General features: G+C 35.4%; 52 protein-coding genes, 2 rRNA genes and 2 pseudogenes (1 of these 56 running past the window's edge). 36 read left to right on the top strand and 20 right to left on the bottom strand.

What is annotated here, in order from left to right:
- From A9G22_RS00275 to A9G22_RS00315, 9 genes and pseudogenes are all read left to right on the top strand, one after another.
- Positions 1 to 619: ribosomal RNA gene (locus A9G22_RS00275) — 23S ribosomal RNA — on the top strand; the annotation flags it as partial.
- 169 nt (positions 620 to 788) lie between these two features.
- A 5S ribosomal RNA gene (gene rrf / locus A9G22_RS00280) occupies positions 789 to 904 on the top strand.
- 126 nt (positions 905 to 1030) lie between these two features.
- Complete coding sequence (locus tag A9G22_RS00285; protein WP_065587623.1) at positions 1031 to 1594, top strand: pseudouridine synthase; 564 nt, start codon at positions 1031 to 1033, stop codon at positions 1592 to 1594.
- A 143-nt stretch (positions 1595 to 1737) separates the two neighbouring features.
- A pseudogene (gene ftsY / locus A9G22_RS00290) lies at positions 1738 to 2661 on the top strand (signal recognition particle-docking protein FtsY); the annotation flags it as partial.
- A 9-nt stretch (positions 2662 to 2670) separates the two neighbouring features.
- The gene (gene ftsE, locus A9G22_RS00295; protein WP_065587624.1) at positions 2671 to 3330 is read left to right on the top strand and encodes a cell division ATP-binding protein FtsE; all 660 of its coding nucleotides are present in this window, start codon (positions 2671 to 2673) and stop codon (positions 3328 to 3330) included.
- Positions 3330 to 4298: a permease-like cell division protein FtsX gene (gene ftsX / locus A9G22_RS00300; protein ID WP_065587625.1), complete on the top strand. Its 969-nt coding sequence runs from the start codon at positions 3330 to 3332 to the stop codon at positions 4296 to 4298. Before ftsE ends, ftsX begins: the two co-directional genes overlap by 1 nt.
- 200 nt (positions 4299 to 4498) lie before the next feature.
- Positions 4499 to 5359, top strand: coding sequence for an RNA polymerase sigma factor RpoH (gene rpoH / locus A9G22_RS00305; RefSeq protein WP_065587626.1), 861 nt, complete (start codon positions 4499 to 4501; stop codon positions 5357 to 5359).
- Positions 5360 to 5529: 170 nt separating this feature from the next.
- Entirely contained in the window at positions 5530 to 6108 is a 579-nt protein-coding gene (locus tag A9G22_RS00310) for a DUF2975 domain-containing protein (RefSeq protein WP_075508110.1), read from the top strand.
- 12 nt (positions 6109 to 6120) lie between these two features.
- The gene (locus tag A9G22_RS00315) at positions 6121 to 6330 is read left to right on the top strand and encodes a helix-turn-helix domain-containing protein (RefSeq protein WP_065587629.1); all 210 of its coding nucleotides are present in this window, start codon (positions 6121 to 6123) and stop codon (positions 6328 to 6330) included.
- A gap of 4 nt (positions 6331 to 6334) precedes the next feature.
- On the opposite strand, the gene A9G22_RS00320 is transcribed toward A9G22_RS00315, so the two are convergent.
- Positions 6335 to 7024 carry an aspartate/glutamate racemase family protein gene (locus tag A9G22_RS00320; RefSeq protein WP_065587630.1) on the bottom strand — a complete coding sequence of 230 codons (690 nt, stop codon included), beginning with the start codon at positions 7022 to 7024 and terminating at the stop codon, positions 6335 to 6337.
- Positions 7025 to 7156: 132 nt separating this feature from the next.
- Here A9G22_RS00320 and A9G22_RS00325 point away from each other — a divergent pair, with 132 nt between their 5' ends.
- Positions 7157 to 7969, top strand: a complete 813-nt coding sequence (locus A9G22_RS00325) for a hypothetical protein (RefSeq protein WP_065587631.1) — start codon at positions 7157 to 7159, stop codon at positions 7967 to 7969.
- Positions 7970 to 8069: 100 nt separating this feature from the next.
- Positions 8070 to 8753: a Sir2 family NAD+-dependent deacetylase gene (gene cobB, locus A9G22_RS00330; RefSeq protein ID WP_065587632.1), complete on the top strand. Its 684-nt coding sequence runs from the start codon at positions 8070 to 8072 to the stop codon at positions 8751 to 8753.
- 10 nt (positions 8754 to 8763) lie between these two features.
- Here cobB and mtgA read toward each other — a convergent pair whose 3' ends face one another.
- Positions 8764 to 9468, bottom strand: coding sequence for a monofunctional biosynthetic peptidoglycan transglycosylase (mtgA, locus tag A9G22_RS00335; protein ID WP_065587633.1), 705 nt, complete (start codon positions 9466 to 9468; stop codon positions 8764 to 8766).
- A 51-nt stretch (positions 9469 to 9519) separates the two neighbouring features.
- Positions 9520 to 10014, bottom strand: coding sequence for a molybdopterin-guanine dinucleotide biosynthesis protein B (gene mobB / locus A9G22_RS00340; protein ID WP_065587634.1), 495 nt, complete (start codon positions 10012 to 10014; stop codon positions 9520 to 9522).
- An 84-nt stretch (positions 10015 to 10098) separates the two neighbouring features.
- Between mobB and A9G22_RS00345 the strand changes: the two genes are divergently transcribed.
- Complete coding sequence (locus A9G22_RS00345; protein WP_065587635.1) at positions 10099 to 11127, top strand: threonine aldolase family protein; 1029 nt, start codon at positions 10099 to 10101, stop codon at positions 11125 to 11127.
- A 121-nt stretch (positions 11128 to 11248) separates the two neighbouring features.
- On the opposite strand, the gene mobA is transcribed toward A9G22_RS00345, so the two are convergent.
- Positions 11249 to 11833, bottom strand: coding sequence for a molybdenum cofactor guanylyltransferase MobA (gene mobA / locus A9G22_RS00350; protein ID WP_075508111.1), 585 nt, complete (start codon positions 11831 to 11833; stop codon positions 11249 to 11251).
- A gap of 302 nt (positions 11834 to 12135) precedes the next feature.
- Between mobA and A9G22_RS00355 the strand changes: the two genes are divergently transcribed.
- Both A9G22_RS00355 and A9G22_RS00360 read left to right on the top strand, forming a co-directional pair.
- On the top strand, positions 12136 to 12405 hold the full coding sequence (locus A9G22_RS00355; RefSeq protein WP_075508112.1) for a YihD family protein: 270 nt from the start codon (positions 12136 to 12138) through the stop codon (positions 12403 to 12405).
- A 14-nt stretch (positions 12406 to 12419) separates the two neighbouring features.
- Complete coding sequence (locus tag A9G22_RS00360; RefSeq protein ID WP_075508113.1) at positions 12420 to 13145, top strand: DsbA family protein; 726 nt, start codon at positions 12420 to 12422, stop codon at positions 13143 to 13145.
- A 97-nt stretch (positions 13146 to 13242) separates the two neighbouring features.
- Here the strand turns inward: A9G22_RS00360 and A9G22_RS00365 are convergent, their stop codons facing one another.
- Both A9G22_RS00365 and A9G22_RS00370 read right to left on the bottom strand, forming a co-directional pair.
- On the bottom strand, positions 13243 to 15210 hold the full coding sequence (locus tag A9G22_RS00365; protein WP_075508114.1) for a MacB family efflux pump subunit: 1968 nt from the start codon (positions 15208 to 15210) through the stop codon (positions 13243 to 13245).
- Between the two features lies 1 nt (position 15211).
- Positions 15212 to 16387: an efflux RND transporter periplasmic adaptor subunit gene (locus tag A9G22_RS00370; protein ID WP_075508115.1), complete on the bottom strand. Its 1176-nt coding sequence runs from the start codon at positions 16385 to 16387 to the stop codon at positions 15212 to 15214.
- Positions 16388 to 16667: 280 nt separating this feature from the next.
- On the opposite strand from A9G22_RS00370, the gene A9G22_RS00375 reads away from it, so the two are divergent.
- Positions 16668 to 16922, top strand: coding sequence for a YfhL family 4Fe-4S dicluster ferredoxin (locus A9G22_RS00375; RefSeq protein WP_065587639.1), 255 nt, complete (start codon positions 16668 to 16670; stop codon positions 16920 to 16922).
- A gap of 1 nt (position 16923) precedes the next feature.
- On the opposite strand, the gene ispH is transcribed toward A9G22_RS00375, so the two are convergent.
- From ispH to folE, 5 genes are all read right to left on the bottom strand, one after another.
- Positions 16924 to 17871: a 4-hydroxy-3-methylbut-2-enyl diphosphate reductase gene (gene ispH, locus A9G22_RS00380; protein ID WP_065587640.1), complete on the bottom strand. Its 948-nt coding sequence runs from the start codon at positions 17869 to 17871 to the stop codon at positions 16924 to 16926.
- A 1-nt stretch (position 17872) separates the two neighbouring features.
- Positions 17873 to 18343: a signal peptidase II gene (gene lspA, locus A9G22_RS00385; protein WP_065587641.1), complete on the bottom strand. Its 471-nt coding sequence runs from the start codon at positions 18341 to 18343 to the stop codon at positions 17873 to 17875.
- Positions 18344 to 18453: 110 nt separating this feature from the next.
- Positions 18454 to 21261: an isoleucine--tRNA ligase gene (gene ileS / locus A9G22_RS00390; RefSeq protein ID WP_075508116.1), complete on the bottom strand. Its 2808-nt coding sequence runs from the start codon at positions 21259 to 21261 to the stop codon at positions 18454 to 18456.
- A 36-nt stretch (positions 21262 to 21297) separates the two neighbouring features.
- Positions 21298 to 22236, bottom strand: a complete 939-nt coding sequence (gene ribF / locus A9G22_RS00395; RefSeq protein WP_065587643.1) for a bifunctional riboflavin kinase/FAD synthetase — start codon at positions 22234 to 22236, stop codon at positions 21298 to 21300.
- A gap of 226 nt (positions 22237 to 22462) precedes the next feature.
- Complete coding sequence (folE, locus tag A9G22_RS00400; RefSeq protein ID WP_065587644.1) at positions 22463 to 23122, bottom strand: GTP cyclohydrolase I FolE; 660 nt, start codon at positions 23120 to 23122, stop codon at positions 22463 to 22465.
- 201 nt (positions 23123 to 23323) lie between these two features.
- Here folE and polA point away from each other — a divergent pair, with 201 nt between their 5' ends.
- The 6 genes from polA (at position 23324) to asnB (ending at position 32000) form a co-directional block, all read left to right on the top strand.
- Positions 23324 to 26101, top strand: coding sequence for a DNA polymerase I (polA, locus tag A9G22_RS00405; protein ID WP_065587645.1), 2778 nt, complete (start codon positions 23324 to 23326; stop codon positions 26099 to 26101).
- Positions 26102 to 26381: 280 nt separating this feature from the next.
- Entirely contained in the window at positions 26382 to 27812 is a 1431-nt protein-coding gene (gene gltX, locus A9G22_RS00410; RefSeq protein WP_075508117.1) for a glutamate--tRNA ligase, read from the top strand.
- Positions 27813 to 27868: 56 nt separating this feature from the next.
- Positions 27869 to 29482 carry an intermembrane phospholipid transport protein YdbH family protein gene (locus A9G22_RS00415; RefSeq protein WP_065587647.1) on the top strand — a complete coding sequence of 538 codons (1614 nt, stop codon included), beginning with the start codon at positions 27869 to 27871 and terminating at the stop codon, positions 29480 to 29482.
- 11 nt (positions 29483 to 29493) lie between these two features.
- Positions 29494 to 29679, top strand: coding sequence for a YnbE family lipoprotein (locus A9G22_RS00420; protein WP_065587648.1), 186 nt, complete (start codon positions 29494 to 29496; stop codon positions 29677 to 29679).
- A gap of 105 nt (positions 29680 to 29784) precedes the next feature.
- The gene (locus A9G22_RS00425; RefSeq protein WP_065587649.1) at positions 29785 to 30129 is read left to right on the top strand and encodes a YdbL family protein; all 345 of its coding nucleotides are present in this window, start codon (positions 29785 to 29787) and stop codon (positions 30127 to 30129) included.
- 197 nt (positions 30130 to 30326) lie between these two features.
- Positions 30327 to 32000: an asparagine synthase B gene (gene asnB / locus A9G22_RS00430; RefSeq protein WP_065587650.1), complete on the top strand. Its 1674-nt coding sequence runs from the start codon at positions 30327 to 30329 to the stop codon at positions 31998 to 32000.
- An 84-nt stretch (positions 32001 to 32084) separates the two neighbouring features.
- Here asnB and satP read toward each other — a convergent pair whose 3' ends face one another.
- The gene (satP, locus tag A9G22_RS00435; protein WP_065587651.1) at positions 32085 to 32663 is read right to left on the bottom strand and encodes an acetate uptake transporter; all 579 of its coding nucleotides are present in this window, start codon (positions 32661 to 32663) and stop codon (positions 32085 to 32087) included.
- 233 nt (positions 32664 to 32896) lie between these two features.
- Here satP and dnaK point away from each other — a divergent pair, with 233 nt between their 5' ends.
- Both dnaK and dnaJ read left to right on the top strand, forming a co-directional pair.
- On the top strand, positions 32897 to 34816 hold the full coding sequence (gene dnaK, locus A9G22_RS00440; protein ID WP_065587652.1) for a molecular chaperone DnaK: 1920 nt from the start codon (positions 32897 to 32899) through the stop codon (positions 34814 to 34816).
- Positions 34817 to 34941: 125 nt separating this feature from the next.
- The gene (gene dnaJ, locus A9G22_RS00445; protein WP_075508118.1) at positions 34942 to 36063 is read left to right on the top strand and encodes a molecular chaperone DnaJ; all 1122 of its coding nucleotides are present in this window, start codon (positions 34942 to 34944) and stop codon (positions 36061 to 36063) included.
- 499 nt (positions 36064 to 36562) lie between these two features.
- Here dnaJ and grcA read toward each other — a convergent pair whose 3' ends face one another.
- On the bottom strand, positions 36563 to 36946 hold the full coding sequence (gene grcA, locus A9G22_RS00450; RefSeq protein ID WP_065587654.1) for an autonomous glycyl radical cofactor GrcA: 384 nt from the start codon (positions 36944 to 36946) through the stop codon (positions 36563 to 36565).
- A gap of 203 nt (positions 36947 to 37149) precedes the next feature.
- Between grcA and ung the strand changes: the two genes are divergently transcribed.
- On the top strand, positions 37150 to 37842 hold the full coding sequence (ung, locus tag A9G22_RS00455; RefSeq protein WP_065587655.1) for a uracil-DNA glycosylase: 693 nt from the start codon (positions 37150 to 37152) through the stop codon (positions 37840 to 37842).
- Positions 37835 to 38836: a gluconate operon transcriptional repressor GntR gene (gene gntR, locus A9G22_RS00460; protein ID WP_065587656.1), complete on the top strand. Its 1002-nt coding sequence runs from the start codon at positions 37835 to 37837 to the stop codon at positions 38834 to 38836. Before ung ends, gntR begins: the two co-directional genes overlap by 8 nt.
- A 153-nt stretch (positions 38837 to 38989) precedes the next feature.
- Here the strand turns inward: gntR and A9G22_RS11710 are convergent, their stop codons facing one another.
- Together A9G22_RS11710 and A9G22_RS00470 are read right to left on the bottom strand one after the other, a co-directional pair.
- Positions 38990 to 39319 (bottom strand): DUF805 domain-containing protein, encoded by a 330-nt coding sequence (locus A9G22_RS11710; protein WP_218058688.1) that lies wholly within the window; start codon positions 39317 to 39319, stop codon positions 38990 to 38992.
- Between the two features lie 132 nt (positions 39320 to 39451).
- The gene (locus A9G22_RS00470) at positions 39452 to 39814 is read right to left on the bottom strand and encodes a DUF805 domain-containing protein (RefSeq protein WP_065587657.1); all 363 of its coding nucleotides are present in this window, start codon (positions 39812 to 39814) and stop codon (positions 39452 to 39454) included.
- Between the two features lie 250 nt (positions 39815 to 40064).
- Between A9G22_RS00470 and upp (A9G22_RS11715) the strand changes: the two are divergent.
- Positions 40065 to 40145, top strand: a pseudogene (gene upp / locus A9G22_RS11715) (uracil phosphoribosyltransferase); the annotation flags it as partial.
- Positions 40146 to 40249: 104 nt separating this feature from the next.
- Here the strand turns inward: upp (A9G22_RS11715) and A9G22_RS00475 are convergent.
- Positions 40250 to 40585: a DUF805 domain-containing protein gene (locus tag A9G22_RS00475; protein WP_065587658.1), complete on the bottom strand. Its 336-nt coding sequence runs from the start codon at positions 40583 to 40585 to the stop codon at positions 40250 to 40252.
- Between the two features lie 230 nt (positions 40586 to 40815).
- On the opposite strand from A9G22_RS00475, the gene upp (A9G22_RS00480) reads away from it, so the two are divergent.
- Together upp (A9G22_RS00480) and A9G22_RS00485 are read left to right on the top strand one after the other, a co-directional pair.
- On the top strand, positions 40816 to 41442 hold the full coding sequence (gene upp, locus A9G22_RS00480; protein WP_065587659.1) for a uracil phosphoribosyltransferase: 627 nt from the start codon (positions 40816 to 40818) through the stop codon (positions 41440 to 41442).
- Between the two features lie 101 nt (positions 41443 to 41543).
- Complete coding sequence (locus tag A9G22_RS00485) at positions 41544 to 42803, top strand: uracil-xanthine permease family protein (RefSeq protein WP_081297044.1); 1260 nt, start codon at positions 41544 to 41546, stop codon at positions 42801 to 42803.
- Between the two features lie 527 nt (positions 42804 to 43330).
- On the opposite strand, the gene lysS is transcribed toward A9G22_RS00485, so the two are convergent.
- The 4 genes from lysS to A9G22_RS00505 all read right to left on the bottom strand — a co-directional run bounded on the left by lysS (position 43331) and on the right by A9G22_RS00505 (position 47744).
- A complete protein-coding gene (gene lysS / locus A9G22_RS00490; protein ID WP_065587660.1) occupies positions 43331 to 44848 on the bottom strand; it encodes a lysine--tRNA ligase in 1518 nt (505 codons plus the stop codon).
- A 30-nt stretch (positions 44849 to 44878) separates the two neighbouring features.
- A protein-coding gene (prfB, locus tag A9G22_RS00495) for a peptide chain release factor 2 (protein ID WP_141669922.1) occupies positions 44879 to 45977 on the bottom strand; the annotation gives its coding sequence in 2 pieces (ribosomal slippage) (positions 44879 to 45901 and positions 45903 to 45977; 1098 coding nt in all).
- A gap of 185 nt (positions 45978 to 46162) precedes the next feature.
- Positions 46163 to 46789, bottom strand: coding sequence for a Fe-Mn family superoxide dismutase (locus tag A9G22_RS00500; RefSeq protein ID WP_075508119.1), 627 nt, complete (start codon positions 46787 to 46789; stop codon positions 46163 to 46165).
- 136 nt (positions 46790 to 46925) lie between these two features.
- Positions 46926 to 47744: a VanW family protein gene (locus A9G22_RS00505; RefSeq protein WP_065587673.1), complete on the bottom strand. Its 819-nt coding sequence runs from the start codon at positions 47742 to 47744 to the stop codon at positions 46926 to 46928.
- Positions 47745 to 48205: 461 nt separating this feature from the next.
- On the opposite strand from A9G22_RS00505, the gene tssB reads away from it, so the two are divergent.
- The 8 genes from tssB to A9G22_RS00545 all read left to right on the top strand — a co-directional run.
- Complete coding sequence (gene tssB / locus A9G22_RS00510; RefSeq protein ID WP_065587663.1) at positions 48206 to 48706, top strand: type VI secretion system contractile sheath small subunit; 501 nt, start codon at positions 48206 to 48208, stop codon at positions 48704 to 48706.
- 74 nt (positions 48707 to 48780) lie between these two features.
- The gene (tssC, locus tag A9G22_RS00515; RefSeq protein WP_065587664.1) at positions 48781 to 50313 is read left to right on the top strand and encodes a type VI secretion system contractile sheath large subunit; all 1533 of its coding nucleotides are present in this window, start codon (positions 48781 to 48783) and stop codon (positions 50311 to 50313) included.
- 27 nt (positions 50314 to 50340) lie between these two features.
- Positions 50341 to 51693, top strand: a complete 1353-nt coding sequence (gene tssK, locus A9G22_RS00520) for a type VI secretion system baseplate subunit TssK (protein ID WP_065587665.1) — start codon at positions 50341 to 50343, stop codon at positions 51691 to 51693.
- Positions 51694 to 51703: 10 nt separating this feature from the next.
- Positions 51704 to 52369 (top strand): type VI secretion system protein TssL, short form, encoded by a 666-nt coding sequence (gene tssL / locus A9G22_RS00525; RefSeq protein WP_075508120.1) that lies wholly within the window; start codon positions 51704 to 51706, stop codon positions 52367 to 52369.
- A 9-nt stretch (positions 52370 to 52378) separates the two neighbouring features.
- Complete coding sequence (locus A9G22_RS00530) at positions 52379 to 54139, top strand: OmpA family protein (RefSeq protein ID WP_075508121.1); 1761 nt, start codon at positions 52379 to 52381, stop codon at positions 54137 to 54139.
- A 35-nt stretch (positions 54140 to 54174) separates the two neighbouring features.
- Complete coding sequence (locus A9G22_RS00535; RefSeq protein ID WP_065587668.1) at positions 54175 to 54663, top strand: Hcp family type VI secretion system effector; 489 nt, start codon at positions 54175 to 54177, stop codon at positions 54661 to 54663.
- A 77-nt stretch (positions 54664 to 54740) separates the two neighbouring features.
- Positions 54741 to 57593: a type VI secretion system ATPase TssH gene (gene tssH, locus A9G22_RS00540; protein ID WP_075508122.1), complete on the top strand. Its 2853-nt coding sequence runs from the start codon at positions 54741 to 54743 to the stop codon at positions 57591 to 57593.
- A 53-nt stretch (positions 57594 to 57646) separates the two neighbouring features.
- Positions 57647 to 57671 carry the 5' end (the start) of a type VI secretion system Vgr family protein gene (locus tag A9G22_RS00545; RefSeq protein ID WP_075508123.1) on the top strand. Its footprint extends 2462 nt past the window's final position, so the window shows 25 of its 2487 coding nt (coding positions 1-25); the start codon lies at positions 57647 to 57649; the stop codon falls past the right edge of the window.

Genomic DNA, 57671 nt, shown 5'->3' on the forward strand with positions numbered 1-57671 from the left:
AGCACGAAGGTTAGCTAATCCTGGTCGGACATCAGGAGGTTAGTGCAATGGCAAAAGCTAGCTTGACTGCGAGAGTGACGGCTCGAGCAGGTACGAAAGTAGGTCATAGTGATCCGGTGGTTCTGAATGGAAGGGCCATCGCTCAACGGATAAAAGGTACTCCGGGGATAACAGGCTGATACCGCCCAAGAGTTCATATCGACGGCGGTGTTTGGCACCTCGATGTCGGCTCATCACATCCTGGGGCTGAAGTAGGTCCCAAGGGTACGGCTGTTCGCCGTTTAAAGTGGTACGCGAGCTGGGTTTAGAACGTCGTGAGACAGTTCGGTCCCTATCTGCCATGGGCGTAGGAAAATTGAGAGGGTTTGCTTCTAGTACGAGAGGACCGAAGTGAACGCACCGCTGGTGTTCGGGTTGTGATGCCAATTGCATTGCCCGGTAGCTACGTGCGGAATAGATAAGTGCTGAAAGCATCTAAGTACGAAACTAGCCTCGAGATGAGTTTTCCCTGAAGAGATTCAGTAAGGTCCGTTTGAGACTAAGACGTAGATAGGTCAGGTGTGTAAGTGTAGTGATACATTGAGCTAACTGATACTAATGAACCGAGAGTCTTAACCTTACAACTCGGAGTTGTTTTGGGGTTACGCGAGAGTTTTTAATATTCTAGGTTGACTGAGGTTGATTAAAGAATGATAAAGCAGTTTGTTCTGGATTGAGATATTGATGGTGAAGAGGTATAATATTTTATTATAGCATCATTGATGTAGAAGAAGAGAAGACAGGATATGTCTGGCGGTAATAGCGCGGTGGTCCCACCTGACCCCATGCCGAACTCAGAAGTGAAACGCCGTAGTGCCGATGGTAGTGTGGGTATTACCCATGTGAGAGTAGGGTGCCGCCAGACTTTTAAATTTAGAGAGAGCCCAGCAGTGATGCTGGGCTTTTTTGCTTTTAATTATTTTATTATAAATAAATTATTATTTATAATAATTTTAATCAAATGAAGATTATTTGTTAACAAGAGAACAGAATGAGTTCATTAATAGCCTTTAATAAACCGTTTAATGTTACGACTCAATTTTCACCGCATGAAAAATATCAGACGTTAAAAGACTTTATAAACTTACCTAAGTTCTACCCTGCAGGGCGGTTAGATACTGATAGTGAGGGGTTATTATTGTTAACTAGTGACGGTAAATTACAAGCCAAAATCAGTTCACCAAAGTTTAAATTGCCTAAAACTTATTGGGTACAAGTTGAAGGTATTATTAATCAACAGGCTATAGATAAGCTAAGAACTGGTGTGCAATTAAAAGAATTTTACACACAGCCAGCCACAGTAACCTTTCTTGATGAACCATTGCAGTTATGGAAAAGAGAGCCTCCTATTAGAGAACGCAAAACAATACCTACTTCATGGATAAGTATGACAATCTCAGAAGGAAAAAATCGGCAGGTCAGAAGAATGTGTGCTGCGATCGGTTTTCCTTGTTTGCGTCTAATACGAGTTCAGATTGGCAAGTACAATCTATTTACTCACCAGTTACCATTAAGTGAATGGCGATTCATCACAACTCGAGATCTTTACTTGTAATCAGCGATATTTACTGGTTATGGATCACGAAATATTTCTTTTATAATCTTTTTAAAAGATCTAATGCATTGGGCTTTATTCTAAAATAAGATACAATGATCTTTAAATGATCATGGGATAAATTATTTATGGTTGAACAAAAAAAAGAAGGGTTTTTCTCCCGTTTAAAAAAAGGTCTTTTTAAGACTAAACAGAATATTGGATCTGGTTTTTTAAGTCTATTTAAAGGAAAAAAGATCGATGATGCCTTATTTGAAGAACTAGAAGAACAGTTACTTATTGCTGATGTTGGTTTTGATACAACACAAAAAATTATAAATAGCTTAACAAAGCAAGCTTCAAGAAAAGAACTAAAAGATGCTGATGCTTTACATGTGCTTTTAAAACAAGAAATGAAATCTATTTTAGATGGAGTAGATAAACCACTTGATATTAATACTCATAACCCATTTGTTATCTTAATGGTTGGTGTTAATGGTGTAGGTAAAACAACGACAATTGGTAAATTAGCCCGTCAATTTCAGCAACAAGGTAAATCAGTTATGCTTGCCGCTGGCGATACATTTCGTGCTGCTGCTGTTGAACAATTGCAAGTTTGGGGGGAACGTAATCATATCCCTGTTATTGCACAGCATACCAATGCAGATTCGGCATCTGTTATCTTTGATGCAATACAAGCAGCGAAAGCAAAAAAAATAGATATATTAATAGCTGATACAGCAGGTCGTTTACAAAATAAGTCTCATTTAATGGATGAGTTGAAAAAAATAGTACGAGTGATTAAGAAGCAAGATGAAACAGCACCTCATGAAATCATGTTAACGATTGATGCAGGTACCGGTCAAAATGCGATTAGCCAAACTAAACTATTTAATGAAGCGGTTGGTGTAACAGGAATGACATTGACTAAATTAGATGGTACGGCAAAAGGTGGGATTATTTTTAGCATCGCAGATCAGTTTAATATCCCAATACGTTATATAGGCATTGGTGAAAAGATTGAAGATTTAAGGCCTTTTGTTGCCAATGATTTTATAAATGCTTTATTTGATGAAGCAGATGAATAGAGAAAAGTCATGATCGAATTTCAGCGTGTAAGTAAAGTTTATTCTGGTGGTAAACCAGCATTACAGAATATAAACTTTACTTTATCATCTGGAGAAATGGCATTTTTAACGGGGCATTCTGGTGCAGGTAAAAGTACTTTAATGCGGTTAATTTGTGGTTTAGAGAAAGCCAATGATGGTCAAGTACTACTAAATGGTATTAATGTTTCAAACCTAAAAAGACACGATATGCCATTTTTACGTCGCACTATTGGTATGGTATTTCAAGATCATCAGCTATTAATGGATCATACTGTCTATGATAATGTTGCTATTCCATTAATTATTTTAGGTAAACCAATAGAAGAAATTCGCAGACGGGTTTCAGCATCATTGGATAAAGTCGGATTGATAAATAAGATGAAATTTTATCCTATACAATTATCAGGTGGAGAACAACAACGAGTGGGTATAGCTCGTGCAATTGTTAATCGCCCTAGTGTCTTGCTTGCTGATGAACCGACCGGTAATTTAGACGATAAGCTTTCTAAAGATATCTTAAAGCTTTTTGAAGAGTTTAATCGGTCAGGTGTGACTGTTTTGATGGCAACGCACAATATAGGGCTTATTCGTCGTAAGCATCATAGAATACTGCATTTAAATCAAGGGCGTTTAGAGTTTAAAAATTGATGCGAAATACTACTATCAAATTTACTAAATCGAAAGAAACGAAAAATACTTTTTTGTCTCGTTGGAAAAGGCAAATTAGTTATGCTTGGCGCAATGCCTTTAATGATTTTACTCAACATCTTTTTGCATCATTACTGACTATTTTTGTTATTGCGATTTCTATTACGCTACCAACTATTAGCTATTTACTTTGGAAAAATGCCAGTCAGGCTGCACATCAATGGTATCCAACGCCTAATTTAACTATTTATATCAATAAAGAATTAACCTCGGAGAAAACTACAGAATTACTAGTCAAACTCAAATCTTACCCTGAGGTTGATAAAATTGATTATCTTTCTCGAGATGAAACAAAAGAGGAATTTAGAATATGGTCTGGATTCAGTAGCGCATTAGATTTATTAGATGAAAATCCACTGCCGGCAGTAGCCATTGTTATACCTAAAGATGAAGCAAAAAAGACAGTTGTATTGCATCGATTACAAGTTGAATTACTCAATATTGATGGCATAGATGATATAAAGTTAGATGATAGCTGGTTTACTCGATTAACAGCGTTAACTAATATGGTTAGATCTGTTTTTTGGATTATTTCCATCTTTATGATTATTGCTGTGTCACTTGTAATCGGTAATAGTATTCGCTTAAATATTTTTGCTAGAAAACAAACTATAGTTGTTATGCAATTAATTGGTGCAACAGAAGGGTTTATTTTACGTCCTTTTTTATATAGTGGGATTTTTATAGGTTTTATTAGCTCTATCGTTTCGTTGGTATTATCGAAAATATTTATCTTTCAAATAGAATCAATTATATTGAATGTTTCTGATGCTTTTGGGACAATTATTCATATTGAAGGCTTATCATGGGATGAAAGCTTATTAATTATATTTATTACTATAATTATTGGATGGTTTTCATCGCTTGTTGCGACTAAAAAATATTTAAAAATGACACAAATTACCTAGCTATTTCGACATAACTAATTAGAATGTATATTAGTTTTTGTAAATGTTGATCCTAGCAAGATGTTTTATTAATTTTAAATAAAAAATATGAACTAATTTATAGCTTGAAGGTCTAATTAATAAATCAAAGTTAGTTTAACGTTTTTAATTGTTGCATCTTATCTATGTGACAAAAACTAGTTAATTTAAGGGGGAGTTAAATGGGTACTGATATAAAAATGCAAGTAGGTGCTTTAATTCCACAAGGTAATATTGAATCATATATTCGTATGATTAATACCTATCCGATGCTAACAGCAGAAGAAGAAAAATCATTAGGCGAAAAACTTTATTATCATGATGATGTTGATGCAGCAAGACAATTGATATTATCTCATTTACGTTTTGTTGCGCATATTGCTCGTGGGTATTCTGGCTATGGTTTACCGCAAGCTGATTTAATTCAAGAAGGCAATATTGGTTTAATGAAAGCCGTACGCCGTTTTAATCCAGAAATGGGGGTGCGTTTAGTCTCATTTGCTGTGCACTGGATAAAAGCCGAAATTCATGAATACGTATTAAAAAATTGGCGTATTGTTAAAGTTGCAACGACTAAGGCACAAAGAAAGCTATTTTTTAATTTAAGGAAGACCAAACAACGTTTAGGTTGGTTTAATAATGCTGAAGTTGATATGGTGGCTGATGAGTTAGGTGTAAGTCGTAAAGATGTACTTGAAATGGAATCTCGCATGTCAGCACAAGATATGTCATTTGATATAGATAGTGATGACGATGATAATTCAATTGTTGCACCAGCACTTTACTTAGAAGACAGTAATTCTGATTTTTCAAAATCAATAGAAAATGATAATTGGGAAAATGATGCAACAGATAAGTTACACGATGCATTATTAAAATTGGATGAACGTAGCCAAGATATTATCAAAGCACGTTGGTTAGACTCAGATGATAGCAAATCTACATTACAAGTTTTAGCTGATAAATATAGTGTTTCAGCTGAACGTATTCGCCAACTCGAAAAAAATGCAATGAAAAAATTACGAGTGGCTATTGAAGCATAGTTGATTTGTTATTGTTAACTTCTTAGGCCTTACTGATAAAAAAGTAAGGTTTTTTTTGTATTCTAACCTAATAAAACAATAAAAAATTATCGTTTTATTTTAATTTTTTATTGTTTTAAATTTTGTTTATGTTATATTGTGTACAGTTTTATAAAAGAAAGGATATAAAGATGAACACAGATATGACTAAAACACATTCTCGATTGAATCAATATTGTCGCTTCATGGCATTATTAACATTAATTCCTATTCTAATTATGTTAATTAGCTCAATATGCCCATTCTTATATTATTTTTTGGGTATGCAAAATATTGGGCTTGAATTTGGAGGGTTTTCTTTTATCCAAAGTGGGATTGATAATGTTGATCCTAAATCGTTATCTGGATGGCAAGCGACTATCGCAATGTTAATCGATACTTCATTAATACTTATTTTAGCTTATGCGTTTTATCAACTTAGATTATTGTTTATTAATTACAGTCAATCAGAGTATTTTTCGGTAAAATCAGCTAACCATTGTTACGTATTTGGCAAATTGCTTGTTTTTTGGGTGGTTATAAGTTTTTTATCTGAACCTTTATTAACAATGATCTTAACTTATAATCAAGAGTCGTCAGCACGTTACTTTTCTATTTCTTTTTCTAGTGATGATATTATAACGCTATTTCCTGCCATGAGTATTATGCTTATAGGTCAAATACTAAAAAAGGCTTGCCAACTAGCTGAAGAAAATAAACAATTTATTTAAAAGGAGCCATATGTGCCAATTATAATAAATTTAGACGTAATGCTAGCAAAACGTAAAGTTAAATCAAAAGATCTAGCGGTAGCAGTTGGTATTACAGAACAAAATTTATCATTACTTAAGCAAGGTAAAGTAAAAGGAATTAGACTAGCAACACTCGAAGCAATCTGCAAACATCTAGATTGCCAACCGGGTGATATACTAGAATATACGAACGAAGAATAACTTATTAACTTATTGCAAGTAATGCTGCCTCTTGTGCGTGAATTAAGGCTGTATCAAAAAAAGGTATATTACGATCGGATTGAGAGATTAATAACCCTATTTCCGTACAGCCTAAAATAACACCTTCTGCGCCATTTTTAACGAGTTTATCAACAATATTAAGATAGGCTTGCTTAGAATCAGGCTGAATAATACCTTTGCAAAGTTCATCATAAATGATCTGATTAATGATATTTCTGTCTTGAGATTCTGGAATAAGCACATTTAAATTTTTATCGATCAGTTTAGATTTATAAAAGTCCTGCTCCATTGTATATTTAGTACCTAACAAAGCGACCGATTTAATATTTTGTGCTAGTAAATGTTTAGCTGTCACATCGGCAATATGAATAATCGGAATATTAATTGCTTTTTGGATTTGATCTGCAACTTTATGCATGGTATTAGTACAAATTACAATAAAATCTGCACCAGCTAATTCTACTCTTTTAGCCGCATCAATTAAAATTTCTGCGCTTTTATTCCACTCATTATTGGCTTGGCAATTTTCAATCGCTTGAAAATCAACGCTATATAAAATTGTTTTTGCTGAATGCAGGCCACCTAATGATTTGGCAATAGTTTGATTAATAACTTGATAATAAGTTGTGGTGCTTTCCCAACTCATCCCTCCGATTAAACCAATTGTTTTCATTTTTCATATACCTATATAAAATTTATTTATTTTTTGTTAACTCGTCTTACTAAATAGTAGAATAGCTATGCTATAAAGTCTATATAAAAAATAATGTAGTTATAAATACGGCCTTTAAGGTAACAATCTTAAATGAAGAAAAGAAAAACACAGTTATGGTTTGCATCGATTATTTATTTCATACTCTCCTTGCCCTGTTTTGCCGATCCCAAAGTGATCCATGTTTTGGTGGCGCTTTGTGATAACAAATATCAAAAGATTGCACCTGTTCCAAAGGCGATAGGTAATGGTCAAGATCCCAAAAACAACCTTTATTGGGGGGCTGCTTACGGGTTTAAAACCTATTTTTCTAAGCAAAAAGAGTGGCAAATTGTACAAATTAATCGACCCAAATCAGGAATAATATTAGAAGAAATTATTTACAAACACCAAGACAAAGATGTCTATCTAATTGCACAGGCGTATAATGGCAAATATATTAACGATACTGTTGATGATTTTATTGACTACTCAGCAGGCAAAAAGGTAAAAGCGTTTAAATTAAGTGATAAAACGATCATGGCAGGTGGCAGTGCTGATCTGGTTGTCTATATTGGCCACGATTCATTAATGGAATGGTCATGGAAGAAGTATCTGCCTGATAGCTGGCGCTGGGATACATTATCAAAAGAACAACAAGAAAAACAAAAATCACGTTATGCGGCAGTATTTGCTTGCAAAAGCCAACAATATTTTACACCACCACTATCTCGTTTAGGCATCACGCCTTTGATTTTGACTATGCATCGAATGGCACCAGAAGCGTATAGTGTTTATGCGATGATTGATAGTTGGTTGAAAGGTGAATCTAAAGAAGCTATCCGACTGAAAGTGGCAACGGCTTACAGCCAATATCAAAGACTAAATAAACCAGCATTACAGATGTTTACTACTGAATACAAGTAATAATTTTATTCACTTTTTTTAAAAAAAGTAATTACTATGGTTGATGTTTAACTTATAACAAAATAATTTAATAGCAAAGGGAAAGGTGTATATATCCATTATGAAGATACCTAAAATTGTCATTTTAACAGGCGCTGGTATTTCAGCTGAGTCGGGACTATCAACATTTCGTGCGCAAGATGGGTTGTGGGAAGGCTATAATGTCGATGATGTTGCCACTTATGAAGGGTATATTCGAGATCCTATAACGGTTCATCAATTTTATAATATGTTGCGCAATAAATTACAAGATGCCAATGTTAAACCAAATGCAGCACATCTTGCTTTAGCTGAGTTAGAAAGAAAATTAGGCTCAGAAAATGTATTAATTGTGACACAAAATGTGGATAATTTACATGAACAAGCTGGATCTAAAAATACTATTCACATGCATGGGGAATTATTAAAAGTTCGTAATGAAAAAACAGGGCAAATTATTGAGTGCGAAAAAGATGTGGATTATAAACAAAATCCATTTATTCGCCCGCATATTGTTTGGTTTGGAGAGATCCCACTACAGATGGATAAAATCTATGATGCACTTTCGCAAGCTGATTATTTTATTGCTATTGGTACTTCAGGTAATGTTTATCCTGCTGCCGGTTTTGTGCAAGAAGCCAATTTATCTGGTGCTGAAACGATTGAACTTAATCTAGAACCTAGTCTTAAACAAAGTTTATTTCAAACAAAAATTTATGGTCCAGCAAGTAAAATTGTGCCTGAATTTATCCAAAAATTTATTTAGGAATAAGTGGTTATTTTAGTTTTTTAAGATAATTGTTATTGCCTAAATTACGCATTTGGGTATGAATCCATTTTGCTTTTTTTTGGACTCTCTTGCTTGGTGTTATTGGACTCCAACGTCTTGGATTAGGTAATACTGCTGCAAGTAAACTTGCTTGCCGTGATGTTAACTGGCTGGCACTGACATTAAAATAGTGCTGAGATGCGGCTTCAATACCAAAAATACCTTCTCCCCATTCTGCACAATTTAAATAGAGTTCGAGTATACGTTCTTTTGACCAAAATAACTCTATCCATAATGTAAACCAAGACTCAATTCCTTTACGAATCCAACTGCGAGATGACCATAAAAAGATATTTTTAGCCACTTGCTGAGTGATTGTGCTAGCGCCTTTAATCTTTTTACTATTTTGATTATGGTCTAGTGCTAGGCGAATAGCTTTAAAATCAAATCCTCGGTGTGCAGGAAAATTCTGATCTTCTGATGCTATTACTGCAATTTTTATATTGTCTGAAATTTTATCTAGATCTTTCCAGATTCGTTGTTGTGGTGTGTTCCAATGCATAATCTTGCGCTCTATCATTAACATAGAACCGAATGGAGGATTTACCCAGCGCATAACTAAAGTAGAAAAGAGAGATAGCAAGATGAGTCCGATTATTCCTTTTTTGGTAATGCTTAAAATGTATTTTAATTTTTTTAATAAAGGAATCATGTATGTTTTATAGACTATAAAGTAAAAATTTGGTAAATAAGATACGCTATATTATTGTTTAAATAAATAGTTTTTTATAAATTCAACAATTTGAAGTGGTTGATTGATATCCAATACTGGTAAAGAAGTAGTTAACGGCTCATCACTTGCAACCGCTATGGTAAACTCGTCAATATAAAGTGCTTTTTTATTTGTTTTGCGGTGGCAAATAATGTTAGGAATCTTTTCGTGTTTAAAACCTTCTATCAATATCATATCAACATCATTAAATTGATTAATGAGTGTGATTAAATCGGTTGGCTTATTTGGTGTTTCATGAAACACAGCATATCGCTTATCACAAGCAACAATTGTTTGTAAGGATCCAGCCTTCCGTAATTCATAACTATCTTTACCTGGAATATCGACTTCAATATCGTGATGAGCGTGTTTTATTGAGCCGACTTTAAAATTTTGTTCAATAAGCAATGGAATGATCTTTTTCAGCAATGTTGTTTTACCGCTGCCACTATAGCCATTAATGCCGATAATTTTTTGTTTGTTCATAGAACCCATCTTTTAAAAGTGTTATATTCATGTGTAATTAATATTACATCATTTTATACAAAGCTAAACGATAAAGGTAATCATATGTATGATTTTTTGAATGATTATAATCAGACTATTCATCCTACATTGCTCAAAAGTGTTATTGATATTACTGATAAGAAGTTCAGTGGGTATGGTTTAGATCAATGTTGTAACCAGGCAAGAGAAAACATAAAAATACAGTTACAGTCGCCTAATGCTGATATTCATTTTATGCCGGGGGGTACGATTACTAATTTAGTGGTCATTTCACATATCTTAAGACCTTATCAGGCGGTGATTGCGGCTGATACTGGGCACGTAAATGTGCATGAAACTGGGGCTATCGAGGCAACTGGGCATAAAGTGTTAACAGTACAAACAGAAGATGGAAAGCTAACGCCTGAACTGATTAAGCCCGTTTTAGCTGATCATTGTGATGAACATATGGTGCAACCTAAGCTTGTATATATCTCAAACACAACAGAACTTGGCACTATATATACCAAGCAGGAGATCAAAAAATTATATCAATTTTGTCAAAAAAATGACCTTTATCTTTATTTAGATGGAGCGCGTTTAGCTATGGCTTTAGCGGCGAAGGATAATGACATATCTTTTCCTGACTTAGCAAAATACACAGATGTATTTTATATTGGTGGTACTAAAGTTGGTGCTTTGGCTGGTGAAGCGGTGGTATTTAATAACCTTGCTATTAATCAAGATTTTCGTTTCAGTATGAAACAAAAAGGTGCAATATTCGCGAAAAGTTGGATTGTGGCAGCACAAATGAATGCGCTAATGCAAAATAACCTTTATTTTGAGCTAGGCAAGCATAGTAATCAGATGGCCGATAAATTAAAAACGATATTTGAGAAAGCAGGATTAACATTTGCAGCTAAACCACAAAGTAATCAGTTATTTGTTAATTTCCCTAATCAATTGGCTGAAAAAATTCTCGCTCATTATTCTGTTGATAATCTTGGCCAAACTGATTGTAATCATATTGGCTTGCGTTTTTGTACTTCATGGTCTACTCAAAATGAAGAGATAGAATTATTTACTGAGCAATTTAAAAAATGGTTAACCTAATGTGTTGCTAGGTATTAGAAGCGGGCATGAACGTATTACCTTAGATCAGTGTTTCGGTGAAATTAACTATTGATAAATTATTGTTATATGGATTATATCGTTATCCTCTTTGTATGTTTGGTTACTTTGTCAGCTGATTTACTTGTTTAAGTTCTTTAGGCGTATTGATATTAATAAAACAAGAAGCCTGATCATTAAAATCGACCCATTTTGCATTGATTTGTTCTAAAAATAATATTAATTTACGATTACCCTGTTCTAAATAACTTCTAACTTGTTGAATAACGCTCTTGTGAATAAGTAGGATGGTTGGGTGATGATATTTACCATCAATAGGATAAATTGCTGTATGGGTTAAGGTATGCACAGCTAAACGTGCGATTAAATCATTCGGTAAAAAAGGGGTATCACAACTAACAAATAAGTTCCAATCAGTCGTACTATATAATAACCCACTATAAATACCTGATAATGGACCAAAGTATCCGGTTAAAACATCGCTAAACACTGGATATCCAGCTGTTTGATATTGGCTAACATTATTATTACAATTAATCATGATTGAATCAGTTTGAGGTTTGATACGGTCAATGACATGTTGATAGAGTGGTTTTTGATTTAATAATAATAAACCTTTGTCTTTGCCATTCATGCGAGTGCTTTTTCCCCCAGCTAAAATGATTGCAGTAATAGACAGTTTTTCCATAAATTGTTTCTCTTTTACATTGCGAAAAAACAAAATAACATTACTATATAGCAAAGTTATTTTAAGTTTCAGCATACACATTTTAATCAGACTGACTCAACTATTATTAAAACTGAGTATATACCAGTCTCTTTTTAAGGTGTAGTTTAATCAATTAAATATTATGATTGTGTCGATTTTTAGGTTGGCAATAATGGATATGCGCGTTATTGCCTTACGTTTTGGAATAATTTATTTAGATATATGTAAATAAGATTTCATATCATCTTCAATTAAATTGAGGATTTAAAAAGGTATTAATTATGAAATGTCATCGTATTGATGAAGTAATGGAATTATTACAACCAGCTTGGGAAAGCGATTCTGATCTTAACTTATTACAATTTTTAGCTAAATTGGGAAAAGAGGCTGGTTTTGAAGGTGAATTAAAAGACTTGAGTGATGAAGTATTAATTTATCATTTAAAAATGCGAGACTCAGATAAGAACGAAGCTATTCCGGGTCTAAAAAAAGATTATGAAGAAGATTTTAAATCCGCATTATTAAAAGCACGTGGGATTATAAAAGAATAAGGAGAATTATTAAGATGAAAAAAACACTTATTGCAATTAGTGTCTTGCTTTCTTCTGTAAGTTGTTTTGCAGATGGAGAAAAAACATCGGCTAAAGCCGACACATCAAAACCAACCATAGCAAATGTACAAACATCGATTGAATTAGGTAAACAATATGCGGCATTGCCAACTAATCCCTCACCTGACAAAGAAGTCATTGAGTTCTTTTCGTTTAATTGTCCAAGCTGTTTTAGATTTGAAATTCAACATCAAGGCTCACAAACTATTGGTAAAGCTTTACCAGAAGGCGTTAAATTTAGACGCTACCATTTAGAGGATTTTGGTCCATTAGCTAAAGAGCTTGCGCAAGCATGGGCTGTGGCTAATGTATTAGGTATCGAAGATAAAGCTTCTGATGCACTTTATCATGCGGTGCAAAAAGATAAAACAATAAAAACTGCTGATGATATTAAAATGGTTTTTGAAAAATTAGGTATCAGTGCTGAAGAGTTTGATAAAACAAAAGATAACTTTTTAGTTAAAGCGTTTATGGCACAGCAAGCTGATGCGATTAAAGAAATGAAACCAGAATCTATCCCTACTGTTATTGTGAATCGTAAATTTTATATCATAACAAATCAGCTTAATAGAACCAGTGATGAGGCATTTATTGATGATTATGCAAGAGTAACCGCATTTGTAGTAGGTTTAGATCCTAATGTAAAAATAAAAGAAAAATCTCATTCTATTAAAAAATAAATGATTATCAAACTTAAAGAAATCAATTGAATAAATTAATCATTTAGATCCCTTTGTATCATTTTGTGCAAAGGGATTTTTTATTATAGTAATATGACTATTCTCGCTCTAAAGCATAAATAGGATCAAGTTTTGCTGCACGTTTTGCAGGAAAGTAACCAAAAATAATGCCAATTATGCTTGAGCAGCTAAATGCCACTACAACGGCTATTGATGAAAAACTCATAGCAAACGATGTAACAACGGAATTAAAAATAAAACCAATAGCAAACGAAAGCAAAATACCTATTGTTCCACCCGTTAAACAAACTAATACGGCTTCAATTAAAAATTGTTGTAATATGTCACTTGAACGCGCGCCAACGGCCATACGTACGCCAATTTCTCGCGTTCTTTCTGTGACCGATACTAGCATAATATTCATCACACCAATGCCTCCAACAATCAGTGAAATGAGTGCAATAGCCGAGACCAAGAGTGTCATTACCCAAGCTGATGAGTTAATGGTTTCTCGTATATTGTCTGAGTTAAAAATGAAAAAATCTTTAGTGCCATGTCGTTTTAACATAATTTGATTAATGGTTTGTTCTGCAATTGATAAATCGACATTATCTTGAACGCGTACAGTGATGCTTTTTAACGAAGTTTGACCTACCATACGATTAATCACAGTGGTATAAGGTAACCAAATATTCAAGCTTTCATTACTACCAAACCCTTGTTGTTGTTTAGTCGCAACGCCAATGATTCTTACGGGTAGCTGGCCGGCCATTAAAATTTTTCCAATAGGGTTTTGATCGACAAAGAGTCGCTTAACGGTATTTTCATCAATTACCGCATCTTGTGCTGAAGTAATAATACTTGTTTCATCAAACGATTTTCCTTGAGAAATAGTATAACCACGAACTGCAAAGAATTGCTCTCCAACACCATTTACGGTTCCTGTTACAGCTAAGTTGTTAATTCGAAAATAAACACCCGTTGATAGGTTTGGCGTGGTGCTGTGAACAAAACTTTGCTGAGCCAAAAAATCGGCATCAGATGAGCGTAGTGTCGTGATTTTATCTGCATTGCGATCACCAAAGCCTGAGCCAGGATAGATTTCAAGCGTGCTTGTTCCCAACGAATTAATGTTAGATAAAATTTTCTGCTTTGTGCCTTGCCCTAATGCAACAACTGATACCACAGAGGCAATACCAATAATGATACCTAACATCGTTAAGACAGTACGTAATCGCTGTGAAAGCATCGACAACATAGCCATCTTAAAAGCATCACGAAAACGATAATATTTTGCCAAGAAGTTATCTTGGGTTTTAGTTGCTTCGATTTGCTTAATTTGACGATTATCACTTTGTTCAGATTGGTATTTGGGGTTTATTGAATCAGAAATAATATTACCGTCACTAATTTCAATAATTCGCTGAGCATTTTGGGCAATATTTGCATCGTGTGTAACAATAATAACTGTGTGGCCTTGTTGGTGTAACTCTTGCAATATTGCCATCACTTCTAAGCCACTTTTGCGGTCGAGGGCTCCGGTTGGTTCATCAGCTAAAATGATTTGTCCACCATTAATTAAAGCTCGGCCAATACTGACACGTTGTTGTTGTCCTCCTGATAACTGACTAGGTTTATTATGTATTTTATCGGCAAGTCCTAAACGTGTTAAAATTTCGTCCGCTCTTTTTTGCCGTTGTTCACTGGTCACGCCAGCATAAATGGCTGGAATTTCTACATTGCCTTGTGCAGTTAGTGCATTTAACAAATGATAACGTTGAAAGATAAAGCCAAAATGCTCGCGACGTAATTCGGCGAGTTCATCAAGTGACAATTTACTTGTTGTCCGTCCGCCAATGGAGTAAGTGCCAGTGGTTGGTTTATCTAGGCAGCCTAATATATTCATCAAAGTGGATTTACCAGACCCTGATGCCCCAATAATCGCCACCATTTCACCTGCATTAATTGTCAGATTGATGCCTTTAAGAACTTGTATGGTTGAATCACCTGCTGGAAATTCACGAACAATATTTTCAAGCTTGATAAGAGGTATATTCTTTGCCATATTAGAATCGAATCCTTGGGGATCTTGCATTATTACCTATTGACGCTCCATTAGTACTACTTACTACAACAATATCACCCTCTTTAATACCCGATTTTATTTCAACATTGACATTATTATCGATACCTAAAATAACTTCGTGTTCTTCAATTTTTTTACTTTTATTTAATAAATAAACAATAGCTTTATTATTGCCTAATTTTTTTTGGATTGCTTGAGAAGGAATGGTTAATACATCTTTTGCTTCAGACAAGACAATATAAACTTGTGCTGTCATTGAAATTCTTAAAACATGATCTGGATTATTTACATCAAACAATCCATTGTAATAAATTGCACTTTTTGTTGATGATGAGCCTGACAAGGTTGTTTCGGTATTAATTGAGTCTGGTGCCGGCTTTATCGCACGTAGAGTTAAACCATCAAAACGCCTATTAGGTTGCCCTAAAATGGTAAAATAAACTGGCATCCCTTTTTTAACATTGACCACATCAGCTTCAGAAATTTGCGCTTCAATAGTCATTTTATCAAGCTGCGCTACTTTAACAATGGTTGGTGCACTTTGGACAGAATTAACTGTTTGTCCTTCATCGACAGGAATGGCGACAATCACACCATCAATGGGTGAGCGAATTTTAGTATATCCTAAGTTAACTTTCGCTGTATCAACCGCAACTTGCGCCTTAACAATATCGGCATTAAGCGCAGCAATATCGGCTTTGATAGCATCAAGTTCGGCTTTTGCGGCATCCAAATCTGATTGAATACCCACTCCCTTACTGACCAGTTTGTGCTGACGATCATAGGTTAACTGATAGTTAATTAGTCTTGCTTGTTTGGCTTCTCGTTGTGCTTCTAAACTATTAAGTGAAGCTTCTGATTGTTTTAAATCATTGCTTTGTTTAAGATCGTCAATTTCGGCAATCATATCGCCTTGTTTAACTTCATCGCCCAACTCAACATAGAGTTTTTTTATTTGACCAGAAACCTGTGCGCCAACACTAACTTGTTTAAAAGCGCTAATTGTACCATCGGCAAGAACTGTTTTTTCAATATGACCTTTGGTCACAGGCGAGGTAATATAATTAACGGTAGGTTCTGAATGAGATGTGATTAAGTATACAATATAAATAATTGCTAAGAAGATAATAGCAGTAACTATATATCTAATTTTCATAGACTTTAACAAACCTTTTCATCCTTTAATTTATTTGTAGTTTTTTACATTTTATCTCAATAAATATAAATGAAATTGATAACCATTCTTAATAAATTGTAATAATTATGAAAATTATCTTATATAAATTATCTATTTTATACTAAAAGGTATAGTTCCCTGAAAGTTTTTTACAATAATTGAGTCGCTCAATAAGCGACAACTTGATCTTTATTAGGATTTATTGGCGATTGCGCTATAATGGCGAAAATTTTTTGAAGTCGGTAAAGATAGAAGAGCAATGGCGTTAAAAATAACTAATAAGTGTATTAATTGTGATATGTGTGAGCCTGAGTGCCCAAATGAGGCTATCTCAATGGGTTTTGATACTTATGAAATTGATCCTAATAAATGTACCGAATGTGTAGGTTATTATGATCATTCGACATGTCAGCGTGTTTGCCCTATTCAAAATGCGATTATTGCCGACCCTGAACATGTTGAAACAAAAGAAGCGTTATTAGCAAAATTTCAGGGACTGAAAGCTTCTTCTTAAATTAAATTGGCTTAATATCAATCCGAAGCTCTTTGGGAATTTCAAAGGTGATATTTTCTAAAATGCCATCTGTTTCAATGAGTGATGTACAACCGAGGCTTTTTAAATGATTAATCACTTGCTGTACTAAAATATCAGGGGCAGAAGCGCCGGCTGTTACACCGATTGTCTGTGCATTTATCAACCATTCTTTGCGGATATCAGAAGCAAAATCAATTAAATAAGCCTGTTTGCTGTTTCGCCTTGCTAGCTCGGCTAGGCGATTGGAATTAGACGAATTTTTAGAACCAACGACAAAGACAATATCGGCACGTGATGATAGCTGTTTAACGGCTTGCTGGCGATTGGTTGTCGCATAGCAGATATCATTTTTGCGAGGACTGCGAATATTAGGAAAACGTTTTTTTAAAGCAGTAATGATCTCGGCTGTATCATCAACTGATAACGTTGTTTGCGTGGTAAAGCAAAGGTTATTTTCGTTTTTTACCTGTAGCTTTTGTACATCATCAATCGATTCAATTAAATAGATGCCACCTTCGGGATTGTTATATTGCCCCATTGTACCATCTACTTCGATGTGACCTGCATGTCCGATTAAAATGACCTCTTCGCCACGATAGCTTGATCGAGCAACTTCCATATGCACTTTGGTTACGAGTGGACAAGTCGCATCAAAAACGCGGAGTTTGCGTTGTTTGGCTTCCTCTCGGATCGCTTTAGACACACCATGTGCCGAAAATATAAGAATGGTGTTGTCGGGTACTTCGCTAATATCTTCAATAAAGATCGCCCCTAACTCTTTTAGACGATTAACAACATAGCGATTATGTACAACCTCGTGGCGCACATAAACTGGTGCACCAAATAATACAAGTGCACGTTCAACGATGGTGATAGCACGATCAACACCAGCACAAAAACCACGAGGATTAGCTAAAATAATTTGCATACTATACAGTCTTCTTCGGTTTTTTATAATTACAGAAGATAAATAATCCAATACCCATGCAGATTGCACAATCTGCGATATTAAAGGTTGGATAGTGCCAATCACCAAAATTGACATCAAGAAAGTCGACGACAAAACCATGATAAAGGCGATCAAATAAATTACCTAATGCACCACCTAAAATCAGCGATAATGAAAAATTTTCTAATTTTTGCTGGCGAGTATTACGGTATAACATATACAAAATCACGGCACTGATAATCAAGGCGATAGCGGCAAGCATCGTACGTTGACCTTCAAGAATGCTAAAGGCAGCGCCAATATTGCGTACATAAGTAATTGAGAAGAAGGGTAATAGGTTCACTGATTCAAATAGTGAGAAGTTATTTAAAATCCAAAATTTACTTGCGATATCAATGATAAAAACAATGATTGCAAATAATAACCAGTAAAGTCCGTTATCTTTTTTCATATAAGTCTGTGCTCATTATTATATTTCCGCCGACAATTGTCGGCGGAAAGGATACTAGATAGCTATAAAGAGAGGCTATAGCTTATTTTAATGTGCTAAATGGCTTATCGCTATGCAAAATGTCGCACTTCGCCTTGGCCGTGAATGTTTTCTGCACAACGTTTACATAAGTGTGTTGTTGGCTCATTATCGACAGTATAGTGCCAACAACGAGGGCATTTATCACCTTGCGCCTTAGCGAGTTCAATTTTCAGTCCTTGAATATCGCTTTGCACAGCATTGGCTGGCGCTGATTGTAATGGTTTTACGCTCGCTTGTGATGTAAGTAAGACAAAGCGTAATTCATTCTCTAATTTAGCTAATGTTGCGACAATATCTTCGTCAGCATAAAGCGTAACAGCAGCTTCAAGGGCGCCACCAATCACTTTATCGTTACGACCTTGTTCAAGCACTTTATTCACTTCGCTACGAATCGCTAAAATCTGCGCCCAATATTCGCTATTTAAAGCTTCGTTATCTGACAAAGCAAAGAGTGAGCTATACCACTCATCTTCAAAAACAAATTCTTGTTTGTTTGTCATTGGTAGATATTGCCAAATTTCGTCTGCGGTAAAAGATAAAATTGGCGCGATCCAACGAACCATTGCTTGTGCAATATGATATAAAGCCGTTTGGCAACTGTGGCGAGCAATACTATCGCTTTTAGCTGTGTACTGGCGATCTTTGATGATATCTAAATAGAATGAGCCCATTTCGATTGAGCAAAATTGCATAATACGTTGCACCACTTTGTGGAAATCATAATTTTCATAAGCCTGAATGATCTGCTCTTGTGCTTCTTTTGCCATACTCACTGCCCAGCGATCAAGTATGACCATATCTTCTGGTTTAACCATATTTTTCATTGGATCAAAACCATTTAAATTAGCGAGTAAAAAGCGCGCAGTATTACGAATTCGGCGATAACTGTCAGCCGCGCGTTTAATAATTTCATCCGAATAACTCATTTCGCCTGAATAATCAGTCGATGCAATCCATAAACGTAAAATATCGGCTCCAAGTTTGTTCATCACTTCTTGTGGTGTGACAATATTACCAAGCGATTTAGACATTTTGCGACCTTGCCCGTCAACCACAAAGCCATGTGTTAATACTTGTTTATAAGGTGCTTGGTTATTGATAGCCGTTGATAACATTAATGAAGACATAAACCAACCACGATGCTGATCAGAACCTTCTAGGTAAAGATCGGCTTCATGTTCTTCAAACTCAGGGCGTGAGGCTACGACCGAATAGAATGTCGATCCTGAATCAAACCAAACATCTAATGTATCGGGTACTTTTCGGTAATCTTCTGCATCAGGACCTAAAAGGTCTTTAATATCCGCATCCCACCAGGCTTGAATACCATCTTTTTCAACTAATTTAGCGATTTTTTCAATTAATGCTAACGTGTCTGGATGAAGTTCTTCGGTCTCTTTGTGAACAAATAACGTCATTGGCACGCCCCACGTGCGTTGGCGAGAAATGCACCAGTCTGGTCGATTAGCTACCATGGTTTCAATACGTGCTTGTCCCCAATCTGGGATCCAGCGAACTTGCTTGATCTCTTTTAATGAATTTACTCGTAAACCTTGTTTATCCATGCTGATAAACCATTGCGGTGTTGCGCGATAAATGACCGGTGTTTTATGACGCCAACAACATGGATAGCTATGTTCGATGTTTTCAAAGTGTAGTAACGCGTTATGTTCTTTTAATATTTCAACGACAACTTTATTGGCTTTGAATACAAATAAACCATCTAATCCAGCACCAGTACCCGGTAGGTAACAACCATTACCTCCAACGGGATTTGCTACTTCAAGACCATATTTTTGACCGACCATAAAGTCTTCTGTACCATGACCCGGTGCGGTATGTACTGCACCCGTACCTGCATCAATAGTAACGTGCTCGCCAAGTACCACAGGTTCATCAAAATCAAGGAATGGGTGTTTAAAACGTAATAACTCAAGTGCCTTACCTTGACAGCTACCTAACACTTTCCATTCGCTGATATTGGCTCGCTTCATCACAGTTTCAACTAAATCAGTGGCTAAGATTAGACACTCTTTATCATTGATTTGAACAAGTTGATATTCAAAATCTGCATTTAAAGCAATCCCTCGGCTAGCTGGTAATGTCCAAGGTGTGGTTGTCCAAATAACAGCATAAATAGATAAATTGGTATTGATACCAAATTTATTTGCGACGGCTTGATTATCAACCGCTTTAAATTTTACATCGATTGCTGGTGATGATTTATCATAATATTCAACCTCGGCTTCCGCTAAAGAAGACATACAATCAGTACACCAATAAACCGGTTTTGCGCCTTTAACTAAATGACCATTTTCAATCACTTTACCTAAAGCTCGAATGATGTTGGCTTCTGTATCATAATTCATGGTGCGATAAGGATTTTGCCAATCACCAAGTACGCCCATACGAATAAAATCGGCTTTTTGTAGTTCAACTTGTGAAGCCGCATAATCGCGACAAATTTGGCGAAATTCAGCTGGAGATACTTTAACTCCTGGTTTACCAACTTGCTCTTCGACTTTTTGTTCAATGGGTAAGCCATGACAATCCCATCCTGGAATATACGGGGAATCATAACCACTTAAACCTTTTGATTTGATAATGATATCTTTGATAATTTTATTAACAGCATGACCAATATGAAGTTTACCGTTTGCATAAGGAGGACCATCATGCAAAATAAAGGTTTTTTTCCCTTTTTTTACTTGGCGGATTTTGCGATAAAGTTCTTTATCGTACCAGTTTTGTAACATAGCTGGTTCTCGTTTAGCCAAATCGCCTCGCATTGGAAATCCGGTTTCCGGTAAATTTAAAGTATTTTTATAGTCTGTCATGCTGATTTATTCCAGTTAAATTTGTTGATACTACTTTTAATTGGTTAATTGTGCACTGATCTTTTTCGCAGTGCAAACATCTTGTGTAATTTGTTGTTTTAATTCTGCTAATGAATCAAACTTTTTCTCGTCGCGTAATTTTTGAATGAAAGTTATGTCTAAATATTGTCCATAAATTTTATCTGAAAAGTCAAATAGATTCACTTCTAAAATGGCTTTTTTTCCATCAATAGTTGGTCTTATACCAATATTGGCAATACCATAATAAGTTTGATTACAACAACTGTTTTTTACTTTAACAAGATAAACGCCTTGCAAAGCAGGTTTTTTACGATGTAAATGAATATTAGCTGTTGGAAACCCTAATTGTCTAGCCAAAGCATTGCCATGAACTACGCGACCTTGTATTGTATAATTACGCCCCAACAGACAATGAGCCAATTCGAAATCACAATTTAAAAGTGCTTGGCGAACAGCAGTACTACTAATACGAAAATTATTCCAAACAAATGTTGGCATGCTTTCTACTGCAAAGTCGTGATTGCGTGCATATTGTTGCAGTAAGGTGATATCGCCTTTGCGTTCAAACCCAAATCGAAAATCATCACCAATAGTAATATATTTAGCTTGCAGCTTATTAATTAACCAATCTTGAATAAAATGACTGGCAGGCATGTTGGCAAAAGTTTGTGTAAATGGAATAGCAATAATATAGTCGATACCTAATTTTTCAATAAAAATGACTTTTTCTTGAAAAGAGGTTAACCGTGAAGGGGCATTATTGGGACTAAAAAATTCTAAAGGTTGGGGCTCAAATAACATAACCACCGTTGGCAAGTTTAGCTGTTTGCCTTTTTCAATTAAATGATTTATTAATTGCTGGTGCCCTAAGTGCACACCATCAAAGTTGCCCAATGTAAGCACACACTGAGTAAATTGATTTTTTAAATTAGTTATGCCCCGAATAATTTTCATGAAAACGATGTTATTTATTTTAAATAGCCGCAAATTATACCAATCTTTCTTTCAGATGCACACTATATAAAATAGGCTTTTTGTTGTTTAGTATTTAGTGTCTATTTTGATGAAAAAATATCTTGCTATTTTTAGTTGCTACTACTATTTATTTTATTGTAGCAACTAAAAATCATGATATTTAAGTTTTTAACCAATTGAATATATTTTTATGTAGCTGATTAATTTAATTATGGTTTAAAGTGCGCAAAAATTCCTGTCTGGTACTTGGATTAGTTTTAAATCCACCACCAAGGGCCGTTGTGGTTGTCATACTACTTGAGTCTTTAATACCTCTTGCTTTTACGCAATAATGGGTAGCATCAATTGAAACAGCAACATTGACAGTACCAAGTAAAGTTTGTAGTGCAACTAAAATTTGTTGGGTTAGTCGTTCTTGTACTTGTGGGCGCTGCGAGAAAAACTCAACAATACGATTGATTTTAGATAGTCCGATCACTTTATCTTTCGGAATATAAGAAACCGTGGCTTTACCGTCTATTGTGACAAAGTGGTGTTCACAAACACTAGTTAGGGTAATATTGCGAACGGTGATCATCTCATCAACTTGCATTTTATTTTCGATTAGCGTAATTTTCGGAAAATTTTCATAATAAAGACCAGAAAAAATCTCATCAACATACATTTTCGATACACGGTGAGGAGTTTCTGCAAGGCTGTCATCAGACAAATCGAGCTCCATTAGCTTCATAATTTCACGAAAATGTGACTCGATTTTTGCTTTACGCTCACTATTATCCATTGCTAAACGGTATGATGGTGTCTCAAGGTTTTTAGCAGCAAGTGCCGCTTTTACTTTTTGCGCAGCAAGACTTAATTCTGTCATTTATTACATACTCAAGCGAAAAATGAATGTAGCATTATATAACACTCATTATGTAATATACAGTTGTTTACGAATAGTTTTATACTGAAACGTAGTTTTTCCTGAAACTTTTTTACATTATGTGATAGCCTTAATAAGAATATTATCGCTAATTAGGTTATACTATTAGGTATTAAATTGAATAATATTTAGGTAACCATAATGCCAAATAACACACCGATTATTTTAATTGATGGATCATCTTATCTTTACCGTGCTTTTTTTGCATGTCCTCCATTAACCAATGCTAAAGGTGAGCCAACAGGCGCTATTTTTGGTGTAATTAATATGATTCGTAGTTTGCTTAACCAATACAATCCTACACATATTGCGGTGGTCTTTGATGCTAAAGGAGGATCTTTCCGTAATGAGATCTATAGCGAATATAAGGCCACTCGTGAAGCGATGCCTGAAAATCTTCGACCACAAATTGAACCTATTCACACTATTTTGAAAGCCATGGGCTTACCACTACTTTGTATTGACGGTGTCGAAGCGGATGATGTCATTGGTACATTGGCTAGACAAGCAGAAAAGGAAAATCTTGAAGTATTGATTAGTACTGGCGATAAAGATATGGCTCAGTTAGTGAGTGATAAAATTACGCTAATTAATACCATGAATAACACTGTTCTGGATCCAAAAGGTGTAATAGAAAAATTTGGCGTTCCACCTGAAAAAATTATTGATTATTTGGCATTAAGAGGTGATTCATCAGATAATATTCCAGGTGTTCCCGGTGTGGGAGAAAAAACAGCTCAAAGCTTATTAGCTGAATTTAAAAGTGTCAAAGATATTTATGCTAATCTAGATAAAATAGAAACGTTATCAATCCGAGGCGCTAAATCATTAAAGAAAAAATTGATTGATAATCAGAATGATGCAGAACTTTCTTATTTATTAGCCACAATTAAAACCGATGTTAAGTTAGATTTTACCAATGAACAACTGATGGTTAGTGATATTGATATCAATGCTTTGGTCGAGTTATTTGCTTATTATGGCTTTCATCGTTGGCAAAAAGAGTTAATCGCAGGTAACTTTTTGAAAAAACAACAAAATACATCGACTAAAATTAAAGATAATTCATCTTTATTTCAAATGGATGATAAGTCTGTTAAACAAAACAAAGCCACTGATTATCAATGCATCTTAACTCATGAACAGTTAGATGACTGGGTTAATAAATTAACTGACAGTAAGCAGTTTGCCTTTGATACCGAAACGAACAGTATTGATCATGTTCATGCAAAATTAGTTGGTATTTCTCTGAGTGTTAATTCTCAACAAGCCGCTTATATACCGCTTTCACATCATTATTTAGGTGTACCACAGCAATTACCGATAGATGATGTGTTAAACAAATTAAAACCGGTTCTTGAAAATCCCAAAATTAAAAAAATTGCTCAGAATGCAAAATTTGATTATTGTGTGCTAGCCAATTATGGTATTGAAGTGCGAGGAATTACATTTGACACTATGCTGGAATCCTATGTGTTAAATAGCACCGAACGTCACGATATGGACAGTATGGCAAATCGCTATTTAAACCATAAAACCATTACTTATGATGAATTAACTAAAATTGATAAAAAACAATTTACCATTGATGAGATCGAGATAGAAAAAACCACGCAATATGCTGCTGAAGATGCCGATATCACATTACGATTGCATCATAAACTATGGTCAACTATTGAAAAAAATGAAAAATTAACCAAACTGTTTGCCGACATTGAAATGCCACTTGCCATTGTGCTAGCTGAAATGGAAAGAACTGGTGTACTTGTTGATGCTAAACAGCTTAATGAGTTTTCTAATGAACTTAGCAAACAATTACAAGAGACTGAAATCGAATTACAATGTCTTGCTGGAGAAAAATTTAATCCCGCATCACCTAAACAGATTCAAGCTATTTTATTCGATAAGCATAAATTACCTGTACTCAAAAAGACCCCCAAAGGTGATCCTTCAACCAGTGAAGAAGTGTTAAGCGAGCTTTCTAATGATTATGAATTACCAAGAATGATTTTATTTCATCGTGGATTGGCTAAACTTAAAAATACTTATACGGATAAACTACCATTAATGATTAGTCCGAAAGATCAGCGAATTCATACCAATTATAATCAAATTGGCACCATAACAGGGCGATTATCGTCAAATGATCCGAATTTACAAAATATTCCTGTGCGTAATGAAGAAGGACGTCGAATTCGGCAAGCTTTTATTGCACCAACAGGTTATAAAATTATGTCTGCCGATTACTCACAAATTGAGTTACGCATTATGGCGCATTTATCACAAGATAAAAGTTTACTTTATGCTTTTGCTAACGACAAAGATATTCACCGTGTGACTGCTAGTGAAATTTTAGGTAAATTAGAATCGGAAGTGAGTTCTGAAGAACGACGACGCGCTAAAGCAGTTAATTTTGGTCTAATTTATGGAATGAGTGCCTTCGGTTTGTCTAAACAGATTAATATTGCTCGTAAAGAAGCACAATTTTATATTGATCGCTACTTTGAACGTTATCCGGGCGTAAAAAACTATATGGAACAGACCCGCCAATTGGCCACTGAACAAGGTTATGTTGAAACGTTATCGGGTCGCCGATTATATTTACCCAAAATTACTTCAACCAATGGTATTGAGCGACGAGGTGCTGAACGTGCAGCTATTAATGCACCAATGCAAGGTACGGCGGCTGATATCATCAAAACAGCGATGATTAAAATGAGTGAATGGATTAAAAGCCTGCCTATAGGTAATATTAGGATGGTGATGCAAGTCCACGATGAACTCGTATTTGAAGTAAAAGAGGAATTGATTGAGCAGTATCAAACTCAAATAAAATCGATCATGGAAAACTGCTATCAACTATCTGTACCATTAAAAGTGGATGTCGGCGTGGGTGATAATTGGGATGAAGCACATTAATTAGGCTAAATCAGTCCCAAATAAAGCAGTCTTAAATAAAATAACCAAATGCTAAATTTTATACTGAAACACATGCTTTCCTGAAACTTTTTTACAAATTGTGGGTTGATTTTCTAGCATTAATGGCACTATTGCCGAAACTTTTCGGCGTGTTAGAATAGGCAACTATATTGAATTGATATCAACATGTTATTTTGCTTGTTGATACAGGCAGAATAAGGAAAGGGTGCTGTCGTTTTGTTATTTAAGCTCGCTTTTCTGTTATTATTAGGATTATTTCATGAAAATCAAAACCCGATTTGCACCGAGCCCAACAGGCTATTTACATGTAGGTGGTGCACGTACAGCGCTTTATTCTTGGCTCTATACACGCCATGCAAAAGGTGCATTTGTATTACGTATTGAAGATACCGATCTGGAGCGTTCAACGCCCGAAGCGATTGAAGCGATTATGGAGGGTATGAATTGGTTAAAATTATCATGGGACGAAGGTCCTTATTTTCAAACCAAACGTTTTGATCGTTACAGTCAGGTCATCGATGAAATGTTAGCAAAAGGTACCGCTTATCGTTGCTACTGTTCTAAAGAACGCCTTGAAAAATTGCGTGAAGAGCAGATGGAAAAAGGTGAAAAGGCGCGTTATGATGGCCATTGTCGTTGTGATTCGGTACAAAAAGAACATTCTCATGATGAACCTCATGTTGTTCGTTTTGCTAATCCTATTGATGGTACCGTTATCTTTAATGATTTAATTCGTGGACCGATTGAGATTGCCAATAAAGAGCTTGATGATCTTATTATTCGTCGCACTGACGGTTCACCAACTTATAATTTCTGTGTGGTTGTTGATGATTGGGATATGGAAATTACCCATGTTATACGTGGTGAAGATCATATCAACAACACGCCTCGCCAGATCAACATTCTCAAAGCATTAGGTGCGCCATTACCTGAATATGGGCATGTATCGATGATTTTAGGGGATGATGGACAAAAATTATCTAAGCGTCATGGTGCGGTCAGTGTAATGCAATATCGTGATGACGGTTATTTACCCGAAGCGCTACTTAACTATTTAGTACGCCTTGGTTGGTCACATGGCGATCAAGAGATATTCTCAGTACCTGAAATGATTAGTTATTTTTCATTAGATGCGGTGAGTAAATCAGCCAGTGCATTTAATACTGAAAAACTACTTTGGTTAAATCACCATTATATTAATCATTTAGATGCAGATTATGTCGCACAGCATTTAGTTTGGCATATGAATCAACAATGCTATGATTTAGCTAACGGTCCCGATCTCATTACAATTATTAAGCTATTTGGCGAACGTTGTAAAACACTAAAAGAAATGGCTGAGTCTTGTTCTTATTGTTATCAAGACTTTGCTGAATTTGATGCTGATGCGGCTAAAAAACATTTACGTCCAGTCGCCAAAGAGCCATTAGAAACAATTAAAGCGAAAATTGAAGCGATTGCTGATTTTGATTGGCAAATTGATAAAATTCATCATGCCATTGAAGCAACGGCAGCTGAGCTTGATGTTGGTATGGGAAAGGTCGGTATGCCACTACGCGTTGCCGTAACTGGCATCGGACAATCACCATCGGTTGATGCGACCGTTTTTGCAGTTGGCAAAAAGCGCACGCTTACTAGAATTGATAAGGCGTTGGCATATATTGCACAGCGAGAACAATCTCAAAATTAATAGACATTTATTGCAGGGGATACCCTGCAATTATTTTTGCCTAATCGAGAACTACTATGGTTCGCTTAAAAAAACGCTATTGGATCTCACTGAGTATCTTATTTTTTATCGTACTATTTTGCTTGTATGGATGGCGTTATTGGCAGTCATTCAAACTGAAACATGGGATTATGGTCGATTGGCATGGTGCTAGCGTTGGTTTTAAAGGTCTTACTTTTGATGAACTTACTGTGAGTAAGCAATCTCAAATCTCTATAACGGCTAGAAATCTAATAATTTCGTGGTCACATTTATCTGCAAACAATTTGGATGTTCACTGGAAAATAAATCAATCTGAAACGGTTTTAGATTCTGCCGGCAACATAGTGGGTACTGCTACTGAAAATCTTAATCAATCTGATCTTGATTTTTCTTTGATTCCAACGATTATTTATTGGTCACCTAAGACAATTCATATAGATACATTGCGATTTTATGAACAAGATAAAGAACAATTAGATTTAAAAGTCGATATCAGTAAACAGCAGCAAGCTATACAACTTAATCTATCAACCAATAATCACGATATCGCACAATTATCGGCAACTTTATTCTTTGATCAAACTGCCTCACGTTTTGATGTGCAAAATGGTCTTTTTAAAACATCTCTAAATCAATTCGGTCTAAAAAATAGTCATTTGACGTTGCCATTTACTGGCTGGATATCTGGTAATCAATTGGCATTAATGACTTCAGATAAAGCTTTAATTAGTATAGAGAATGCGAATCTTTCTGATGATTTAATTCTTGGCTCTTCCGTAGGAGGAGTGAACATTCAACTTGCATCAAAAATTCCATTTGATCGTAATCAACTCTTTGTTACAGCAATGCTAACGATTAATAAACTCAATGGTATTTATAAAAGTAGTGAAATCAAATCGGTGACAGGTGATGTCAATATGATTGTTAAAGATAACCGATTTACGATTTCGACGCCGGCGTTAAATGTCCAAGAAGTAAATATGGGTGTCGCCTTTAAAAAGGTAAAATTAGTGGGTAGTTATTCCGCTTCATTTAAAGCACCTAGCAAAGGCATAGTTACTTGGAAAAAGCTTCAAGCTGATATTTTTTCTGGTTCAGTTTTTATTGAACCGAGTAAATTGAATTTAGCTAAATTACCCCAACAATTAAATTTAAAGATAAAACAGATACAATTAAAAGATATTCTTACTAAATATCCAACCGAAGGGCTTGCTGGCGACGGTACGATGGATGGTTTTTTACCAATTACATTATTAAAAGCGAAAACAAAGAGTGAAGCGGCATTTGAAGTGGCAATTAAAAATGGGCAGATAACTACAATTAATCAAGGTTATTTACAGTTTGAAAATTCAGCCTTAAAGAATTATGCGCAAAGTAACCCAAATATGAAAATACTCACTGATATTATTAAAAACTTTCATTATACTAAATTACAAGGTACAGTTGATTACGCTAACGACATTGCTAAATTGAAATTGAATATTCAAGGAAGTAATTTAGATGTTGAAAATGGCAAAGCAGTGAATTTAAATATCAATCTTGAAGAAAATATGGCTAAATTGCTGATGAGTTTACAGTTGTCCGATCAAATTAGTGAGCCTATCCGTAAACGTATTGAAGCACGTTTAAAAAAGGAATTTTCAAAATAAGAGGTTATTTTATGGTACGAAATGTTATTGCAATGATAATATTAGCCGGTGCATTAATCGGATGTTCACCAACAGTTAAAGTTCAAGCCCCGAGCGAACCCATTAATATTAATTTGAATGTTAAGATAGACCATGAAATTAATATTAAAGTCGATAAAGAATTAGATAATATCATCAATAAATCAGGATTATATTAAATCAATAGGTTTTATTTTCATCTATCCTTTTGAGTGTGACTAATAGAAAAATCTATATCCGCATTCAAATTAATAAAATATGATGTATTTATTAAGGAGTTTGTTATGACTATCTTTAAAAAAGTAACTGTAGCATTATTGTTGATCGTTTTATCTTATTCTGCGTTTGCATTAAATTTAGAGCAAGCTATGGATTCATTGAGTCAAGCCAAAGCACAAGGGGTTGTTGGTGAACAGGCTGATGGTTATTTAGGTGTCGTGAAAAATGAAGGTAATGCCACTGAAATTGCGCAACTGATTAATCAAGCTCGTAAAGCACAGTATCAAAAAGTGTCTGCTGAAAGCAATGTTCCTTTAAGTGAAGTGGAAAAAAAGGCGGGTAGTAAAGCACAAGATAAGACCCCTGCAGGTCAATATATAAAGCGACAAGGTCAATGGTTAAAAAAATAATCATCACTTTTTGCAACGATAGAAAAAGTATAATGACATAGCACTTTAATTGTGTATTAATAATGTGTATGCTGTTCATTTAATTATTTGTTCATTATCTTTTTTTATTAAACATAAAAAAAGATAATGAAGTTTTTATCTAGTTAGTTTTTTACTTGTAATAGTATCGCTTATGCGATTTGAAATGGAGAAAATCAATGTGTTCGATTTTAGGTATTCTTGATATTAAATCAGATCCAGAACAACTACGAACAAAAGCATTAGAGCTATCATGTCTACAACGTCATCGTGGTCCTGATTGGTCTGGTATTTTTGCGTCTGATAAAGCTATTCTTGCTCATGAACGTTTATCAATTGTAGATGTTAATACCGGATCTCAGCCTCTTTATAATAAAGATAAAACCCTAGTTTTGGCGGTAAATGGCGAAATCTATAATCATCAAGAACTCCGAAATCAGTACAAAGATCGTTATGAATTTCAAACTGGCTCTGACTGTGAAGTGATTCTGGCTTTATATCAAGAAAAGGGTATCGACTGTCTTGATGAATTACAAGGCATGTTCGCTTTTATCCTTTATGACATCAACAAAGGTAGCTATTTTATCGGTCGTGACCACATTGGTATTATTCCAATGTATACTGGCCATGATGAAAATGGCACATTTTATGTTGCTTCTGAAATGAAAGCATTAGTACCTGTTTGTAAAACGATTGAAGCTTTTCCACCGGGATGCTATCTATCTAGTACTGAAGGCGAAATCAAAACCTATTACAAACGTGACTGGATGGATTATGGCAATGTTAAAGATAACAACACTGACATCAATGAACTTCGTGTTGCTTTAGAAGAGTCAGTAAAAAGCCATTTAATGTCTGATGTTCCTTATGGTGTGCTATTGTCAGGTGGGCTTGATTCTTCCGTCATATCAGCCATCACTAAAAAATTCTCAGCTCGTCGTGTTGAAGATCACGAAAAATCGGAAGCATGGTGGCCACAGTTGCACTCATTTGCAGTAGGTTTAAAAGGGGCGCCAGATCTGAAAGCCGCGCAAGCTGTTGCTGATCATTTAGGTACGGTTCATCACGAAATTAACTTTACCATTCAAGAAGGTATTGATGCGATTCGTGATGTAATTTATTTCATCGAAACCTATGATGTAACAACCATTCGTGCGTCCACGCCTATGTATTTAATGGCGCGTAAAATCAAAGCCATGGGTATTAAAATGGTACTTTCTGGTGAGGGTGCCGATGAGGTGTTTGGTGGTTATCTCTATTTCCACAAAGCACCAGATGCCAAAGAGTTCCATGAGGAAACCGTACGTAAATTAGCGGCACTACATATGTATGATTGTGCACGTGCTAATAAAGCGATGGCTGCATGGGGGGTTGAAGCTCGAGTTCCATTCCTTGATAAAAAATTCCTAGATGTTGCCATGCGCATTAATCCAAAAGATAAAATGTGTGGTAGCAATGGCAAAATGGAAAAACATATTGTGCGTGAAGCCTTTGAGTCTTACTTACCTGCATCAGTTGTTTGGCGTCAAAAAGAACAATTCTCTGATGGTGTTGGTTACAGTTGGATTGATACACTAAAAGAGATTGCGGAAAGTAAAATTACTGATCAGCAATTAGAAAATGCAAAATTCCGTTTCCCATACAATACGCCGACCTCAAAAGAAGCCTATATGTATCGTGAGATTTTTAATGAACTATTCCCTCTTGAAAGTGCAGCACATTGCGTGCCGGGTGGCCCTACAGTTGCTTGCTCAACAGCGAAAGCAATTGAATGGGATGAATCATTTAAAAACCTAAACGATCCGTCTGGACGTGCTGCGGTTGGTGTGCATAACGATGCGTACAAAAAATAATTGGCTTATTATCTAGTAATACTGCCTAATAAAAAAACGGGGATTATCCCCGTTTTTTTTATTATTTAAATTAAGTTAAATTTATTAATGTGCAGCGCCTTTGGGTGCACCAACCGGTAAAATGGTACGACCATATTGTTCATTAATTACTTCAGCCATCGCTAAATAAATGGCACTTGCTCCACAAATAATGCCTTCAAAACCGGCAATATGGATAATGTCATGGTTACCTGAAATATTACCAATGGCTAATAAAGCAAATAAAACCGTTAAACTTGCAAAAACAAATTGTAATGCGCGGTTACCTTTTAATGTACCAATAAACATAAAGCCAGTAAAAATACCCCATAAAGCAAGGAAAATACCGACAAAAGTTGCATCTGATGGTGCTGTTGCTGGTGAAGTAGGTAAATACCAAATACCCACTAACACAATCCAAAAGAAACCATAAGAAGTAAATGCTGTTGTACCAAACGTATTGCCTTTTCGAAATTCTAAAATGCCAGCAATGACTTGTGCAAGACCACCATAAAAAATACCCATTGAGACAATAACTGTCATAGCTGGGAAAAATCCAGCATTATGAATATTTAATAAAATTGTTGTCATACCAAATCCCATTAAACCAAGTGGGCCAGGATTTGCAAGTTTTGTTTGTTCCATAAGGATCCTATAAGTTAAATTTGATGATTAAAAAGAGCGGCAATAATAAGTGCAGAAAACGCGATAATCAAGATTTCAGGGGAAATTATTTTTTTGCCCCCCTTGATATTAATAATAATGTTCCCATTTATGTGAAAACAAAAAAACATTTCTTTGTGAAATAAAAGCTTGAAAATTAAAATTTAAGACTTATATACAAGAAATAAAATACAGGTTTTGAGGAGAAAAAGATTATGGGTAAAATTATTGGTATTGATTTAGGTACTACAAATTCATGTGTTGCTGTCATGGACAATGGCCAAGCAAAAGTATTAGAAAACGCTGAAGGCGATCGCACAACTCCTTCCATTATTGCTTATACTCAAGATGGTGAAATCTTAGTTGGTCAACCAGCAAAACGTCAAGCAGTAACTAATCCACAAAATACATTATTCGCCATTAAACGTTTAATTGGTCGTCGTTTTGAAGATACCGAAGTACAACGTGACGTTAGCATCATGCCATATAAAATCGTGAAAGCCGATAATGGTGATGCATGGGTTGATGTTAAAGGTCAAAAAATTGCGCCACCACAAATTTCTGCTGAAGTGTTAAAGAAAATGAAAAAAACAGCAGAAGATTATCTTGGCGAAGCAGTGACAGAAGCGGTAATTACTGTGCCAGCTTACTTTAACGATGCACAACGTCAAGCAACCAAAGATGCTGGTCGTATTGCAGGACTTGATGTAAAACGTATCATCAACGAACCAACAGCCGCAGCACTTGCTTATGGTTTAGACAAAGATGTAGGTAACCGTACTATTGCTGTTTACGACCTTGGTGGTGGTACATTTGATATTTCTATTATCGAAATCGACGATGTTGATGGCGAAAAAACATTTGAAGTATTAGCAACAAATGGTGATACTCATTTAGGTGGTGAAGATTTTGACTCACGCTTAATCAATTATTTAGTGGACGAATTTAAACGTGAACAAAACTTCGATTTAAAAAATGATCCGCTTGCAATGCAACGTTTAAAAGAAGCAGCAGAAAAAGCAAAAATTGAATTATCATCAGCTCAACAAACAGACATTAATCTACCGTACATTACAGCTGATGCAACAGGTCCAAAACATTTAAATATCAAAGTAACACGCGCTAAACTTGAGTCTTTAGTTGAAGATTTAGTTAAACGTTCAATGGATCCTGTAAAAACAGCATTACAAGACGCGGGTCTTTCTGTTTCTGACATTAAAGATGTTATTCTTGTTGGTGGTCAAACACGTATGCCAATGGTTCAAAAAGCGGTTGCTGACTTCTTTGGTAAAGAACCACGTAAAGATGTAAACCCTGACGAAGCAGTTGCTGTTGGTGCGGCTGTTCAAGGTGGTGTACTTGGTGGTGATGTTAAAGATGTGTTATTACTTGATGTTACGCCATTGTCTTTAGGTATTGAGACTATGGGTGGCGTTATGACAACTTTAATTGAAAAGAACACAACTATTCCAACTAAACATAGTCAAGTGTTCTCAACTGCTGAAGATAATCAATCAGCTGTAACCATTCATGTGTTACAAGGTGAACGTAAACGTGCGGGTGATAACAAATCATTAGGTCAGTTTAACCTAGATGGTATTCAAGCGGCACCTCGTGGTATGCCTCAAATTGAAGTCACTTTTGATATTGATGCTGACGGTATTTTGCATGTATCAGCAAAAGATAAAAATACTGGACGTGAGCAAAAAATTACGATCAAAGCCTCTTCAGGATTAAGTGAGGAAGAAATTCAAAAAATGGTTAATGATGCAGAAGCCAATGCCGATGCAGACCGTAAATTTGAAGAACTAGCTCAGACTCGTAATCAAGCCGATCATCTTGTTCACTCAACACGTAAACAAGTAACAGAAGCAGGTGATCAGTTATCAGCTGATGATAAAAAAGCAATTGAAGATGCAGTAAATGCTTTAGAAGTTGCCGCTCGTGGCGAAGATAAAGCAGAAATTGAAGCTAAAATTAATGCATTAATGGAAGCATCTAAAAAATTGCTTGAATTAGCACAACAACAAGCCCAAGCAAATCAAGGTGCGGGTCAAGCAAATAGCGAAAGTTCTACAGCGCAAGATGATGTTGTTGATGCGGACTTCAAAGAAGTTGATGATGATAAAAAATAAACATTAACTAGAATGTTTTTTAATGAGTTATTTCAACAAGTTTTAAACATATAACAAGTTAAACGGGCGCGAGGTAACTCAAGCCCGTTTAGTTGTTTATACAATGAGAAAATTAAAGGTTAATTATGGCGAAGAAAGATTATTATGAAACATTGGGCGTCAATAAAAGTGCCAGTGAAAGTGAGATAAAAAAAGCCTATAAACGCCTAGCCATGAAATATCATCCTGATAAAAATCAGGATAACAAGGCTGAAGCCGAAGCAAAATTCAAAGAAGTGAAAGAAGCTTACGAAATCCTAACTGATCCTCAAAAAAAAGCGGCTTATGATCAATATGGTCATGCTGCTTTTGAACAAGGACAGAGTGGTGGTGCAGGCGGATTTGGTGGCTTTGCAGGTGGAGTATTTGACGATATATTCAGTGATTTTTTTGGAGGTGGTCGCGGGCGTAGTCAAACAGCGTCTCGAGGTAATGACTTACAATATAATATCACATTAACATTAGACGAAGCTGCTGCAGGTGTTAGTAAAGAAATTAAAGTACCAACTTGGGTAAGTTGTGATACTTGCCATGGACAAGGAGCCGAAAAGTCTTCTGATGTTGTCACTTGTAATACTTGCCATGGTGCAGGTGCTGTACAAATGCGACAAGGATTTTTTGCCGTACAACAAGAGTGCCCAACTTGTCATGGGCGTGGTAAAGTCGTTAAAAATCCATGTAAAAAATGTCACGGAGAGGGGCGAATACAAAAAACTAAAACACTTTCTGTTACTATTCCAGCAGGTGTTGATACAGGTAATCGTATCCGACTATCAGGTGAAGGCGAAGCAGGCTTAAATGGTGCACCCGCTGGCGATTTATATGTTCAAGTGCAAGTTAAACAGCATGATATCTTTGAGCGAGATGGCACAAATCTGCATTGCGAAATTCCAATTAATATTGCATTGGCATCACTTGGTGGCGAAGTTGAAGTGCCAACCCTAAATGGTAAAGTCAGCCTAACTATTCCTGCTGAAACACAAACAGGAAAAATGTTCCGACTACGAGGCAAAGGCGTTAAATCATTACGTGGTAGTACCATTGGTGATCTTTACTGTCATGTTGTAGTTGAAACACCAGTTAACTTAACCAGTAAACAAAAAGAGTTGCTTAAAGAATTAGGCGAAAGTTTTAAAGCTGATAAAAACTCCAAACATAGTCCAAAAGAAAAAAGTTTTTTTGACAAAGTGAAAAAGTTTTTTGGGTAATGTAGTAATATAAAAAGCAGAGTAATAATATCGTGGTTGATGGCAAAGTAATTCTATCAACTACGCTAATTATTAAAATAGTACAGAAAATTTTATATTCTATTCATGACTCAGATACCAACATCGTAAAAGACAGCCTTAATAAACTTGTGGTGGGGAAAAGTGCAGGCGGTTTTTATCAAAAATAATAAAATAAAAAATTAATTAAAATCAATTTGATACCTGAACGTTTTTTTATAGATAAACATACCAATCTTTTACAAAAATCAAAGGTTAATGTTGACATTTATTTGGTGTTGGAATGTGTGAAAACTCAAATAAAAAAATTATCTTTGATATTTAACAGTTCGCTAACTGAAAATTTTTTATAAGAATTTTCAGATTAATATTTTTAGTGATGATTTGGCTGTTTTCATTTTTAATAAAAATAAGAAAGGAATTTTATTGAGTTATAAAAAAACCCAGCGAAAGCTGGGTTTTAAGTTTTTGAATCAATAAATTAAATTTTTGTTGTAAATGTACGAGCAATAACGTCGCGTTGTTGTTCAGCAGTTAGTGAGTTAAAACGCACGGCATACCCAGAAACACGAATTGTTAATTGTGGGTATTTTTCTGGGTGTTGCACTGCATCTTCTAATGTTTCACGACGAAGAACGTTCACATTTAAGTGTTGACCACCTTCAACTTTAACCGTTGGGGCAACATCTAATGGAACTTCACGATATTCGAATTGACCTAGTTCTGCCGTTGGAATTACTTGATCTTCTTTATAAACTGATTTAGCAGCTACACAACGGGCTTCTTTTGTAGCGTCGTCTAATAACCAGAAAGAGTTAAGTAGTGCTGCATTATCTGCTTTAGTAATTTGGATACCTGTAATCATTTTAAATCCTCCTATCGGGGCTTTATTGCCCTAAAATAATTAGGGTTAATATAGCACTTTGAAAATTTGATTAAAGTCAAAAAAAACTATTGCTCCGATAAGCAATACCTTTAATTTTAATTTTTCTTGTGATAGGTTATTATGTTGGGAATATATTCGTTTTGCCCAGAAATACTGGCATTATTAATGAGTGATATCAAAAGATGACAACAAAATTGACCTGGCATGAAGTCATTGGCGCAGAAAAAGAAAAGCCTTATTTTCAACAAATAATGCAATTTGTAAAGTCTGAACGTACTAATGGTAAGATTATTTACCCACCTCAGCATGATGTTTTTAATGCTTTTCGTTTTACGCCATTTGATCAAATCAAAGTCGTGATTTTAGGGCAAGATCCTTATCATGGTCCTAATCAAGCCCACGGTCTTTCATTTTCTGTTTTACCAGGAATTAAGCCGCCCCCTTCGTTATTGAATATTTATAAAGAACTCTCAACAGATATTGATGGCTTTACTATTCCTACTCATGGCTATTTAGCTTCTTGGGCAACTCAAGGTGTATTATTATTAAATAATGTGTTGACTGTTGAAGCTGGACAAGCACATTCTCATGCAAAAATAGGTTGGGAAATCTTTACTGATCATGTGATAGCTGCAGTCGATAAGTATCTTGAAGGTGTGGTGTTTTTATTGTGGGGGACTCCAGCACAAAAAAAAGGGCAGTTTATTAATCGTCAAAAACATCATGTATTAACATCGGTGCATCCATCACCGTTATCTGCTCATCGTGGCTTTTTTGGCTGTAAGCATTTTTCCAAAACGAATGACATGATTATACAACAAGGTAAAGTGGCCATAGATTGGCAACCCAAGCTACCGGAAAGTATCCATGAATAATAAAAGGCGTCGAACAAGTTTGCAGGAAATTGCAAATTTAATTGGGATTAGTAAAATGACAGTTAGTCGTTTTCTACGCGATCCTAATCTTGTATCTAAACCTCTCCAATTACAAATTTCAGCCGCGATAGATAAGTTGGGATATATTCCGAATAAAGCTCCAGATATGCTGTCTAATGCTAAAAGTAATGCCATTGGTATTGTGTTTCCTTCTTTAACTAATCAGGTTTTTGCCGATATTTTAAAAGGTATTGAAATGGTGACTGATGTAAGAGGATATCAAACCATGATTACTCATACCGGCTATAGTGCAGAAAAGGAAGAATTACGTTTACGTTCCTTACTTTCTTATAATATTGATGGGTTGATTTTAACGGAAAGGATACATACCCCCACAACGCTGAAAATGATCGAAATTTCTGGTGTGCCTGTGGTTGAAATTATGGATAGTGTTTCACCTTGTATTGATATGGCCGTCGGATTTGATAATTTTACAGCAACCAAAAATATGATTCATCGTATGATAAATAAAGGATGTCGTAATATTGTCTATTTTAGTGCAAGACAAGATCAACGAAGCCTTATTCGTCAACAAGGTTATGAAAAGGCTATGGAAGAAGCGGGATTAACCCCACGCACGTTGGCCACTAAAGAAGCGTCGTCTTATGAATTAGGCGCAAGATTTTTGCATCAAATCTTAAAAGAGTTACCTTGTGTGGATGGAATTTTTAGTACCAATGATGACTTGGCTTTAGGGGTATTACTTGAATGTCAGCGGATAGGGATTGAAGTGCCAAAACAAATAGCGATTGTTGGATTTCATGGGCATGAAATCGGTCAATTCATGAATCCAAAATTAGCTTCTATACATACACCAAGAATTGAAATGGGAAACATGGCAGCAGAATTATTATTAAAGCGAATTAGTGGCGAACAAATTGAGCAAAAAGTGATTGATTTGCCTGTTGAGTATTTAGATGGAGAGAGTATTTAATAAGGTAGAAGATAATATTAATAATGATTTAACCTTGCCACGTTTAGTGATGAGGTTGATAGTAAATTATAACCATTTAGGGTTTTTACCATATTGGTTGCTACCTGAAGTTGAATCCATAACGCAGAAGAAAAATAATACAATACTGCCTACTTATGGAATAAATTGCAACAAAATCCACCAATCTGATTTACTTGTATCAAGTAAGCAGCGTACAGTAACAGCTAAAACAGGTATAAATAATGCCAATGTTAAAATTATTGTTATAATGAAAGGGCTGCCAATTATTTGATCAATGATAATTGCTAAAATGCTCAAAATAGTACTAAACAAACAGAATATCCAATATTCTTTACGGCGAGTTCGCCCATTAAAATTTGCATAATTTTTTTGTAATGCAATTAATAAACCAATTTGTTTTTTTGTATTCCTTATTTTATATCCATTCGTATTAGAACCGGCATTTTGATTAATAGAGAGCAAAATGCCAACCTAGTTTACTATTCTGGCTAATTTTATATAGTAAGTGGACGGAAATTAATTAAATATGAAAGTAAAAAATACTTATTTGTTAACCTCGCTTAGTACGATAGCGAGGTTAATAATAGTAAAGTATTATAATCTTTTTGGATTTTCACCGTATTGATTAAGGCTTCGTGTTGAATCTTGGCACATAAAGATAAATAATATGATACTCCCAATCAATGGGATAAACCCAATTAAAAGCCACCAACCAGATCTATCAGTATCATGTAAACGACGTACTGTAACAGATAAATAAGGAAGGAGCATTGCTAACCAAATAATATGTATTATTCTTATTGGTGAGTCGCCAATTTCACCAAAATTTCCAAATATAAGGTCTGCTATAATATTAAAGAGAAAATCAAAAAGAATAAACATCCAATATTCTTTACGGCGAGCACGTCCATTAAAATTTGCATAATTTTTTGTAATACAATCAATAAACCAATTCATCCGTTATTTTCCTTTTTCATTAATTAAATTATTGAAAAGATCATATAAGCAACTTTATTTTAATGAAAAAAATTGAAAATGAAACTGATTTTTATCATTAAATTGCTTATTTTTTCCTTTTATTTGTGTTCATATTATTAATTCTCTTGCTGATTTCAGGTTTTCATAAAGTGAGAACTATGTTGGAATTACCGCTCAGTGGCTATTTATACCGACTAACAGATTATAGAAAATAACACTGAGGCCCTCCATGAAAATAGTTGAAGTAAAACACTCTCTTGTACGCCATAAAATTGGCTTAATGTGTGAACAGGATATTAGTACCAAAAGAGTTTTGCGATCTTGATATAGTGAAGTTGGTTGTTTGCTAACGATAAAGCAACAGTAGGTCTACCAAAAAATAGCGGTAGTTTGGTGACTGGGCTAATTAACAAACTACATCCCTTTAGGGTTTTCACCATATTGGTTAGGACCAGGAGTTGAATCGGTACACATAAGTTTTAATAGCGTATAAGGTGTTGCAGTCCAAAAGTACCAACCCGGTTTATCAACATCATGCAAACGGCGTACTGTAACTGCGAAATTAGGAATAAATAAAGCCAACGTCAAGCTCAAAGTTAAAACGAGATTATTTTTCATCATATTATCAATAATTATCATCAAAATAATTAGAACAATATAGATCGAAGAGAACATCCAATATTCTTCACGGCAAGCTCGCCCATTAAAATTTCCATAATTTATTGTAATACAATTAATAAACCAATTCATTCCCTATTCCTTTTTGATTTAATAACTGACAATCATTCTACTGACAATCATTCTAATGAAAAAAAACGAAAATAAAACTGATTTTTATCGTTAAATTTTTTATCAATATTTACGTTGCCTATAAGGCTGTTGATTTCAGGTTTTCATAAAGTGAGATCTATGTTAGAATCGCCCCTCAGTGGTTATTTATACCGACTAACAGATTATAGAAAATAACACTGAGGCCCTCCATGAAAATAGTTGAAGTAAAACACCCTCTTGTACGCCATAAAATTGGTTTAATGCGTGAACACGATATTAGCACCAAAGACTTTCGCGATCTTGCCAGCGAAGTTGGCAGTTTATTAACTTATGAAGCCACTGCGGATCTACCTACCGAAACAGTAACGATCAATGGTTGGTGTGGGCCCGTTGAAGTTGAACGTATCAAAGGTAAAAAAATTACGGTGGTACCTATTTTACGCGCAGGTTTAGGTATGATGGATGGTGTGCTTGAACATATACCAAGTGCTCGTATTAGCGTTGTTGGTTTTTACCGTAATGAAGAAACGCTCGAACCTGTTCCTTATTTCGAGAAGTTAACCTCAGATATTGAAGAGCGAATGGCTTTAGTTGTTGATCCAATGCTAGCAACAGGTGGGTCAATGGTAGCGACAATCGATTTGCTTAAAAAAGCAGGTTGTAAAAATATTAAAGTATTAGTTTTGGTTGCCGCACCAGAAGGAATTAAAGTGCTTGAACAAGCTCATCCTGACGTTGAACTTTATACTGCATCGATTGATGAGAGGTTGAATGAAAAAGGCTACATATTGCCCGGCCTGGGTGATGCAGGAGACAAAATCTTCGGCACAAAATAGAATCTCAAAATTTAGACCGGTTTATCCGGTTTTTTTATGCCTGTTAATCAGACAAATTATATACAAACTTAGTTAAGTAAGAGAGGCGCAATGTGAGTAATATCACAACAGACAAATCAAAAAATATAACATCACTGCATAAGCATTCTTGGCAGGATATTTTTACTGGAGCACAAATGTTATTTGTTGCATTTGGTGCTTTGGTGCTAGTACCACTATTAACGGGGTTAAATCCGAATGTGGCTTTTTTTACGGCTGGAGTGGGCACTTTATTATTTCAATTAACCACTAAAGGTAAAGTCCCAGTATTTTTAGCTTCATCATTTGCTTTTATTGCCCCTATTTCATTTGGCGTTGCGCAATGGGGAATCCCCGCTACTTTAGGCGGTTTAGTGGCTGCCGGATTTGTATTTATGTTTTTTGCTTTTTTGGTAAAAATAAATGGTAAAGATGTCATTGATCGCATCTTGCCGCCGGTTGTGACAGGTCCAATTATTATGGTTATTGGTTTATCGCTTGCACCGGTTACTGTTGGGATGGCAATGGGTAAAGATAGTGGATTGCAAGCTGAAAATTATCAATTGATTATTATTTCAATGGCATCATTATTAACAACGTTAGTGGTAGCTATTTGGGCAAAAGGATTTTTAAAATTATTACCTATTATTTCGGGTATTGTGGTTGGTTATACGCTTTCTTGCATGTTTGGTATTGTTAATTTTCAACCGGTGATTGATGCGCCATGGTTTAAAGTGCCTGATTTCACGTTTCCTGAATTTCATTGGCAAGCCATTTTGTATATGCTTCCAATTGTAATTGCACCAACCATTGAACATGTGGGCGATATTATGGCAATTAGTACTGTCACAGGTAAAGATTATACGCGTGATCCTGGTTTGCAGCGTACGTTGCTTGGTGATGGGCTAGCTACTTCGACAGCAGGACTTTTTGGTGGACCACCGTGTATTACTTATGCTGAAGTGATTGGAGCAGTAACTTTAACCCGTAATTTTAAAACTCGAGTCATGACATGGGCGGCACTTTGGGCGATTTTAATGTCTTTTATTGGCAAGATAGGCGCTTTTTTAAGTTCAATTCCAACAGTAGTCATGGGGGGAATTATGGTGCTACTGTTTGGTTCTATTGCATCAGTAGGTATTAATATCTTAGTCAAACATAAAGTGGATCTTTCCGTACCTCGAAATATGTGTATTGTCTCATTAGTCTTAGTTTTTGGGATCGGTGGGATGATCTTTGATTTTGGATCGTATGCCCTACAAGGCATCAGTTTATGTGGTATTTTAGCCATTGTGTTAAATCTTATATTGCCACATCAAGCCAAACCGACTGATAGCCACTAAATTAATTCACTTTTCGTTGACTATATTTATAGTCAACGATTTTATAATATAACCGCGTTAATCTATTTATTGCTACATTATTGTGTATTGCTTAACACTTTAAACAATAGATAAAAGTGAATAATTACTCACTTTTTTATTAAGCACTATTAGAATAATACTTATCTTTATCATTTTATGATTGTTGTAACACGACAATAAATCAATTTTAGCAATATTGATTCTCTTTTTAATGTTAGACGATTAATTGATAAAGCATGCTTTTGTCGTTTATGATGGCATACTAATTACTAAGTATGTAAGTAATAACTTACAATGTTTTTTGTGAATCATCAAGTTTGCTATTGCTTAACTGAGTATTAAATGAATGCGGAATTTAGATTAGTTATTCTTAAGTAAAATGAGACAGCAAGGTTTTTTATTAGCTATAATACAAAATCGTTTGTCAAAAAGTTTCAGGAAAGTATGTGTTTCAGTATAAAAGCACACTTGTCAAAAAATAAGTGTGCTTTTAGTAATAAGTTATTTTATTTAGTTGGACGCATAGTTGGGAATAAAATAACATCACGAATAGTATGGCTATTGGTAAATAGCATCACTGTGCGGTCAATCCCAATGCCCAATCCTGCTGTAGGTGGCAAGCCGTGTTCAAGTGCGGTAATATAATCTTCATCATAGAACATGGCTTCATCGTCACCCGCATCTTTTTGTGAAACTTGGTCTGCAAAGCGTTGAGCTTGATCTTCCGCATCATTAAGTTCTGAGAATCCATTGCCAATTTCACGACCGCCAATAAAGAATTCGAATCGGTCAGTAATAAACGGGTTTTCATCGTTACGGCGAGCAAGCGGTGAAACTTCTGCTGGATATTCAGTAATAAACGTTGGTTGAATTAAATTTGCTTCAGCCACTTCTTCAAAAATTTCAGTGACAACTCGACCCAGTCCCCAGCTTTTTTCGATTTTGATGCCAACTGATTGTGCAATGGCACACGCTTTATCAAAATCATCTAAATCAGCGTTATTGGTTTCAGGGCGATAATGGCAAATTGCTTCACGCATGGTCATTTTAATAAATGGTTTACCAAAATCGAAAGTATGCTCACCATATTGCACAACAGCATCACCTGTTACCGCAATTGCTAAACGGCGGAATAAGGCTTCGGTTAATACAATTAGATCTTTATAATCGGCATAAGCCATGTACATTTCCATCATGGTGAATTCTGGATTGTGTCTTGGCGATACCCCTTCGTTACGGAAGTTACGGTTAATTTCAAAAACACGCTCAAAGCCACCCACCACTAAACGTTTTAAATAAAGCTCTGGCGCGATTCGTAGATACATATCTAAATCAAGCGCATTGTGATGTGTAATAAATGGTTTAGCTGATGCACCACCTGGAATGACTTGCATCATTGGGGTTTCAACTTCCATAAAGTGATTTTCAAGCATAAAGTTACGGATTTCGTTAACCACTTTTGAACGCGCTTTAAACGTCTCTCTTGATTCTTGATTGGTGATAAGATCCAAGTAACGTTGACGATAGCGCATTTCTTGATCGGCAAGTCCATGAAACTTATCAGGTAATGGACGTAGTGCTTTGGTTAGTAAACGAATTTCTACACAGTGAATAGAAAGTTCGCCTGTTTTCGTTTTAAATAGGTAACCTTTCGCACCGACAATATCACCTAAATCCCATTTTTTAAATTGCTCGTTATAAAAACCTTCAGGGAGATCATCACGGGTAACATAAAGTTGGATCTGCCCAGCAACATCTTGCAAAGAAACAAACGACGCTTTACCCATAATACGGCGCATCATCATACGCCCAGCGACCGTTACGGTAATTTTCTTTTCAATGAGTTCTTCGTTAGTTTTATCGCCGTACTGTTTATGAAGATCGCTTGAAATTGCATCACGACGAAAATCGTTAGGGAATGCAATGCCTTGTTCGCGAAGATTAGTCAGCTTTTCGCGACGTACTTTTAGTTCGTTATTTAACTCTTCAATTTGGTTTTGTTGCTCTTGCTGCTGTGTTGACATAATTTTACCTTCTATTCATAACCAAGCGGTTTATAAACCTGCTTTCAAGCTTTCTTCAATAAATTGATCTAAATTGCCATCTAATACGGCCTGTGTATTACGTGTTTCAACGCCAGTGCGTAAATCTTTAATACGTGAATCATCGAGCACGTAAGAGCGAATTTGACTACCCCAACCGATGTCAGATTTGTTTTCTTCCATTTGTTGTTTTTCGGCATTTTTTTTCTGCATTTCAAGCTCATAAAGTTTTGCTTTTAACTGCTTCATTGCCTGATCTTTATTGCTGTGTTGAGAACGGTTATTTTGACATTGGGTTACTATGCCGGTTGGGATATGGGTAATTCGTACCGCAGACTCGGTTTTATTGACATGCTGCCCACCGGCACCCGATGCACGGTAGACATCAATACGAAGATCAGCTGGATTAATATCGATATCGATATCATCATCAATTTCAGGATAAACAAAAACTGAAGAAAATGAGGTGTGGCGTCGATTACCTGAGTCAAATGGACTTTTACGAACCAAGCGATGTACACCTGTTTCTGTACGTAACCAACCGTAAGCATAATCGCCCGATACTTTAATCGTTGCCGATTTAATACCCGCAACATCCCCGTCAGAGACTTCTATCACTTCGGTCGCAAACCCCTTTGACTCAGCCCAACGCAAATACATTCTCAGTAACATTTCAGCCCAATCTTGTGCTTCAGTGCCTCCTGATCCAGATTGGATATCCAAATAACAATCTGCGCTATCGTAATTGCCTGAAAACATACGCCGAAATTCAAGGCCGGCCAGTTTTTTTTCTAGTTGATCAAGTTCGCTGTTTGCTTCATCGAAAGTCTCTTGATCTTCCGCTTCAATAGCCAGTTCAAGTAAGCCTTCAACATCGTCAAGACCTTGCGTTAAAGAATTGATAGTATTGATGATTTCATCTAGTGCAACGCGCTCTTTACCTAACGCTTGCGCTTTTTCGGGATCGGCCCAAACTTCGGATTGCTCTAATTCAGCATTGACTTCTTCGAGCCGTTCTTTTTTTACATCATAGTCAAAGATACCCCCGAATCACAACCGTGCGTTCGGTAAGTTCTGCTATCTTTGATTTAACAGGATTAATTTCAAACATGATTTAAATTGGTTTGCTCAGTTTTATGATTTTTTACAAGCGTTCATTGTAGCGGATTTGGGCATAATTTAGCAATTGCCAATTATCATTTTTGATTTGAACTTGATGACCAAAGTATTGAGAGAAAAGCAAAGATGGCGCATAAAGCCCCATCTTTTAAGTTGAAAATAATGAGTACAACAGAATTATTTTTTTGCTTCAGAATATAGCTCAGCAACTTTATCCCAGTTAACCACATTCCAAAAGGCACCGATATAATCAACACGACGATTTTGATATTTCAAATAATAAGCATGTTCCCAAACATCAAGTGTTAGGATAGGTGTACCAGAAACACCAGCAAATTTATCCCCCATTATAGGAGAATCTTGGTTAGCTGTTGAAACTACTTCAAGTTTACCATTTTTTAATACTAACCATGCCCAACCAGAGCCAAATCGCGTTGCCGCCGCCGCTGCAAATTTTTCTTTAAATGCATCAACTGAACCAAAATCTTTTTCGATGGCTTCTTTAAGTTCACCTTTAAGTTCGGTACCGACTTTTAATAGTTCCCAAAAAAGCGTGTGATTAACATGTCCACCCACGTTATTTTTAATGCCTGTAAGTTTATCGGCAGGCACTTTATCTAAATTTTTTAATAAATCACTAGGGCTAAATTCTTTTAATTCAGCTGGCAAAGTTTCAAAAATGGCATTGGCATTATTCACATAGGTTTGATGATGTTTATCGTGATGAAGATGCATCGTTTCAGAATCGATATAAGGTTCTAATGCGTCATAAGCGTAAGGTAAGGGAGGTAAAGTATAAGCCATGAAATTTGCTCCTTTCATATATTAGGTATTATCAATTACTTTAATTTATGAGTATACGGGCTATTAGTATAGCCCTCAAACTATCGCTTAGATAGTTAGTGACTATCTGTTATTAGGCTGATTATTATTTTTCTAATTAGCTTTTATTATTTGCTATGAATGGGGAATACATCATAATTGCGTGATTTTCGCTGATGAGCTTTTCTTCAACATGGTTATCAATTAAATATGTTTTGCGTTGCCATATTTTATTATGTCTGGTATAGCCTCCCCACCATTGTTGTTCAATACGATGATCGGTTTCTAGAATTTCATAATGATGACTTAAAGGAGTATCTGCAAGTAATTCACCGTGTAAATATTGTTCATCAAGCCAAAGATTAAGTCGGTAAGAGGTAGTGGTTTTATTGAGTACTTGTAAATCTACATAGTTATAAGACAAGGTCGCGCCACAAGCAAAAGGAATTGTACGATTGATATCAGGAAAAACATCAAAACTATGACGCCAACGCTCAATAATGGTGAGATCAGAATGTAACACAATCCAATAAATTAAATTACCTAATTGACATAATCCACCACCAATATCTTTGCCTATCTGTCCATTATGTAATGATAGCCCTTCTAAAAATCCTCGTTTTTTGGATGGACGCCCTACTTTTTGCCAGATCGAAAAACGTTGATTGGGCTTAATGATTGAACCATTAAGTTTTTCAATGGCTAATCTAAGATTGGTGATTTTATTATATTGCAAATACATATCAACATCTTTTAGAGGTCTTAGTAAAACAGACTGATGTTTTTTGTGTGAATAACAACAGGTATTATTATTTATGTCGACAGTACTATATGCGTTATGATGTCGCCACCAATCCAATTTTCGTTTTAAGATAAAATATTCTTTGCCTAATTTTAGCCTTAATTTACTACGTTTTATCGGTTTATCGACAATCATATCCTTCATATTTTTCCATTTCCTTACCTACAATATATATAATCGGTTATTTTTCTAAAGATGACTGATAGTGCTCGCTCAACTTGTTGAGAAAAGCAAAAATTTTTGATTCATTACAGTGTAATCATGATAGTGAGGCTTATCAAGCGTATTAACAAAGCGGTAATTTGCTGCTTGTTTAAGCTCTTTTTTCGAGGGCAGTCAATAATTCAACTACTTCAGACGTTAACTCCATATAGCATTAAATACCATAAACACATTTATGATGAGCAGTGATTTGACGAGGGCAACTTTCACTAGAACCAATAAACTGGATATCTAAAGTAATAATGTCTTATTTTTTAAGTGCTTATAATATTTTGAATTTTATTGTAATTTTTGAAAAAATAAAGTAATTTATTATGCTAAAATGTTTATCTTTTTAGATTACATATAATAATCGGTTATATAAGGAATAGAATATGTCAAATAGTTATCAAAACGAAGTTCCCCCTGCTCGTGTCAATATTCAACTAGATCTTCATACTGGTGGGGCTCAAAAGAAAGTTGAATTACCATTAAAAATTTTATCTATTGGTGATTATGGTCGTGGCAAAGATAAACGTCCTCTTTCAGAAAAAGAAAAAGTATCCATCAATAAAAATAATTTTGATGCTGTATTAAAAGAATTCAGACCTACAGCCAAAATTAGTGTACCGAATACTATTGCTGATGATGGTAGTGATATTAGTGTAGATCTCGCTTTTGAATCAATGAATGATTTTAAACCAGAACAAGTCGCAAGAAACATTCCCCAACTTCGTTCTTTGCTTGCTATGCGTAATCTATTAAGAGATTTGAAATCTAACTTACTAGATAACGCTACATTTCGTTACGAACTAGAGAAAATAGTAAAAGATGAACAATTATCTGATGAGCTCCGAGCTGAATTAGAATCAATTGTGACTGAAAACACCAAATAAGTGTTTTTAACAAATTACCTCAGTTACTTTCGAAATAAATTATATCGTTATTGATAAGCAATAAGGAAAAAGCGATGAGCGAACAAAAAGAACAAAAAAATGCAAATAAAACTGTTTTAGAAGATAATGGCAGTGTTTATCAATCTTTATTTAATAAAATAAATTTAAACCCGATTCAAAAAACAGGAGAGATAGATAAATACGAAGACAATGAAGTCTTATTTGAGGCCTCACAAGATGAACGGGTTACGATGGCTGTTGATATTTTGCTCAAGTTGATTCAAAGCTCATCTCAAAAAGTTGAAAAGCTAGATAAACATTTATTGGATTACCATATTAGCCAAATCGACCAAAAACTAAGTCGACAATTAGATGCAATTATGCATAACGAAACTTTTCAAGAAATTGAAGCAACGTGGCGAGGTTTAAAATTTCTAGTCGATCGTACAGATTTTCGACGTAATGTAAAAATTGAGTTATTAGACGCTTCAAAAGAAGAGCTTCGCCAAGATTTTGAAGACGCACCAGAGATTAGTCAAACAGGTTTTTACCGACACACTTATATTCAAGAATATGATACGCCAGGTGGAGAGCCAATCGGAGTGACTATTTCAAATTATGAATTCGATCGTAGTCCTCAAGATATTGCTTTGTTACGTAATGTTTCAAAAGTAGCAGCAGCGGCACATATGCCATTTGTCAGTTCAGTTGGTCCAAAATTCTTTGGTAAAGAGACGATGGAAGAAGTCGCGGCAATCAAAGATATTGGTAATTACTTTGATCGTGCGGAGTATACTAAATGGAATAGTTTCCGTGAAACTGATGATTCACGTTATGTTGGATTAACATTACCAAGAGTATTAGCACGTTTACCTTATGGTCCAGATACAGTCCCCGTTCGTAGTTTTAACTACATTGAAGATGTTAAAGGCATTGAACATAGCCGTTATTTATGGGCAAATGCTTCATATGCTTTTGCCGCTAATATGGTACAAAGTTTTATTCGTAATGGTTGGTGTGTACAAATTCGAGGTCCTCAAGCTGGAGGTCTAGTCGAAGATTTACCTATTCATCTCTACGATTTAGGTACAGGTAATCAAGTCAAGATCCCAACGGAAGTTCTTATTCCTGAAACACGTGAATTTGAATTTGCTAATTTAGGTTTTATCCCCCTCTCTTTTTATAAAAATAGAGATTACGCTTGTTTCTTTTCTGCAAATTCAGCACAAAAACCAGCGTTATATGATACAAAAGAAGCGACTGCAAATAGCCGTATTAATTCTCGTTTACCATATATCTTCTTGCTATCACGTATCGCTCATTATTTAAAAGTGATTCAACGGGAAAATATTGGAACAACAAAAGATCGTAGAGTACTTGAGCTTGAGTTAAATAAATGGATCAGCAATCTTGTCACTGAAATGACCGATCCAAGTGATGAAGTTCAAGCATCTCACCCATTACGAGAAGCAAAAGTAATCGTTGAAGATATTGAAGATAATCCAGGATTTTTCCGTGTTAAAACATTTTTAATCCCACATTTCCAGATTGAAGGAATGGATATTAATTTATCGATGGTATCACAGATGCCAAAAGCTAAAGCTTAATATCAAAAAAATCTGGGAGTAGGATTCATGAAAATTTTTCGTCCTTTATGGAATGAAGGCGTCTTTCTGACGCCTCAACAATTTCAACAACAAGCTTTATGGCAACAATTTTCCTCTCAAAAATTAGCTGCTATGGCAGTAGCTAATCCTTGGGGTATTGAAAAGTTAGTTATTGATACACAAGCATTGGCAATAGATCGCTTACAGGCAGAATCAATTAGTATTCGCTTTCGTGATGGAGTATTAATTAACACTGACACTGCAGATACGTTACCAAAAGCTAGAACACTAAATACAGACATTCCACCTGAACGTGAAGACGTTACCGTATTTGTTGGTATTCCATTGCTACAGGCCAATGGGGGTAATTGTTTACAAGACAATCAACAAATTGAAAGACCGCTTCGTTATAGGCAAGAATGGGTAGATGTAACAGATTTGTTTGGACAAAATGCTGAGACGATCGCTGTTGAACGTTATGCACTAACTTTTTTATTTGATTTTGAAGATCATAGTGATTATTTAACATGCCCAATTGCATGTCTTAAACGTGATCTAAATGGTCGTTTTGTTCTTGATCTTGATTATCTTCCACCCCTCATTAATTTATTTACTCAAAGTGGATCATTAATCAAAGAGTTGGAGCTCTTATGTATTCAAATGCAGGCTAAACGTCAGCGTTTAATGGGAATGCGACATGAACGTAATGATCAAATGGCTGAATTTGCGATAGCCGATGTATCTCTATTTTGGCTTTTAAATGCACTAAACACATTTGAGCCTCAACTCAAGTTTTTACGTGATAATCCAACTATTCATCCTGAAAACCTTTATCAAACATTAACGGCATTAACGGGTGCATTGTTAACATTTTCATTAACAAATGACGTAGATAACATTCCCGCTTATCAACATACCAACCTTAATGAAGTTTTTCCGCCATTATTTGGGTTAGTGCGCAACTTGTTAGAAGAAAGTTTACCATCTCGTGTGATTAAAATTGATTTGGTTCATGACAAAGACACATTATGGACTGGTCGCTTAAATGACTCTCGTCTTGTCGAAGATGCAGACTTTTATCTTTCTGTACGTTCAAGTATGCCGGGTCACCAATTACAATCACAATTTCCAATATTATGTAAAGCAGGTGCGCCAGATGATGTAAGGCAAATTATACATTCAGCGTTATCAGGGATCCCAATAAAAGCACTTAGCCATGTTCCTGCGGCAATACCGATACGTTTAGAAAACCAATATTTTGCACTGGATCTATCACATGATGCTGCCAAAAATATGTTGCTCACGCGATGTTGTGAATTTTATGTACCACGAGCAATGCCAGATATTTCATTAGAACTTTTCGCGGTTTTGCGATCATAGGGTCAAGATTATGAGTATAGAACCAAAAACAATAGTCATTGATGAATTATTACGAGATTCGATATTGGTTGTTGTACAACTAAAAGTGAAAGCAGATATTCCATCAGGGCATAAATTATATGAACTTTGTAAACAACAAGTGACGGCTGTCCGTGATACATTATATAACGCACAATATAGCCAAGATGTGATTGATGATATTAGCTATGCATTATGCGCATTATTAGATGAAACAGTATTACTCTGCCATCGGGATAACCCCAAAAACCAAGACTATGATGAATGGTTGGGTGCACCACTACAAGTGATCTTTTTTAATACACATAATGCGGGTTATCATTTATTTGAAAAAATTCGTACACGCTTAAAAGCGGATAAAAAAGATCCAATTGTATTAAGTTGCTTTGACAGAGTGCTAGGGCTTGGCTTTCAAGGATGTTACCTTGATAAACCTCAGATGGAGCGAGAACATTTGGTTTTAGCACTGCGTGAAGCTGTACGAGAATATGAACCAGAACAATCTCATCCTATTATTGAACAAACTAAGACTTATCGTTATTTAGGTCGCAAAACGTTGTTGTTATCTTGCACGGTATTATCAGTTCTCTCAGTTATTGTTCTTTACTTTGTATTAGATTATCGACTTGATATGTTGATTAAAAAAATTGTAGGTTAAGGGAAATTTATGAGCGATTACCCTAAACGAATCCAAATTATTTATGCTGTCATATTAAGTCTATTATTACTATTTGTTTTTTTACCAATAACCATTGGTTGGAAGATTATAGGTGCTTTTTTAGTCTTAGTTGTTGCGGGTGGATTACTATGGCGGATGAAAAACTATCGACGAATGCTTGCATCATCAACAACAAATATAGAATTTTTAACCCAAAAACTTGATTTATTACCTGCAAAACAACGTTATCGTTTACCTATTTTATTGGTCGTAGGCAGTGCAGCAAAAGACTTTTTTCCCGAAGATTTATCACTAGCGGAATCGAATATTGTTGTATCATCCGAAGCTATTTGGATCTATATTGATGAGTATTCTCACTTACCTATCGTTTATGATTCATTAACCGCAAAATGGCCAGATATGACAGGGCGAGTTGGAATATTTCTTGCATTAGTACCTGAACTTGAGGACAAACAAGGAATATTCATTGCTAAATTGCAAGCATTTCGTCAATCATGGGTAGACACATGTCGAATTGCAAAATATCAACTACCTGTATACATATCGACGCATATTGGTCTAAATAATTTGATTTATGATGAACAAAATTCATTACCTGTTCATTGGTTTCAATTAGTCGATCACAAATTATTCTTACTTGATAGCTATTTATCACCACTAGATAGTTGGGTTAATGATATAAAAATACCCACTCACGAAAGAGAAAGACGATTACGATTAATACCATTTTTAAACGAAACACAATCTTGGATTGAAACTGTCATATTAACGACATTAGTTGACACAAAACAACCTATTGCAAAATGTGAACCGACAGCAATGGCGATTTATCCCATAAATCAATCTATTGTGAACGACAATATCATACAAAAAAGATGGGAAAGTATCACGACTTTATCTCTTCCCAATAATCATAAAATCGAAGATAACGTAAGCCCGCCAGATGCCTTAATTAAATTTATGCCAATAGCTTACCCTTTTTCACCTATTTGCTTGATGATTTGTGGCTTAATCACGATCACATCTTTATTTATTATAGGATGTTTGGGCGCATCGTTTGGGAACAATATTAAACTTTCCGAAAAAATACAAAATGATATTCAACATTATCGTTTGATATCGATGGACAGTTATGAAGAAAAGCGACAAGCATTAGAACAACTCAAAGAAGATAGATCAATGTTAAATGAATATTTAGCTCAAGGAGAACCTGTTCGTTTTGGAATGGGGCTTTATCACGGGCAACAATTACTTGAGCCATTAAATATGTCTATGAGTGATTATGTGGCTAAACCACCAGAACCAGAAAAAATTATTATCAAAGAAAAAGAAATTATCACAAAAGAACCCCCACCTGTGATTCGTTTAGATAGTTTAGCATTATTTGAAAGTGGTCAATCAAGCTTAAAATCAGATTCAACCAAGGTGTTAATTAACGCTTTAGTTGAGATGAAAAAACAGATAAATGCTAATCACAACACAGGGTGGCTTATTTTAATTGCAGGGCATACCGACTCAACGGGCGATAAAGATAAAAATATTCAATTATCACTTGATCGTGCAACAGCGGTACGTAACTGGATTATAAAAACCAGTGACATCCCTGAAACCTGTTTTGCTATACAAGGGTATGGAGCAAAAAAACCGTTAGTTAGCAACGATACCTTAGAGGATCGTGCAAAAAACCGACGAGTAGAAATTAGTTTAGTTCCTCAAATGTCAAATTGTATTTTGGCAAATGAAAACTAAATATTTTAAACAAAAACAAAAAAGGAGTAGAAATAATGGCAGTTCCAGCGTACATGTTTTTAAAAGACGATGGTGGTGCAGAAATTAAAGGTTCTGTGACAGTAGTAGGGCGTGAAGGTAGTGTTGAAGTGGTTGAGTTTGATCACAAAGTCTACATTCCAACAGATGGTAATACAGGTAAATTAACAGGAACACGTGTTCACAAAGCACTTGAATTTGTTAAAGAAGTTGATGCCTCATCACCTTACCTTTACAAAGCAGTAACTACAGGTCAAAACCTAAAGTCTGTTGAAATCAAATGGTACAAAATTAATGATGCAGGACAAGAAGTTGAATATTTCAATACATTAATGGATGGCGTAAAAGTCGTTTCTGTTAAACCTGAAATGCACAACGTTAAGGATCCAACAAAAGAACAATACAATCATTTAGAGCGTATTGAATTACGTTATGAAAAAATCACTTGGACTTATAAAGATGGCAACATCATCCATTCAGATAGCTGGGTAGAAAGTAGAGGCTAATGTGATTTTTGTTGATTCTGTTGTTATAACAGAATCAACATATTTTGATAAACAATAACATAATTAAAGGAATAGTAATGATTGCCGATCCTTCTGTTTTATTAAGGCGACTTAATCCATATTGTGCAAAAGCACTTGAAGCGGCAGCTGAATTATGCCAAACGAGAGCACATAGCGAAATTACACTTGAACATTGGTTATTAAAATTATTAGAGCAAGGATCAGGTGATATTACATTTATTGCAAGGCATTATCAGTTAGATATGGATAAAGTTTGGCAAGGGTTGTTAAATTATTTAGACACATTACCACATACGATTAATACAAAACCAAGTTTATCGTCATTATTGATTGCGGTATTACAGTCAGCATGGCTCAAGGCCTCACTTGAAGATCATGAAGAAGTTATTCGTTCGATACATATTTTGCAAGTCTTACAAGAAATGCCTCATTGCTTAAAAGCACAAGATGCGTGGCAACTGCTTAGTTTATCCGTTGTTTCATTACAAAAAATGCGTACCAAATTAGATAAAATTTCGGACGAAAACCCAATAAATCAGTACCGCTATCATTCAAATAATGATATCGATAATACAGAACATTTAAAAATTGATACTAACCAGGATTCGCAAACAGCTAATACTGAAAATAACCAACAACAAGCCGTGCAGCAAAAATATTATCAAGCAGCCCTTAGTCGATTTACTGAAGATATTACCGAAAAAGCGAAAACAGGGAAAATTGATCCTGTGTTTGGTCGTGATAATGAAATAAGGCAGATGATTGATATTTTATCTCGCCGCCGTAAAAACAATCCAATCTTAGTGGGTGAACCCGGTGTAGGTAAATCTGCATTAGTTGAAGGAATGGCACTGCGTATTGCAGAAGGAAACGTACCTAAAAACCTAAAAAATGTCAGTATATTAACGCTTGATCTTGGTTTACTACAGGCGGGTGCTGGCGTCAAAGGTGAATTTGAACAAAGATTAAAAAATGTGATTGAGGCTGTTCAACAATCATCGACTCCAATACTACTTTTTATTGATGAGGCACACACTATTATTGGTGCTGGAAATTCCGCTGGTGGAGCAGATGCAGCAAATTTATTAAAACCTGCTCTAGCTAGAGGAGAACTACGAACTATTGCAGCTACAACATGGTCTGAGTATAAACAATATTTTGAAAAAGATGCTGCGCTAGAGCGCCGTTTTCAGATTGTTAAAGTTGATGAACCCGATGATGAAAGAGCCTGCCTTATGCTACGTGGATTAAAATCACGTTATGCCAAACACCATGGGGTTCATATATTAGATGAAGCGGTCAAAACAGCTGTATCGCTCTCTCGACGTTATATCAGTGGACGCCAGCTTCCAGACAAAGCGGTTGATCTATTAGACACTGCATCTGCACGCGTACGAATGGGGCTTGACACTATTCCTGATATAATTACTCAACTTGAAGCCAAAATCGGCGCACTCTTGATAGAAAAAGAAGCTATACAAGCAGATTTAGCGCTTGGTGAAAATTTATTACCCGATCGTATAACTGAAATCGATCTGCAACTTAATGAATTACAAAATAAACTCACCATCCAACAAACACAATTTGAAAAAGAAAAAGAACTTGTTGAAAAATTGGTTGAGCTACGCAAACAATTGACTTTAAAAACGGATAAAAAAATACGAAAACAATTGGTAGAAACACAACAACAACTCATTGCACTACAAGGCAGTACGCCTTTACTCTCGTTAGATGTTGATAGTCGTACCGTTTCGTCAGTTATTTCTGATTGGACAGGTGTACCACTAGAAAGTTTATTAAAAGATGAGCAAAGCCATTTACTAATGCTTGAAGATGTTTTGCATCAGCGTGTAGTAGGTCAAGATAATGCATTATTTGAAATAGCAAAACGGATTCGTGCTGCAAAAACAGGGCTGACATCGGAAGATGCACCAATGGGTGTTTTTTTATTAGTTGGACCATCTGGTGTAGGTAAAACCGAAACAGCATTAGCTTTAGCTGATACACTCTTTGGTGGTGAACAATCACTTATCACCATTAATATGTCAGAGTATCAAGAAGCCCATACCGTATCACAACTCAAAGGTTCACCACCTGGATATGTGGGTTATGGTCAGGGTGGTATATTGACAGAAGCTGTCCGTAAACGTCCATATAGCGTTGTTTTATTGGATGAAGTCGAAAAAGCACATCGTGATGTATTGAATCTATTTTACCAAGTATTCGATCGTGGTTTTATGCGGGATGGTGAAGGACGTGAAATTGATTTTCGTAATACCTTAATATTAATGACTTCTAACCTAGGCAGCGATGAATTAATGGCATTATTTGATGAAATGCCAAATGTTGATATTGCAACACAGCAAGAATTATTGCGCCCTATTATACGCGAACACTTTCAACCAGCATTATTAGCGCGTTTTCAAACAGTCATTTATAAACCTTTAAACGATGTTGCACTGCGCAAAATTGTTGAAATGAAATTAAATAAAGTCGCAAGCCGATTACAAAAACACTACAAAATTGTGTTTAATGTGGGTGAAAAATTTTACGATACCTTAGTCTCTGCGTGTTTATTGCCAGATACAGGTGCACGTAATATTGATAGTATTTTAAATCAACAAATCTTACCTGTGATATCTAACCAGCTATTACAACGGGTTAACAATCACAACAATCAAACATTAACGTTACAACTCGACTTTAACGAAAAAGACGGCATTGTACTTGAGTGGGCAACAAATCAAAATAAGGTTACGCAAACAAAAGCTAAAAAGGCTATAACGGAAACTAAATTAATAGAAACAACAAAAGTTGCAAAAACAACCACCCAAAAGACATCAAAAAGAGGAAAAAAAGAGAACAGCAAAAAACAAGCAGTAAAAGATAAAATAAGTAATGAAAAATAAAAACTAATATAAATAACGGCAAGGTTAAATAAAAAAATATAAGGGAAAACAGTATGGCGAGAGAGCATAATCACTTAA

Origin of the sequence: Gilliamella sp. App2-1 (assembly GCF_001690255.1) — a bacterium.
Lineage (GTDB): Bacteria > Pseudomonadota > Gammaproteobacteria > Enterobacterales > Orbaceae > Gilliamella > Gilliamella apicola_G.

What these genes read in the sequence shown, in the direction of transcription:
- A9G22_RS00285 (WP_065587623.1), top strand. Translation starts at nt 1,031, where the DNA reads ATGAGTTCATTAATAGCCTTTAATAAACCGTTTAATGTTACGACTCAA.
- ftsE (WP_065587624.1), top strand. Translation starts at nt 2,671, where the DNA reads ATGATCGAATTTCAGCGTGTAAGTAAAGTTTATTCTGGTGGTAAACCA.
- ftsX (WP_065587625.1), top strand. Translation starts at nt 3,330, where the DNA reads ATGCGAAATACTACTATCAAATTTACTAAATCGAAAGAAACGAAAAAT.
- rpoH (WP_065587626.1), top strand. Translation starts at nt 4,499, where the DNA reads ATGGGTACTGATATAAAAATGCAAGTAGGTGCTTTAATTCCACAAGGT.
- A9G22_RS00310 (WP_075508110.1), top strand. Translation starts at nt 5,530, where the DNA reads ATGAACACAGATATGACTAAAACACATTCTCGATTGAATCAATATTGT.
- A9G22_RS00320 (WP_065587630.1), bottom strand. Translation starts at nt 7,024, where the DNA reads ATGAAAACAATTGGTTTAATCGGAGGGATGAGTTGGGAAAGCACCACA.
- A9G22_RS00325 (WP_065587631.1), top strand. Translation starts at nt 7,157, where the DNA reads ATGAAGAAAAGAAAAACACAGTTATGGTTTGCATCGATTATTTATTTC.
- cobB (WP_065587632.1), top strand. Translation starts at nt 8,070, where the DNA reads ATGAAGATACCTAAAATTGTCATTTTAACAGGCGCTGGTATTTCAGCT.
- mtgA (WP_065587633.1), bottom strand. Translation starts at nt 9,468, where the DNA reads ATGATTCCTTTATTAAAAAAATTAAAATACATTTTAAGCATTACCAAA.
- mobB (WP_065587634.1), bottom strand. Translation starts at nt 10,014, where the DNA reads ATGAACAAACAAAAAATTATCGGCATTAATGGCTATAGTGGCAGCGGT.
- A9G22_RS00345 (WP_065587635.1), top strand. Translation starts at nt 10,099, where the DNA reads ATGTATGATTTTTTGAATGATTATAATCAGACTATTCATCCTACATTG.
- mobA (WP_075508111.1), bottom strand. Translation starts at nt 11,833, where the DNA reads ATGGAAAAACTGTCTATTACTGCAATCATTTTAGCTGGGGGAAAAAGC.
- A9G22_RS00355 (WP_075508112.1), top strand. Translation starts at nt 12,136, where the DNA reads ATGAAATGTCATCGTATTGATGAAGTAATGGAATTATTACAACCAGCT.
- A9G22_RS00360 (WP_075508113.1), top strand. Translation starts at nt 12,420, where the DNA reads ATGAAAAAAACACTTATTGCAATTAGTGTCTTGCTTTCTTCTGTAAGT.
- A9G22_RS00365 (WP_075508114.1), bottom strand. Translation starts at nt 15,210, where the DNA reads ATGGCAAAGAATATACCTCTTATCAAGCTTGAAAATATTGTTCGTGAA.
- A9G22_RS00370 (WP_075508115.1), bottom strand. Translation starts at nt 16,387, where the DNA reads ATGAAAATTAGATATATAGTTACTGCTATTATCTTCTTAGCAATTATT.
- A9G22_RS00375 (WP_065587639.1), top strand. Translation starts at nt 16,668, where the DNA reads ATGGCGTTAAAAATAACTAATAAGTGTATTAATTGTGATATGTGTGAG.
- ispH (WP_065587640.1), bottom strand. Translation starts at nt 17,871, where the DNA reads ATGCAAATTATTTTAGCTAATCCTCGTGGTTTTTGTGCTGGTGTTGAT.
- lspA (WP_065587641.1), bottom strand. Translation starts at nt 18,343, where the DNA reads ATGAAAAAAGATAACGGACTTTACTGGTTATTATTTGCAATCATTGTT.
- ileS (WP_075508116.1), bottom strand. Translation starts at nt 21,261, where the DNA reads ATGACAGACTATAAAAATACTTTAAATTTACCGGAAACCGGATTTCCA.
- ribF (WP_065587643.1), bottom strand. Translation starts at nt 22,236, where the DNA reads ATGAAAATTATTCGGGGCATAACTAATTTAAAAAATCAATTTACTCAG.
- folE (WP_065587644.1), bottom strand. Translation starts at nt 23,122, where the DNA reads ATGACAGAATTAAGTCTTGCTGCGCAAAAAGTAAAAGCGGCACTTGCT.
- polA (WP_065587645.1), top strand. Translation starts at nt 23,324, where the DNA reads ATGCCAAATAACACACCGATTATTTTAATTGATGGATCATCTTATCTT.
- gltX (WP_075508117.1), top strand. Translation starts at nt 26,382, where the DNA reads ATGAAAATCAAAACCCGATTTGCACCGAGCCCAACAGGCTATTTACAT.
- A9G22_RS00415 (WP_065587647.1), top strand. Translation starts at nt 27,869, where the DNA reads ATGGTTCGCTTAAAAAAACGCTATTGGATCTCACTGAGTATCTTATTT.
- A9G22_RS00420 (WP_065587648.1), top strand. Translation starts at nt 29,494, where the DNA reads ATGGTACGAAATGTTATTGCAATGATAATATTAGCCGGTGCATTAATC.
- A9G22_RS00425 (WP_065587649.1), top strand. Translation starts at nt 29,785, where the DNA reads ATGACTATCTTTAAAAAAGTAACTGTAGCATTATTGTTGATCGTTTTA.
- asnB (WP_065587650.1), top strand. Translation starts at nt 30,327, where the DNA reads ATGTGTTCGATTTTAGGTATTCTTGATATTAAATCAGATCCAGAACAA.
- satP (WP_065587651.1), bottom strand. Translation starts at nt 32,663, where the DNA reads ATGGAACAAACAAAACTTGCAAATCCTGGCCCACTTGGTTTAATGGGA.
- dnaK (WP_065587652.1), top strand. Translation starts at nt 32,897, where the DNA reads ATGGGTAAAATTATTGGTATTGATTTAGGTACTACAAATTCATGTGTT.
- dnaJ (WP_075508118.1), top strand. Translation starts at nt 34,942, where the DNA reads ATGGCGAAGAAAGATTATTATGAAACATTGGGCGTCAATAAAAGTGCC.
- grcA (WP_065587654.1), bottom strand. Translation starts at nt 36,946, where the DNA reads ATGATTACAGGTATCCAAATTACTAAAGCAGATAATGCAGCACTACTT.
- ung (WP_065587655.1), top strand. Translation starts at nt 37,150, where the DNA reads ATGACAACAAAATTGACCTGGCATGAAGTCATTGGCGCAGAAAAAGAA.
- gntR (WP_065587656.1), top strand. Translation starts at nt 37,835, where the DNA reads ATGAATAATAAAAGGCGTCGAACAAGTTTGCAGGAAATTGCAAATTTA.
- A9G22_RS00470 (WP_065587657.1), bottom strand. Translation starts at nt 39,814, where the DNA reads ATGAATTGGTTTATTGATTGTATTACAAAAAATTATGCAAATTTTAAT.
- A9G22_RS00475 (WP_065587658.1), bottom strand. Translation starts at nt 40,585, where the DNA reads ATGAATTGGTTTATTAATTGTATTACAATAAATTATGGAAATTTTAAT.
- upp (WP_065587659.1), top strand. Translation starts at nt 40,816, where the DNA reads ATGAAAATAGTTGAAGTAAAACACCCTCTTGTACGCCATAAAATTGGT.
- lysS (WP_065587660.1), bottom strand. Translation starts at nt 44,848, where the DNA reads ATGTCAACACAGCAGCAAGAGCAACAAAACCAAATTGAAGAGTTAAAT.
- A9G22_RS00500 (WP_075508119.1), bottom strand. Translation starts at nt 46,789, where the DNA reads ATGGCTTATACTTTACCTCCCTTACCTTACGCTTATGACGCATTAGAA.
- A9G22_RS00505 (WP_065587673.1), bottom strand. Translation starts at nt 47,744, where the DNA reads ATGATTGTCGATAAACCGATAAAACGTAGTAAATTAAGGCTAAAATTA.
- tssB (WP_065587663.1), top strand. Translation starts at nt 48,206, where the DNA reads ATGTCAAATAGTTATCAAAACGAAGTTCCCCCTGCTCGTGTCAATATT.
- tssC (WP_065587664.1), top strand. Translation starts at nt 48,781, where the DNA reads ATGAGCGAACAAAAAGAACAAAAAAATGCAAATAAAACTGTTTTAGAA.
- tssK (WP_065587665.1), top strand. Translation starts at nt 50,341, where the DNA reads ATGAAAATTTTTCGTCCTTTATGGAATGAAGGCGTCTTTCTGACGCCT.
- tssL (WP_075508120.1), top strand. Translation starts at nt 51,704, where the DNA reads ATGAGTATAGAACCAAAAACAATAGTCATTGATGAATTATTACGAGAT.
- A9G22_RS00530 (WP_075508121.1), top strand. Translation starts at nt 52,379, where the DNA reads ATGAGCGATTACCCTAAACGAATCCAAATTATTTATGCTGTCATATTA.
- A9G22_RS00535 (WP_065587668.1), top strand. Translation starts at nt 54,175, where the DNA reads ATGGCAGTTCCAGCGTACATGTTTTTAAAAGACGATGGTGGTGCAGAA.
- tssH (WP_075508122.1), top strand. Translation starts at nt 54,741, where the DNA reads ATGATTGCCGATCCTTCTGTTTTATTAAGGCGACTTAATCCATATTGT.